At 30.2% G+C, this 57,671-nt stretch carries 47 protein-coding genes, 1 tRNA gene and 2 pseudogenes (1 of these 50 running past the window's edge); 3 read left to right on the top strand and 47 right to left on the bottom strand.

Annotated elements, in window-relative coordinates; genetic code table 11:
- The 7 genes and pseudogenes from ACREVU_RS12575 to ACREVU_RS12545 all read right to left on the bottom strand — a co-directional run.
- On the bottom strand, positions 1-1,041 hold the 5' portion of the coding sequence (locus ACREVU_RS12575; RefSeq protein WP_431551940.1) for a YVTN family beta-propeller repeat protein. 399 nt of this gene lie to the left of the window's left edge; 1,041 of the gene's 1,440 nt are visible here — the first part of the coding sequence; it begins with the start codon at positions 1,039-1,041; the stop codon falls past the left edge of the window.
- Positions 1,042-1,268: 227 nt separating this feature from the next.
- Positions 1,269-1,344: transfer RNA gene (locus ACREVU_RS12570), tRNA-Lys, on the bottom strand.
- A gap of 327 nt (positions 1,345-1,671) precedes the next feature.
- On the bottom strand, positions 1,672-3,189 hold the full coding sequence (locus tag ACREVU_RS12565) for a transposase family protein (RefSeq protein ID WP_431551939.1): 1,518 nt from the start codon (positions 3,187-3,189) through the stop codon (positions 1,672-1,674).
- Entirely contained in the window at positions 3,182-4,084 is a 903-nt protein-coding gene (locus tag ACREVU_RS12560; protein ID WP_431551938.1) for a Druantia anti-phage system protein DruA, read from the bottom strand. Before ACREVU_RS12560 ends, ACREVU_RS12565 begins: the two co-directional genes overlap by 8 nt.
- Before the next feature lie 139 nt (positions 4,085-4,223).
- Positions 4,224-4,967, bottom strand: a pseudogene (locus ACREVU_RS12555) (Hsp70 family protein); the annotation flags it as partial.
- Between the two features lie 766 nt (positions 4,968-5,733).
- On the bottom strand, positions 5,734-7,230 hold the full coding sequence (locus ACREVU_RS12550; RefSeq protein WP_431551937.1) for an AAA family ATPase: 1,497 nt from the start codon (positions 7,228-7,230) through the stop codon (positions 5,734-5,736).
- A gap of 41 nt (positions 7,231-7,271) precedes the next feature.
- Complete coding sequence (locus tag ACREVU_RS12545) at positions 7,272-7,748, bottom strand: hypothetical protein (RefSeq protein ID WP_431551936.1); 477 nt, start codon at positions 7,746-7,748, stop codon at positions 7,272-7,274.
- A 1-nt stretch (position 7,749) separates the two neighbouring features.
- Between ACREVU_RS12545 and ACREVU_RS12540 the strand changes: the two are divergent.
- Positions 7,750-8,077 (top strand): annotated as a pseudogene (locus ACREVU_RS12540) (transposase); the annotation flags it as partial.
- Positions 8,078-8,263: 186 nt separating this feature from the next.
- Here ACREVU_RS12540 and ACREVU_RS12535 read toward each other — a convergent pair.
- From ACREVU_RS12535 to ACREVU_RS12505, 7 genes are all read right to left on the bottom strand, one after another.
- On the bottom strand, positions 8,264-10,819 hold the full coding sequence (locus ACREVU_RS12535) for a DEAD/DEAH box helicase family protein (RefSeq protein ID WP_431551935.1): 2,556 nt from the start codon (positions 10,817-10,819) through the stop codon (positions 8,264-8,266).
- A gap of 80 nt (positions 10,820-10,899) precedes the next feature.
- Positions 10,900-11,643, bottom strand: coding sequence for a DUF6339 family protein (locus tag ACREVU_RS12530; protein WP_431551934.1), 744 nt, complete (start codon positions 11,641-11,643; stop codon positions 10,900-10,902).
- Positions 11,640-12,506 carry a hypothetical protein gene (locus tag ACREVU_RS12525; RefSeq protein ID WP_431551933.1) on the bottom strand — a complete coding sequence of 289 codons (867 nt, stop codon included), beginning with the start codon at positions 12,504-12,506 and terminating at the stop codon, positions 11,640-11,642. Before ACREVU_RS12525 ends, ACREVU_RS12530 begins: the two co-directional genes overlap by 4 nt.
- A complete protein-coding gene (locus ACREVU_RS12520) occupies positions 12,490-14,385 on the bottom strand; it encodes a hypothetical protein (protein ID WP_431551932.1) in 1,896 nt (631 codons plus the stop codon). The genes ACREVU_RS12525 and ACREVU_RS12520 overlap by 17 nt, the downstream gene beginning before the upstream one ends.
- Before the next feature lie 151 nt (positions 14,386-14,536).
- Entirely contained in the window at positions 14,537-14,770 is a 234-nt protein-coding gene (locus ACREVU_RS12515; RefSeq protein ID WP_431551931.1) for a helix-turn-helix transcriptional regulator, read from the bottom strand.
- A 184-nt stretch (positions 14,771-14,954) separates the two neighbouring features.
- Positions 14,955-16,025: an NERD domain-containing protein gene (locus tag ACREVU_RS12510; protein ID WP_431551930.1), complete on the bottom strand. Its 1,071-nt coding sequence runs from the start codon at positions 16,023-16,025 to the stop codon at positions 14,955-14,957.
- Positions 16,026-16,086: 61 nt separating this feature from the next.
- Positions 16,087-18,360 (bottom strand): DEAD/DEAH box helicase family protein, encoded by a 2,274-nt coding sequence (locus tag ACREVU_RS12505; RefSeq protein WP_431551929.1) that lies wholly within the window; start codon positions 18,358-18,360, stop codon positions 16,087-16,089.
- Positions 18,361-18,639: 279 nt separating this feature from the next.
- Between ACREVU_RS12505 and ACREVU_RS12500 the strand changes: the two genes are divergently transcribed.
- Positions 18,640-18,951, top strand: coding sequence for a phosphoribosyl-ATP pyrophosphohydrolase (locus ACREVU_RS12500; protein WP_431551928.1), 312 nt, complete (start codon positions 18,640-18,642; stop codon positions 18,949-18,951).
- Between the two features lie 759 nt (positions 18,952-19,710).
- On the opposite strand, the gene ACREVU_RS12495 is transcribed toward ACREVU_RS12500, so the two are convergent.
- The 21 genes from ACREVU_RS12495 to ACREVU_RS12395 all read right to left on the bottom strand — a co-directional run bounded on the left by ACREVU_RS12495 (position 19,711) and on the right by ACREVU_RS12395 (position 47,566).
- Positions 19,711-19,845, bottom strand: coding sequence for a LexA family protein (locus ACREVU_RS12495; protein WP_431551979.1), 135 nt, complete (start codon positions 19,843-19,845; stop codon positions 19,711-19,713).
- A gap of 975 nt (positions 19,846-20,820) precedes the next feature.
- Positions 20,821-21,408: a hypothetical protein gene (locus ACREVU_RS12490; RefSeq protein WP_431551927.1), complete on the bottom strand. Its 588-nt coding sequence runs from the start codon at positions 21,406-21,408 to the stop codon at positions 20,821-20,823.
- Positions 21,409-21,504: 96 nt separating this feature from the next.
- Positions 21,505-23,487, bottom strand: a complete 1,983-nt coding sequence (locus ACREVU_RS12485) for a dynamin family protein (RefSeq protein ID WP_431551926.1) — start codon at positions 23,485-23,487, stop codon at positions 21,505-21,507.
- A 70-nt stretch (positions 23,488-23,557) separates the two neighbouring features.
- Positions 23,558-25,255, bottom strand: coding sequence for a dynamin family protein (locus ACREVU_RS12480; RefSeq protein WP_431551925.1), 1,698 nt, complete (start codon positions 25,253-25,255; stop codon positions 23,558-23,560).
- Between the two features lie 25 nt (positions 25,256-25,280).
- Positions 25,281-27,017 carry a dynamin family protein gene (locus ACREVU_RS12475; RefSeq protein WP_431551924.1) on the bottom strand — a complete coding sequence of 579 codons (1,737 nt, stop codon included), beginning with the start codon at positions 27,015-27,017 and terminating at the stop codon, positions 25,281-25,283.
- Between the two features lie 352 nt (positions 27,018-27,369).
- A complete protein-coding gene (locus ACREVU_RS12470; protein WP_431551923.1) occupies positions 27,370-29,505 on the bottom strand; it encodes a dynamin family protein in 2,136 nt (711 codons plus the stop codon).
- Positions 29,506-29,533: 28 nt separating this feature from the next.
- Positions 29,534-30,445 carry a tellurite resistance TerB family protein gene (locus ACREVU_RS12465; RefSeq protein WP_431551922.1) on the bottom strand — a complete coding sequence of 304 codons (912 nt, stop codon included), beginning with the start codon at positions 30,443-30,445 and terminating at the stop codon, positions 29,534-29,536.
- A 14-nt stretch (positions 30,446-30,459) separates the two neighbouring features.
- Positions 30,460-31,725: a dynamin family protein gene (locus tag ACREVU_RS12460; protein ID WP_431551921.1), complete on the bottom strand. Its 1,266-nt coding sequence runs from the start codon at positions 31,723-31,725 to the stop codon at positions 30,460-30,462.
- 185 nt (positions 31,726-31,910) lie between these two features.
- A complete protein-coding gene (locus tag ACREVU_RS12455) occupies positions 31,911-33,164 on the bottom strand; it encodes a right-handed parallel beta-helix repeat-containing protein (protein WP_431551920.1) in 1,254 nt (417 codons plus the stop codon).
- A 30-nt stretch (positions 33,165-33,194) separates the two neighbouring features.
- Positions 33,195-34,580 carry a dynamin family protein gene (locus ACREVU_RS12450; RefSeq protein WP_431551919.1) on the bottom strand — a complete coding sequence of 462 codons (1,386 nt, stop codon included), beginning with the start codon at positions 34,578-34,580 and terminating at the stop codon, positions 33,195-33,197.
- Positions 34,570-36,207 carry a dynamin family protein gene (locus tag ACREVU_RS12445; protein WP_431551918.1) on the bottom strand — a complete coding sequence of 546 codons (1,638 nt, stop codon included), beginning with the start codon at positions 36,205-36,207 and terminating at the stop codon, positions 34,570-34,572. The genes ACREVU_RS12450 and ACREVU_RS12445 overlap by 11 nt, the downstream gene beginning before the upstream one ends.
- Before the next feature lie 410 nt (positions 36,208-36,617).
- Positions 36,618-36,782, bottom strand: coding sequence for a diguanylate cyclase domain-containing protein (locus ACREVU_RS12440; RefSeq protein ID WP_431551978.1), 165 nt, complete (start codon positions 36,780-36,782; stop codon positions 36,618-36,620).
- Between the two features lie 159 nt (positions 36,783-36,941).
- Positions 36,942-38,252: a tetratricopeptide repeat protein gene (locus ACREVU_RS12435; protein ID WP_431551917.1), complete on the bottom strand. Its 1,311-nt coding sequence runs from the start codon at positions 38,250-38,252 to the stop codon at positions 36,942-36,944.
- Between the two features lie 171 nt (positions 38,253-38,423).
- On the bottom strand, positions 38,424-38,909 hold the full coding sequence (locus tag ACREVU_RS12430) for a hypothetical protein (protein WP_431551916.1): 486 nt from the start codon (positions 38,907-38,909) through the stop codon (positions 38,424-38,426).
- Complete coding sequence (locus ACREVU_RS12425) at positions 38,896-39,513, bottom strand: hypothetical protein (RefSeq protein WP_431551915.1); 618 nt, start codon at positions 39,511-39,513, stop codon at positions 38,896-38,898. The genes ACREVU_RS12430 and ACREVU_RS12425 overlap by 14 nt, the downstream gene beginning before the upstream one ends.
- A 37-nt stretch (positions 39,514-39,550) precedes the next feature.
- On the bottom strand, positions 39,551-42,112 hold the full coding sequence (locus ACREVU_RS12420) for a DEAD/DEAH box helicase family protein (protein ID WP_431551914.1): 2,562 nt from the start codon (positions 42,110-42,112) through the stop codon (positions 39,551-39,553).
- A gap of 84 nt (positions 42,113-42,196) precedes the next feature.
- Complete coding sequence (locus ACREVU_RS12415) at positions 42,197-42,694, bottom strand: hypothetical protein (RefSeq protein WP_431551913.1); 498 nt, start codon at positions 42,692-42,694, stop codon at positions 42,197-42,199.
- Positions 42,695-43,118: 424 nt separating this feature from the next.
- Positions 43,119-44,408: an McrC family protein gene (locus tag ACREVU_RS12410; RefSeq protein ID WP_431551912.1), complete on the bottom strand. Its 1,290-nt coding sequence runs from the start codon at positions 44,406-44,408 to the stop codon at positions 43,119-43,121.
- Complete coding sequence (locus ACREVU_RS12405; protein ID WP_431551911.1) at positions 44,401-46,746, bottom strand: DUF8426 domain-containing protein; 2,346 nt, start codon at positions 46,744-46,746, stop codon at positions 44,401-44,403. The genes ACREVU_RS12410 and ACREVU_RS12405 overlap by 8 nt, the downstream gene beginning before the upstream one ends.
- 86 nt (positions 46,747-46,832) lie before the next feature.
- Positions 46,833-47,102, bottom strand: coding sequence for a hypothetical protein (locus ACREVU_RS12400; protein WP_431551910.1), 270 nt, complete (start codon positions 47,100-47,102; stop codon positions 46,833-46,835).
- Entirely contained in the window at positions 47,078-47,566 is a 489-nt protein-coding gene (locus tag ACREVU_RS12395; protein ID WP_431551909.1) for a hypothetical protein, read from the bottom strand. The genes ACREVU_RS12400 and ACREVU_RS12395 overlap by 25 nt, the downstream gene beginning before the upstream one ends.
- A 543-nt stretch (positions 47,567-48,109) precedes the next feature.
- Here ACREVU_RS12395 and ACREVU_RS12390 point away from each other — a divergent pair.
- Positions 48,110-49,549: a DDE-type integrase/transposase/recombinase gene (locus ACREVU_RS12390; protein WP_431551908.1), complete on the top strand. Its 1,440-nt coding sequence runs from the start codon at positions 48,110-48,112 to the stop codon at positions 49,547-49,549.
- A gap of 155 nt (positions 49,550-49,704) precedes the next feature.
- Here ACREVU_RS12390 and ACREVU_RS12385 read toward each other — a convergent pair whose 3' ends face one another.
- The 12 genes from ACREVU_RS12385 to ACREVU_RS12330 form a co-directional block, all read right to left on the bottom strand.
- Positions 49,705-49,962 carry a hypothetical protein gene (locus ACREVU_RS12385; protein ID WP_431551907.1) on the bottom strand — a complete coding sequence of 86 codons (258 nt, stop codon included), beginning with the start codon at positions 49,960-49,962 and terminating at the stop codon, positions 49,705-49,707.
- 458 nt (positions 49,963-50,420) lie between these two features.
- Positions 50,421-51,764, bottom strand: coding sequence for a hypothetical protein (locus ACREVU_RS12380; protein WP_431551906.1), 1,344 nt, complete (start codon positions 51,762-51,764; stop codon positions 50,421-50,423).
- A gap of 19 nt (positions 51,765-51,783) precedes the next feature.
- Positions 51,784-51,963, bottom strand: coding sequence for a hypothetical protein (locus tag ACREVU_RS12375; protein WP_431551905.1), 180 nt, complete (start codon positions 51,961-51,963; stop codon positions 51,784-51,786).
- Positions 51,964-51,986: 23 nt separating this feature from the next.
- Positions 51,987-53,174: a WG repeat-containing protein gene (locus tag ACREVU_RS12370; RefSeq protein ID WP_431551904.1), complete on the bottom strand. Its 1,188-nt coding sequence runs from the start codon at positions 53,172-53,174 to the stop codon at positions 51,987-51,989.
- A 21-nt stretch (positions 53,175-53,195) separates the two neighbouring features.
- Positions 53,196-53,939, bottom strand: coding sequence for a hypothetical protein (locus ACREVU_RS12365; RefSeq protein ID WP_431551903.1), 744 nt, complete (start codon positions 53,937-53,939; stop codon positions 53,196-53,198).
- Between the two features lie 375 nt (positions 53,940-54,314).
- Entirely contained in the window at positions 54,315-54,689 is a 375-nt protein-coding gene (locus ACREVU_RS12360) for a hypothetical protein (RefSeq protein WP_431551902.1), read from the bottom strand.
- A gap of 205 nt (positions 54,690-54,894) precedes the next feature.
- Positions 54,895-55,440: a PIN domain-containing protein gene (locus ACREVU_RS12355; protein ID WP_431551901.1), complete on the bottom strand. Its 546-nt coding sequence runs from the start codon at positions 55,438-55,440 to the stop codon at positions 54,895-54,897.
- Complete coding sequence (locus ACREVU_RS12350) at positions 55,433-56,191, bottom strand: ImmA/IrrE family metallo-endopeptidase (RefSeq protein WP_431551900.1); 759 nt, start codon at positions 56,189-56,191, stop codon at positions 55,433-55,435. The genes ACREVU_RS12355 and ACREVU_RS12350 overlap by 8 nt, the downstream gene beginning before the upstream one ends.
- A complete protein-coding gene (locus ACREVU_RS12345; protein WP_431551899.1) occupies positions 56,181-56,531 on the bottom strand; it encodes a helix-turn-helix domain-containing protein in 351 nt (116 codons plus the stop codon). The genes ACREVU_RS12350 and ACREVU_RS12345 overlap by 11 nt, the downstream gene beginning before the upstream one ends.
- A gap of 58 nt (positions 56,532-56,589) precedes the next feature.
- Complete coding sequence (locus tag ACREVU_RS12340) at positions 56,590-56,718, bottom strand: hypothetical protein (RefSeq protein ID WP_431551898.1); 129 nt, start codon at positions 56,716-56,718, stop codon at positions 56,590-56,592.
- A 103-nt stretch (positions 56,719-56,821) separates the two neighbouring features.
- Positions 56,822-57,076: a gamma-glutamylcyclotransferase family protein gene (locus ACREVU_RS12335; RefSeq protein WP_431551897.1), complete on the bottom strand. Its 255-nt coding sequence runs from the start codon at positions 57,074-57,076 to the stop codon at positions 56,822-56,824.
- A 49-nt stretch (positions 57,077-57,125) separates the two neighbouring features.
- A complete protein-coding gene (locus tag ACREVU_RS12330) occupies positions 57,126-57,446 on the bottom strand; it encodes an McrC family protein (protein ID WP_431551896.1) in 321 nt (106 codons plus the stop codon).
- Positions 57,447-57,671: the final 225 nt, after the last annotated feature.

The raw sequence follows: 57,671 nt of genomic DNA, 5'->3' as shown, positions 1-57,671 counted from the left end.
TGGTCTATTTCCTACCGCAATGGTGGCTATGACAGTATTCGAATCCCCATCAATGACCGAGACATTGCCACTAATATGATTTACCGCGTAAATTCGATTCGTTATCTGGTTTATGTCTACTCCAAGTGTATTTAACCCTACTGCAACAGTTGCTATGATGCTATTGGTACTCCCATCAATGACCGAAACATTGTTTTCACCTATATTTGTTACGTAGATTCGATTGGTTATCTGATTTACACCTACGGCAGCTGGATTTAATCCTACTGTAACAGTGGCTATGACGGTATTGGTGTTTCCGTCAATGACCGACACATTGTTATCATTCATATTTGCCACGTAAATTCGGTTAGTTGTTGGGTTTACACTTACACCTCTTGGGTAATCTCCTACCATAACTGTTGCTATAACAGTATTGGTACTCCCGTCAATGACCGACACATTGTTATCACTTGCATTTGTCACGTAAATTCGATTAACTGAAGTAAGAAACGAGGAACCTGGTGTGCCGGTAGCACCAGTTATTCCAGTTAACCCGGTTACTCCTGTTATACCTGTAGCGCCAGTGGTTCCAATTGACCCGGTTACCCCTGTTATACCTGTAGCGCCAGTGGTTCCAGTTGACCCGGTTACCCCTGTTATACCTGTAGCGCCAGCAGTTCCAGTTAACCCGGTTACTCCTGTTATACCTGTAGCGCCAGTGGTTCCAATTGACCCGGTTACCCCTGTTATACCTGTAGCGCCAGTGGTTCCAGTTGACCCGGTTACCCCTGTTGCTCCATTGTCTCCAGTTATCCCTGTAGTTCCTATTTGGCCTTGAATATCTTGTGAACCCGTTACACCCCTTAATCCTGTTGATCCCGTTGTTCCATTATCTCCAGTTGACCCGGTTACTCCAGTTGCTCCATTGTCCCCAGTTACCCCTGTTGATCCTGTTTGGCCTTGAATACCTTGTGAACCCGTTGCACCTGTTGCTCCAGTTATATTTATTTCTCCTATTGTTAAATAAGGAATATTATAATCATAATTAATTGCTTTCATTTTATTTCACCTCATTTAAATATACTCTGTAATAATATTATTCTATGAGCTTATATAATTTACTGCTACAATTTAATCATCTTATCTATCAATAGTTTTCATTCATAGTTACAACTCTATTTTCAAAGTATATGTTCGTAAGAATAAACACCAATTAGAAATTTTTCTCAATAAAGTGCAAAAAAAATAACAGATGCTTCAAGTTAATGAAACATCTGTATTTATTATGGTGCGACACCAGGGAATCGAACCCTGGACAACCTGATTAAGAGTCAGGTGCTCTACCAACTGAGCTAGTGACGCTCATTACGGAATAAACTTAGTATACTCTACTTTTCCGCATTTGTAAAGCCTATAACAATTACGACAGAGCTGAAGCATGAATTTTTTTGAAATCACTAATTTCACTTTAAATTATGGTTGGGTGTTACAATTTGTAATTTGTATAACCTATTAAACAATTTTCTTGATAAAATAAGCTTCAGCTTATTCTCATAGTTAGCTTTTAGTAAGAAACTGAACGCCAAAAAGACCCTCACAAGAGAGCACTGTAAATATTTACAAATATTAAATTCATACTAATCACCAAGGGCGTACGCCCTTAATCAATAATGAAAATTTCATTGCCAACTAATCTATTAGTCTCCACTGGTACCTATTGTCTTTTGCTATTGCCGATAGGCGTGTTTTATTAAGAATGTCTCCTGTACATGCTTTGAAAATAAAAGTTATTAATCCTCTTATGCCTAGCTGCGCAACCTTTTTTGCTAAAAATTCACTGTTTATAAGTAACACATTTATGAATCTACCTATTTTCATAAGATGATGAAATCCAACCATAGCATTCCAATTGTAGGAAAAGCAGTGTTCATATTGGTATCCTTGATGTTTCACTGCAAGAAAATTATTTTCAATTTTCCATCGATAGCGTCCAATCTTAATACATCGATTTTCTACATTACTTTTAGTAATTTCTTTCCCAGATATCCATACATATCTAGCTGATTTTGGTTCGATTTTACCAGTAGTTCTGCTTGTTTCTTCCCAAGTTTCTTCACAAGTTACTGCGTGTAGCATTGTTTTGCTCCTACCGTTACCACCATATGTATACTCAACATCATTAATCCACCTATAAACCTGATTTCTAGATTCATAATTATACTTAATTGTGTTCTCAGGAGTAAGCCTTATAAGTCCCATCGTTTCTTTCCAAGTATTTCTCATTGATCCTTCCTTGAATACAAGCATAAAATCCCATCCATAATCACGGCATATTTTTATTACAGGTCCACAAGCATAAAGACCATCCATTGTTATTGCAATTTTGAGTTTTGGAAACCTTGCCTTTACTTTTTTAGAAAACCGATAAAAAGCTTTGCGTTCACAGTCTTGTTTATCAGCGCTAACATCTTTATACTCATCATTGTTTAAAAATTCGCTCATTAATGGCAAAGTTATTCCATTATTAAAAATAACCACTGACTCTAGCACGTAGACATAATATTGTTCTTGTTTTTCTTTGCCAACATGTCGTTCCAAACATTCCTGTGACCATTTTTCAGTTCTCATGAATTTTTGGGTGCCATCTATAGCTATGACATATCTCTTATTAATTAAGTGATTTTTAAATTTCTTCTTTTTAACAAGTTCTTCAAATAACACTAGCATACTTTCTTCTATTTCTTCCACCTTTATTTTATCTAAAAGTCTGCTCAATGTATCTGAATGTGGCATAGTTTCAAACTCTGGAAACATAGATTTCATGTTACCAAAAAATATTGGTAAACTCATTTCTTTATTGGCATTTCTTAAAGAAGAAACATTGTATACAAACATGAATATTCCGTATATCATAAGCACTGTTAAAGTATGTTTTATTTTCTTAGTTTGCCTAGGATCTTTAATTTTGCTTAATCTTTTAAGAAGTATTGGTAATAACCTTCTATATACCTTTAGAGCTGCTTCTGAAGTTTCTTGCCTGTCTACCATTTCTTCCTCAGCTGTGTTGTAGCTGCATTTTTTATTAGCTATATTTTTTTTCTTTCTATACTCTTGCCTTGAAATAATAATTCCTTTAGCTTCTAACTCTTTGTTTTTAACTTGTTTTTCCTGTTCCCTTTTTTTCTGTCGTTCTTCTGCTCTACTCATCAGGATTCACCACCTTGCATGGTTTAAGTCCCTTAAGACAGTCTTTAAAATCTTTTTGGAGCGGATACATATAGATTGCTTTGGGAGGTAATAACATCTCTGTATTTTTATCCATTCTGCCACGACCTTTGGTATGACCTATATATGTCCAATTCGAAGCTTTATAACATGTACCCGCAAATTGAGAAGTATCTACAAAGGTCTCTAATAACACTGGTGAATAACAGTATTCTCTGAGCCAATCTTTTTGAATTTGTCTTATGGATAAAGCTAACGCTTTACTTGCTAAATTTTTAATGTTAACCCAAGGAAATATTAAAAATCTGCTGTTATTCAGTATAAAATGAAGCCTTACGTTTTTATCTTCAATACTCCATCCTATCCATTCATCACGTGATTTTAATGCCCACGCTGACGCGGAAAATTGAAGACAACCAAGTTTTTTATCTCCACTTTTAACAAAATAATATAATCTAGAGCCAAACACTTGCTTATCTCCCAGCATATGATAATCATTTACGTATTTTCGCCATAATTTTAATTGGCCTCCGGCTCTTGCAATCTCTAAATTTATTGGTTCAAAATCTTTTAGGTCTCCTATTATAGGAGTGATATCTATATCAAAGTCCGGTATTATTGATACTGATACTTTTTTTGACTTAATAATTACAGGTGGCAATTCAATAATTCCTGATTCTTCTAATTTCACTAGAAATGCTACGCATTGAGGTGTTTTGGCCCTTCCAGCTGGCGTAGTCCAGTTTAGAAACTCGCATACAGTGCCTGCTAATTCTCTTCTTGATAAATGAGAATATTTATTTCTTGTCCATTTGATAAGTTCTATATCTTCAGAAGTGAAATTTCGTCCGGAGGATGCCATGATAATTTTGTCCATATTATGCCCCACCTACCTTTCCAATATTATCATAACATTTGATCTATGCTGTTGTCCAGAGGCATTTAAGAAAAAGTTTTTCAAAAAAAACTTATAGCCCTTGATATACAAGGGCTATATTTTTATGCTTCATGTCTGCTGTGTGCATTGAAGATGACAATTCAATCTTAGCAATTTCAGATGCTTCTTTTAATCTTTTAAGCGCAATATTATCGTTTCTTAAATCAATTCCATTATCGATTTTGAAAGTATCAGCAATGAAATCAACTATTTTTTCATCGAAGTCATCCCCTCCAAGTTTTATATTACCGTTAACAGATTTAACTTCAAAAAGTCCATCACCTAATTCAAGTATTGATATGCCAAATGTACCGCCGCCAATATCATATACTAATATTTTTTGATTATAATCTTGTTTATCTACTCCGTAATAAATTGCAGTCGCTAAAGTAGTAGTCATGCATCTCTTTACTTCAAGTCCTGCAATTTTACCTGCATCTTTTATAGCTTGCATTTCACCAAACCCATAGCATGTTGGTACAGTAATAACAGCTTCCGTTATAGCTTTTCCGATATAACTCTCGGCATCTCTCTTAAGCTTTTGAAGAATTGTAGCTAATATTTCTTGCGAAGTATATTCTCTCCCCTGGAAAATGGCCTTATAATTGGTACCAATCTGCCTCGCTATAGATGATATAGTTCTATCAGGATTGGTTATTGATTGCATTTTAGCAGCCTGTCCTACTAACCATTTACCATCATTCTGCAATGAAACAACTGAGGGAGTTGTTCTTGACCCCTCCGCATTTGTAATAATAACTGGCTTTCCGCCTTCCATTACTGCAACACAAGAATTCGTTGTCCCCAAATCAATACCTATAATTGTACTACAATGTCTTTTAGAATTTTTTTCTACTTGACCATATTCCTCATTAAACCTTATATCTTTAAAAACTATATTCTTCGAACTAAAATCAACCAAAATTCTTGATTTGATAATAGCTATAGGTGAATTAATTCCAATGTAAGTAATATGTTTTCTGCTGATAGGTATATTAAATTTCCCTTCATAAAGATAAATAGGAGAAATGCCTGCATCCAGCAAGTCGGACAGTTCCTTTTCATTAAATGCCACACATTCTACATTTTCGATAATCTCTTCTTTATTAGTACACTGCTTTAGTTTTGAGATTTTATTATGTTTACTTCTAATTAAATCCAATTCAATCTCAAAATCAAATTTATTTGTTATACCAAAAATTTCACAAAACCTATTTGTAAAACCTGATATGTTGTTGTCCAATTCAGCAATCTGACCTGCTTCATATTCATAATATCGGTCATTTAGCCAAGTAAGCAATTTTCCATCTAAATAATAGCCAAAAGTTTTTTCCAAATTAAAGTGTTCTCGAAGTTCTTCTAATGTACGAACTTGTACCCCATTCTCCATACTCAATGGAAATTTAATCTTCTTTGCCATTTTTCTCCCACTCCTCTTATGTTAAAATTACAAAATTACTTTTCTACAAATCGACCCGCAAGCTAGTTCTCTTTTAAAACGCCTCTTTGGTCTATCTGATTGACTGCAGTTAAATAATCTCCTTCAATGCTTAGGTTTCCCCTTTAATTTCATACATACTTCTATCCCCTTATTTTGATGCATTCTTTAATTTGCGATTTTCATATTCCTTAGACATTTTCTCTAGTGGCTCTTTCATTATTTCAGAAAGAGAATGAGTACTTTTAATGGAGATAAGAATATCATTTGTTGTTAGTTTTAATTTCCCATCGGAAAAGACCGTTTCTATGCTTTCTTTAATAACCCCTTCAATATCAGCACCACTGTATCCTTTAGTTTTGGCTACCAATTCGCCTATATTAATTTTGCTCAAATCAACCTTTCTTCGTTTCCCTATATGAATTTCAAAAATCTTTTTACGCTCTTCATCATTAGGTAACCCTACATAGAAAATTTCATCAAACCGACCTTTACGGAATAATTCAGGTGGAAGTTTTGTAATATCATTTGCGGTTGCGACAACAAACGCCGGACTATCTTTTTCCTGCATCCAAGTTAGAAAATTCCCAAACAATCTAGTTGTAACCTCTGCACCACCACCATCGCCACCAACTCCTGCAAATGCCTTTTCAAGTTCATCAATCCATAAAACGCAAAGTGAAATTGCCTCTGCCAATGCAATTGCTTTTCTCATATTACCTTCAGATTCTCCCACATACTTACCCAATAATCTTCCCATATCCAAGCGTAGAAGTGGAACTTCAAATAGCTTTGCTGCAGCTTTTGCATTCAATGACTTACCGCATCCTGGCATTCCAGCTATTAAAACGCCTTTGGGCATATCTACACCAAATGCCTGTGCTTTACCGATATTTTTGAAAATCCGGGCCTTACGTGTTAACCAGACCTTTAAGTTTTCCAAACCGCCAACATCATCCATGCTTTCCTTAAGTGGAATCATTTCAAGAATTCCTGATTTCTTTATCATCTGCTGCTTTTGATCAAAAACAAGTATTAAATCTTTGCGTGTCAATTCACCATCATCTGCATACGCAAGTGCTAGGATATTATTAATCTCAAATTCTGATAATCCCTTAAATGCAACTGACATTTCTTCTAAAAAGTTCAGATTAATATTTTGTAAAGAGTTATCATTAATAAATGCTTGAATAATCTTTTCTACTTCATTAGTACTTAAATAATCCATATCTAACACAGTGATATACTTTTCAAGCTCCCTTGGAATAGATAACACTGAAGAAATCATTATAATATTTGTGTCAAGCCCAGCATTTATATTGCCAACAATTCCTTTTATCTGTGCAATAATATTAGCATCTTCCATAAAAGAATGCATATCTTTTAAAATCAATAGTTTTCTATCTAATTCACCCTCTGTTTTCAGCAATGTCAAGGTATCTTTTAGAGAATAATCCGCTATAAAAGTGGACTTAGTCTTGAAGTCAACAAACCCATTAAATCCATTCCACTCTAGAATTTTTCTACCACAAGCCGCAGATTGAATTATTTCATCTATTTTATTTTCTTCAAAACTATTAATATAAATGATTGGAAATCCAGCATCTATGTAACGTATTAGTTTTTCTTTTAAATTATGATGAATCATTTTACACTCCCCCAAATCTCTTGTCTAAAATAGCTCTTATATTATTTAACTTTATAGCCTATGGTATTGTTTAATACTTCGCCAAATTCAATTGGTATCTCATCTGTTTCAAATTTGAATTCCTCTTCTTCCTCACCAAAAATAACTTTGATGACCTTAGCGATATCTCTAATAGTTTTTTCATCAATTTCAATCATATGTGCGAAATCTGCAATTAAGGAAACCTTTTCTTCATAAGAATTCTTATCAACTGACAATGCAAATAATGACCAAAAAATAAATTTCAAAGTTTCTTCCCGTTTATCATTTTGTCTACATAATCTAATTAAATCTTTTGTTGCATCTATCTTTGTCCTTAAATCATTAAGATTTGATGTCTCATATTTTGTATACCACTCCGCTAAATAAAAATCTGCTTTTGACAATATTATCTTCAGATAATCATTAGCAATTAGATAATCAAAAATCAAATTTAAAGGTCCAACTTTTCCATCTATAGATTCCTGTATTTTACGCATTGGAGTTGATCCTGCTGTTAATGAATCAGGTAAGTTTAAAGGTGATAGAGTTAAAATGTCTAAACGTGGTACACGATTTGGTAGAAGAGCTCTCTATGCTGCTGCATTAGCTTCTATTAGAACTAAACGCAATGGAGAAGCTACAAATCAAGTTTTACTTAAGTACTACAAAGAAAACCTAAAAGGCAAAAGTCGCTTTAGTTGCAATTATGCATAAGCTTATTAAATACCTATTTGCTGTTTTAAAAAATCAACAAGAGTACCAAATTAGAGAGCCTAAATTACACCAGAAAATGTTTTTAGAGAATAAGACTATTATAGCTGCCTAATTTATTTTATTACCTCCTTTTTTTTACCATCGTTCGTCTTTCGAAACGGTCTTTTTGTTGTGCCAAAAATTAATGTAAATAACTTTAAACAAATTTAAAATAAATAGTTGACTTTAACTAGCTGGTCTTCTTCTATGATTTAAAAAAGCTATTGATCTAACCCTTCAATTTTAGTGCTAACACTTTTTATATAATGCTTGTAATATTAATTCTTTTAACCTGCGGGCAATTCAAATCCTCTTGAATATACTCCAATAATTCTTTTTCATAATTCATTAACCATTCAATATTATTACCTGAAAAAAGCTCAATACTCCATGATGAATAATATTTCCCCGTACTTCTTACGTGGAATTTAATATCTGAAACCGCCTTGCAATGATAGAAAAAATTAATAGTTCTTCTTAATGTAAATTGTGGAAGCTCTTTAGCCGTTCTCGGAATTAATGTTAATTCTTTTGAGTGTTGTAAATTTGATTTGTAAATATCTTTAAAATTAATCTCATTATTTCCTTTTCTTATATTACACTCTTTACATAAAGTTTGAGAGTTTTCAACATTTGTAACTCCTCTCATTGAAAATGAAAGTATATGATCTATTTCAAGCCTTACACCCCTCCCTTTTTCCTTACCGCAACAAACGCATCTATATCCATCACGCCTCATTATTTGATCTTTTTCAGCTTCACTTATTTCTCTATTGATAGGTGGATATTCATCTACACATACAGAAGCTTCCCCTATTGCTACACCATTTATCATAATATAAACAAGCCTATTCTCCACTGTATCATATGCTGCTTTAAATCTATTATAATCTCTATAAAACACCTTCCATAAACTGCCTTGTTTATTAAATTCATTTTGTAAAGCAATGTGCTTTGTAATTGCATCTTTACTCATTAATGATTTTGCCGTTTCATCAAGATTATAACTATTTCTTTCATCAAAAGAATGGTACAAAGGTGCTTCGCCATTCTGTGCCAAATGTCTTATGATTTTAGTTAAATAAGATTTTAATTTTCCTCCAATGTCATCCTCATTTAAGTCAAAATAATTTTCAATTATTCCATCTAACCAAGACATAATAATATCTTCTTCTACTTTTTCATCTGCAAATTTTTCGGGTATACTATTTATATTCTTCTCAATGAAAGCCTCGAACTTACTTTTATTTTTATCATATACCATTATAAATTCAGAGTATGTTTGCATTTCTTCTTCGCCCTCATCTGTAATACCTACTGTATATTCTGTTTGATACCACCCAGTTGGAATGTACGATAAATAGGGTGCATCTGCTATATTAATTCCATTATTAATTTGCTTAGATAGCTGTTCTATTAAGCTAATAGATATGTATTCTTTTGGATAGTATCCTCTAACCGTAGGCTTCGAATTTTCAACTCCATCCCCCATTGGATTAGCCCAATCTATAACTCTCTTCCAGTTATCAAGGAATAGGACAATATTAGCCTCTGACTTGTCTTTTCCTCCACCAGCTTTTTTACCACGCAAAGCCCGTCCTACCATCTGTGTCATTAAAATTGAACTGGTTGTCTGTCTTGTAAGAAAAACAGTTTTTACATCAGGTACGTCAACACCCTCCGTCATCATCTTCACATTTATTAACACATCATATTTTCCATCTTTAAAATCATTTAGAACCTTCTCATTCTCGGTGGTAGATCTTTTATTTCTTTCATCCACTGAATTTCCTTTTGAATCAATTCTTGAGTAAATTACTTCAGCTTTTATCCCAGCTACGGCATTTAACTTAGTCTTTAAATATTCACATTGAAACCAACGGTCTGCAAAAATAATAGTTTTACCGTATATATCTTTATTTTTAATATAGTCGTGCACTATATAATCATTCCTAGCAGAATCATTTGCTAATTTTTCAACTATATCAGCAGGCAAATCCTTATGCTCTTTTACTAATCGATTGTATAGTTTATCATCAACCTCTAAATCCCTACCTGTTGGTTTCTCTATATAAACTGGAAGTGCTAGAACGTTTTCTGCTATTAGTTTAGTTTTCTTTGCCTCATAGATTATTCCCCTATCAAATATTTTAAATAGCCAACCACTATTTCTTTTATCACTATATGTAGGTGTTGCAGTGAGTCCCAAGATATAGAGATTAGAAATAGTTTCTCTCATCTCAGTAAGTAGATTTCTACACCCATATGCCGGTGCATGGTGAGCTTCATCTAAGACAACAAATAGTTGTGTATCCTTAAAACTTTTTATGAACCTTTTAAAATATGTATCCACCTTTTCTCCATTTTTATTTTCAGGATCATTATTAAAGTTAGCTATGGCTGTCTGAGTAGTCATTATAAGCACATCATCGGTAATTTCAATTTCAGAAGAATTAGAATGTGATGGGTTACCAGATACTACCCTAACATTTAAAGTATCACGACTTGGTGGTATATTTATTGAATTTTCTAAAAAAGAATTACAGGCCTGGTCTAATAAATATGAGGATTGAGCTAGCCATAAAACTTTGATGTTTTTTGGTAATACATTATTACAAATCCAGCTAACAGCAGTAAAAGTTTTACCTGCACCTGTTGGCAAAACTAGGAGTCCCCCTTTGTAATCGTCCATAGGAAATGTAAATACTTTATTTAATGCCTCATAGGACTCAATTTGGTGAGAACGTGGTTCTTTGCTAAATTTACCTTCATTGTCTTTTCTTATTTTTACTAAATCTAAGGATTTATATTTCATTTTATTACACTACCCTTCATCTATTAGGTATATTTTGCTTGATCGATATATTTCCCGAATAAATTATATCTCAGCTCTTTTTAATCTAATATTAACTGCTGCACCTGTTTTGTTATCTTTTCAGCAAGTTCCTGCTGCGTAAAACAATCTAAAATATATGTACCCCCAAGAACATTCAAATACTTAGTAGCTTCTCTATAAACATACTTACTTATAAATACTCCATTATCTTCAAAACTCTTTATTGAAGACAAAAATGCTCTTACAATTAAAGGATTATTTGAATAATTACTTGAGAAAAGATCATTCATTCTTGTTGTAAAATCGATTTTTAATACATTAGTCAATTCAAATGGGTCTTTCCTACTTTTATCATAGGTTAGTTTACCAATCCACCACAATTTTGATAGAGTGTTTCTTATTATAGAATGACGAATAGTAGTACGGTAATAGAAAAATCTACTATTTATATTAAGTTCACTTGGCATTACTCTATTAAGTGACCATCTATACCTCATATAATTCCAAAAGACACCATGCTCTAAACCAGCCCACAAGCGCTCATCTGTTGCCTGTGTTTCTGTGAGCATCATTAAATTAGTATATAATCTTTTTGTATTTTCTAAATCAGTTTGATTAGGCTTTTCTTCTGACATATCTAGCACAAAATCATTAACCTCAATCTTATATTCAACAAATGGGGATTGACCATCAAAATAATCAGTAATCCAATCATTTGTGGGATTTGTGTAGTTTTTTAAGTTTGTCCCAATATTACCCTTTAAGGTATCAAGTGCTTCCTCCTTTAAAAAAGAAATTTTCATTCCTCCTCATCCTCCGTTCCAATTTGTAACAATGATGATAATGCACGATTTATCGGCAAATCAAGTAGTTTCTGAGCTATTTCATAGGATGGTATATTTTCTAGAGTTTCAGTATTAAAATCAATTTTTGACTTCTTTAATATCCTTTCAATTGCTTTAAACCACCTATACGAATCATACTCCTCAATTCCTGCATTTTTTACAGTTTCAAATGTGTATATAAGAGCAGGTAATATTAATGCTGAATGAAGTATTGCTTGCAACATCGGCATATTCGATGCACTTCTATAGTTATAAAATTCCTCATTGGATAACCACAACTTAATCTTATCTCCATCAATTTCTACCTGCATGCCAATATTATCATCTGTATCACGTCTTAGAACAGAAAAAATCGACGGTATTTTTGATAACTCTTCGGTCTCCTTAGTTATTTCAATGTTAGTCTGACCTCCAATAGCTAAAATACTTCCCCTATCAATATTAAAGGGTGTGTTCCCATAATCAGGATTAAATTTAGAATTAGTATAATTTTCTAACCTTACTTTTGCTACAATAAATGAGCATACTGCAACACGACCATTCAACTTACTCTCTGGTATTCGCTTAATGTTTTCTATTTCTTTTGTTCTTAAAACTGTACGATATGAGGTTTGTGAACACTCAATATGAAATATATATTCAGCCATATCTTCATCAATAAGTTTTTGTAGCTCTTCATTATCCATCAGTAAATTTAAGTGAAAAATAATATCCTTAATATCTCTTACTGCTTTAACTTCAGCAATATAGCCGTCTCCAACATAATCATCTGAAAACACACTAAGTACAGGATAAGGGTATAGTTTATTTCGAATATCCATAAAGACTTACCTCCATAGAACAGTTTTCGGTGTAATCTAAAATAAATGAAAGTGTCATCTTTTGTTTCTGTGATATGTTTTTTACAAAAATCTTACCATCACAGCATTTTAAGGATTTCATCTTATCGTCATTCAAATAAGCATTCTTTACTTTTGCCATAACACTACTTTGTTCTCCTGATAGTTTAACTTTAACATACCCTAAAAGAGAGGATCTTTCTGGCATTATTGTAAGCTTGTATTTGTTATGAAGATCATCAATCACAAAGGTCCTAACATAAGATGTTCTGAGTTCTACCTCTTTTTTTATATTGTTTTCACCATCTTCGTTTCCATTTGCTGATGTTTTATTGTGCTGACCACCATTTCTCTTATTCCCCGTGTCATTATCACTGTCACCGTTATCGTTATCACTGCCATCATCATTATCGCCAGTGATATCGTCATCTTCCTCTACATGCTTTCCTTTTGTTTCCGCAGATCCCTTAAATATAGTAACCCTATCTACAACCTTTAGTTCAATATCCTTTGTTTTGTCCGTTATAGACTCATCTTTATCTGTTTGACCCTCCCGTTGTTCAAAATTCAACTCGTCAGGTAAATATTCACCAACACCCTCTGCATCTATTTCATCAGAGACATTACTACGACCTAATGATAATATTGTTTCCTTAATATATTTAAAAAGCTGTGCTCGTGCCTTCTTTGCTTTTTTAGGTTCATAATGCCTGTCCGCTTCCCATGCATTATGTTGTGGGGTTTCCATTTCTCTAAAATAAGAATTTATTTTATCGTCTTTTAAAATTAATATGCTGGCGAATTGTATAGTACTAGAAATATTTTGTTTGTCAAAAATCTTCATCCCACTGCTTCTTGAAACTAAAACTTTTCTATGTAAATTGGGCTGCATTAGCACATAAAGTTCAATTCCCCCTAAGTCTTCAAAAGACGTTACAATTTTCTCACTATTTTCTGAGGTTAATACTTGGTAGTAATTATACGCAAGCTTTGCTTCATTTTTATATTTATCAATAAAAAAAGGTAACGTTTCTTTTGAAATTCCATTTTTCTCAATTTTCACAACTAATTTTTCTTGGAAGATTGAAATTAAAAAGCCATCTAATACAGACTTTATCATTTCTTTTTCCCATTCTTCATTCTCAATGAACCCCAATATATATACATCTGTACCTGTTTTTCCGTGTCTCTCAAATCTGTTATCCAACCCTAACTGGCTTGTTAGTGACTTATTCCTTTGCATTTCGCCATAGTAACCAATCCCTTGAGTTGTATCATTTGTTATATCTTTAAAAGAAACAAGGCGAGCCACTCCTTGCGCCGCATTAAGATAATCTTTATCAAGCGTACTGTAAAATATTGTCCTTACCTCAGAGCATGCAAATGGAGCAGATTTTCCAATACCAAAGCTGCCTCCAGCTGAACCACCTTTGTCAGATACTCCAGAAGATTTCACTAAATTTTGCCAAGGTGTATTATATTCTTTATCAGAACCCGTTAGTCCAGTAGTATTGAAATCACTTATTCTTAGTACCGCTATCTTATTACTAGAAGCCACATCTAAAGCTTTTTTGAAAAAATTAGCAGTCTTCTTATTACCTTGCCTTTCCCAAAAGTCATTACACCTGCTCAATGCATCTTTTAGTTCATCACTCCCTGGCACTTCCTCAGAATCTATATAGAATTTTGAGAATTCAACAATGACTGGTTTATTAACGTCAAGTCTTGCATCAAGTGAGTTTTGACATATTTCACGAGCTAAAGAACTGTACGGAGCGCCTTTGAATGTTTCGATACCTGCCTCACCAATTCCTGTGAGTTGACCATAATTATTACTTGGAAAATTCCAACCTGTTTGCATAGAATATTCGCCTCAATTTAAATTTATTTCGTGTTCACCTTTTTTTTATAATCATATTTACATGGTACCATTCACCAAAGATAAAAATTTACCTTGTAGGTAATGAACTTAAATATAGATAATAATAAATCTAGAATATAATATACACTTGTTATTCTTCATCAAGGAAAAATATGTCTTCAAATCCCAAATTTAATATTCTAGCTATTTTAAAACCAAGCTCCATAGACGTATCATATCTATTATTACATATATTTGACATAGTTGATTTGCTTATATTTATACCTGATATTTCTATATCGTTTATTATTTCAATTTGCATAATTCCTCTTTCGCTTAGAATCTGTTTTAAGTTATTTTTAACTTTTGTTTTTTTTACTGACATTCTAACATCCCCCTCTTCAGTTTTCCTCTTAGTATTTTTTGTAATTTCGATCATTTTCAAAACATATATCTTAAGAATTATAATTAATTTCGTGTTTAATTTCCGTGTTAATATATTTTCACTCTAATATCATCCCATGCCTAAACTTACATTAAAAATGACAGTCCTTTTAAATTTCAAATTATTATTTACCTCTATTTATAATCTCCAATATCCCATCCCCGTACTTCTCAACTTTTTTAGGTCCAAACCCTTTAACTTGTTGAAGCTCATCTTTTGTTTTTGGTTTACTCCGAATTAATAAATCTAATTCAGCATTATTAAATACAAGGTATGCCTTTATACCTTCTACCTTAGAAGCGTTAAGTCTATATTCTTTGAGTAATTTATAAATCTCTGTATCATCATTCTTAGGAATCTCATCATTACTGATTTTTTCAACTTTATTTATAATTTCTTCAGTATGTTTCTCTTGTTTTTCTTTTATTAGATCTTCTTCTGTTAATGAGTACTTAGCCATATTATTCATTATTATAGGCTTATTATTTTCAACAAGAAAATCTGATATCTCATACATATATTTTTCAAGTATATTTTTGCTATTCTTATCATCATTTATTTCTTGTTTTAATAGATTTGTTATTTGATCATATTTATATATATTATTTTGAATTCTCTTTGGGGCCTTGTTTTTATTCACAATTGTTTTTGGATTAGCAAGTATAACAGCAGATTTTATTGGCAAAGTTTTAATAATACCTTCTTTTAATAAAATTTCTCTAAGTATATTAACATGCCGCTCATTTTGAGATATGGGACTATACATTCCTTCTTTCTTATATACCTTTCCCGAATTACTTTTTAGGCTTCTTATAAAATCACCACCAGCTGTAATTTCAATATCTCCATTGAGCTTTTTAGCTTCTAACACCATTATGAATTTATAATGAATGATAATAAAATCAAATTGAGCTACATAATCATTATATTCGATTCTAATATCATGAAGGCATAGCATTGGTATAAACGAATTTTTCAGCTCATAATAAACATTTTGTTCTCCATCCAAACCTTGTTTTAAAAAAGCAATATCCCGGTCTATAAGTTTCTTTTTATCTGAACTAACTTTACTTGAAATCTCTATCAGATCTTTAAGTTGTTGATTTTCCTTTTCAAATTCTTTTACGAAGATAGGACTTTTAACTGTTCTCTTTGCATTTATCAAACCCAATACCGCTTTTTCTAATAATGACATTTGTGTTCCCCCTCAAGATGTTTATATAAATCAATTTTAGTACCTTTATAATGTAGCTGTATTATTCCCCATAATACTCCTTAATCTTCTCCTCACACCATTCCCGAATCCACACCTTATCCTCCCCACTAATCTTCTTCCACACATTACTATTAAACTCCACAAACTCAATATCTCGACATTTCCTCATAAACCTCATATCCTCAAATCTCTTAAAAGGATTAGATAATATATTTCTTTTCACATCTTTTCTATCAATTACAACATTATTATAAATACATTTTTTCTTCTCAGCCACAAGCCCTCGCTTTTTCCTGTCCTCATAAAAATCTATGAAACAATCTACAATATCTTCTATTAATACCTTTCCCTTTTCATCCGCTTCCTCAAGCATTGCTTTTAGAAGTACTGGTTTATAAGAATAGGACATATCCATTGTTTTAACCATTTCCATGAATTTATCTTTCATGTTAGCTGCATTTATAATTTCCCAACCAAATTCTTTTGCATATTTTTTTATATTTTCTTCTTTAAAATATTTAAAGCTACGAGTCCCCATTGGTACTTCCAGATCTGGTATTATCTTACCTTCTTTTATGTATTTTCCTAAGGTTTCAGACTGTACATCTACCATTCTTACAAATTCTATTTGAGATATTAAGTCTTTAACTTCATTTTGCCAATTGAATAAATCTACTAATTCATAGTCTGTAGCCTCCACTGGAAAATCTAATAAGGCTACTGGTTTTTCTCCTTTTCTAAATAGGTCTTCATCTATTTTTCTATCATTACCTGAAGCTACTACATAACTTCCTGGTACATATTTTGATAGATCAAACATTCTGTGAGCTGATAAGGGCATATTAAATAAGCTTGCATTATCAATAAAGTCAAATACCATTAAATAGTCTTTGCCTTCTGCTTTTCTTGTTCCACGTCCTAGCTGCTGCATATAGATTGTCTTTGACATAGTAGGCCTTGCCATTAATAAAACCTGCGTCTTAGGACTATCCCAACCTTCATTTAACAAATCACAAGCACATAATACCTGTATATCTCCATTCTCGTAGTTTTTCAATATTTTATCTCTAGCTTTTGACTTTGTAGTTCCAGATACTGCCTCTGCCCTCACTCCTGCTTTCTTAAACAGCTTGGCTACTTCTTCTGCATGAAACACTGAAGCACAGAAAACTACAGTCTGTTTATCTTTTACATATTGTATATAAGTATCTACCAAAAGATTATTTCTCTCTGGTACAAATAGTTTACTTTCTAAGTCTTGAGAATTATATTTTATTCCACCAATTCTAACAGAAGATAAATCCACATTTGTTTTAACTCTTATACATCTAATAGGTACTAACTCTCCTATTTCCACTGCAGTTTTTAGGTCCAGCTTATGGGCTACATTCTTGAAAAGTTCTAAAATATTCTCGCCATCGCTTCTCTCTGGAGTAGCAGAAAGCCCTAATGTGAATTGAGGCCTAAAATATCCTAATATTTTTCTATATGTATCCGCAGTTCCATGATGAGCTTCATCTATTATAATGTATCCAAAATCCTCTGGTTTAAATTCCTCTAAATTAGCACTTAAACTTTGAATGCTAGCACAAACTATAAATGTATCTTTAGCCTTTTCTTCTCCCATGTATATACCACAAGAAGCTTCTGACCAGGCCGCTTCAAATGCATCTTTAGCTTGATTCACTAATTCCTTTGTGTGTGCTATAAATAATGTTCTCTTTCCTAACTTCTTAGCATCTGTTACTGCTGTTATTGTTTTACCTGTACCTGTTGCATGATATAAAAGCGCTATAGTTTCATTGTTCTTCCTCATATTTTCAAGACTCGCTATAGCCTCCACTTGATGATCCTTAAGTACAAAAACTTTACCCTTTTGTTTTGGAAGATATTCTTCTAACTCTTTAAACATAGGTAATTCGCCAAGGAAAGTTTGAAGTTCATCCTTTACCATCTCTGGCTTTGTATGCAACTGGTTATATACCCATCTATAAATTTTCCAATTTCCATATATAAGACTATTTTGTTTGAGCAAATCATCATAATATTTATCTTGGGATACCTTGGACGGATTATGCCAAGTCTCTCCATCAATTTCTATGGCAATTTTCTGTCCCTCACTTTCAAGAGCAAAATCTATATATCTACTATTTCCATATATATCAACAAAGGGATGCTGTATTGATAAATACTTTGTGTTTTCTGGTCCAAAAACCTCCACAAATATATCTATAAACAAATCCTCTGCTATGCTTCCTAATTTAAAGCTATCTTTTGGTGCTACCTTTGTTACAAATGGCAAGTTCACATTCACAACCATATCCACCTCACTTTAAAATTCTACATTTTATTTTTGAAAATACAATTTACTACACTCTACCACATTATCATTGCTAAAAAAGGGGAATATTGTCATATTTCAAATTAAAAATGCTCTATAACATCGTTAGGCGACAAAAGTATATAATGGATAAACAATAAATGTCTATCCATTATACTAAGTTAACCTATTCTTAATTAATCTGCTTATTTCATTCCAATATTGTCCTATGCTATAATTAACCCAAACTATTAAGCAAGGAGGTCCCCTACAATGAAAATCTACAACAAATTAGTCCGCGACAAAATCCCTGAAATAATTAAAGCCACTGGCAAGAGCTTTGATGTACATTATGCTAAGAAGAAAGAATTACTACCGCTTCTTGAAACAAAATTAACTGAGGAAGTATCTGAATATCTAGAAGATAAAAACTTAGGAGAACTTGCTGATATTATGGAAGTTTTATTTAGTCTCGCTGGTGCTCTTGGATATTCAGAGGAAAATTTAATTACCAAGAGAAATTCTAAAAAAGAAGAAAGAGGTGGCTTTGAAAAAGGCATAGTTCTTGAAAAAGTTTATGAATAGACAAACTCCCCCATAACATTTCTTAGTACATCGTCATGGAGTACCTTCGCAAATATAAGTGCCCCCCCCCAGTACTCCCAGGTGTATGAGAGATTTTGTCCCCTGGTTTTATATTAAATTCTTTTCTTGCTTTCTCCACTCACATTTCATTTCATATTTACTCAATTAATGATATTTATTCTCATCGGCAATGTATTAATTAATTTCCACTTTATATTTACACTTAAAAATAGCGAAAATCCATGAATTCAAGGGTTTTCAATTGTATCATAATTAAGTTTTGTTTTGATAGACATGAAACACATAACTATATCACTGTCCATTAAGAGAAATAAATTATAAATATGTAGAAATAAAAACGGTAGTAAACAAGTGCTAATAGATATACATTGCAAGAAAATTTGATAATAGTAAGATATAGCTGCTAATTTCACTACATGAACAGATATGAATGAATATATACAAACATAAAGGTGTATTTTATTTACTTTTTTAGTATACTAATATTAATAGAACCCACCACGCCTCTTTACAATGCGCACCAGGTGGGACATTTTATTTGTGGGTGATATAATGAACAATGATATTATAATTTATGACAAAACCCCTACAACTTTTAAGAGCAGCTATACAACTCTCCCTCTTTACCACCCCAACTACAACCCCTAAAATCTTTGCCTCTTCACATTTAATTTGTATTGGCTCATAGTTTTCATTTTCTGGTATAAGCAATATGGTCTCCCATTTTCATGTATCTTTTTAAAGTTCCGATTCCGCATCATTAGACACAGCAACTATCTCCCTATTTTCAGCAGTTTGTCTAACCTCGAGTACTACTAAGTCTCCATTATCAATATTTGCACCAATCTTGCTGTCCCCTTTAACCTTTAAAATAAAGTGTTAACCACTATTTCCTACCCAATCAGTAGGTACATAAAAGTTACCTTAGGTTTGAGAATTAATGTATATAAGTAGTCCCGCTGCAATTTGGCAATAAATTTTAAGCGGTATTAAATACATTTCATCGTAAGAGTCTTCACTTTCACATATTGTAAGCCGATCAGGTTCATTCTCGTATGGGGAGCTTTAACCTCTATGAATACATAAGGTATAGGATTATTGTTACTGTAAATTTTAATGGTAACATCTACTCATTTTTTATATAAAAGTAACCTAACGGCTAAAATAAATTATATTAATAAAATGCTTTTTTTCTTATTGATAAAGAGATTTTATAGGGATAATCCGATATAAGGTACTTACTAATAATAGAAATAAAATGACTTTTCAATTAGTTACAATTTGACGTTTAACACTAATCTAGCATATTATTCATCTATTTGAGTAAAAATTCTCAGTTGTTAAAGAATTTCATTTCCTTATACTTTCATTGCTTCAATAGCATCAGTGGAATTACGCGGATTCCCTCTCTTTTTCATCCATATTCATACCACTTATAAAATACTCATAATTTTATTCGTACAATTTTTGTTCTTACTGGAGCTACAAGTAAATTTTCTTTAATTCCATAAATCCAAAACACTATAAGTAATTTAGACCCGGTTTGTCCCATTCTTAAATATGCTCAATATCTTACACTTCAAGCAAAGTCTATTACTTAGTCTTTGCAAATCTTTGACAGTTATATTATCACCACATTCTACATAAAATACCTTTCCACACTTTTGACAAGTTAGTTCTCTCTTTGATTTTATTGGCATTACTATCTTCACCCCTTTTATTATACATTTATATAGAGATTATTATTAATATTTATTATTAGAATTTACTGTTATATTTTTAAAAGTACCAAATAATATAAAATTCAAAAATTAACTTTTAGATAGAATCATCATACCTATATTTAAATTAAGCTATATATTTTCCAAGTATTTTTTTAATTAGCTCATTATTTTTCTGCTTAGTTTTATTTAATTCATTGATTTTATCTGTTTTTTGTTCAATTATATCTAAAGCTTCATTTTTCCCGATAACCTCATAATACTTTTCTAAAAATGACTTATAATCACTATCCGCCATGCTATATGAATTAACATCATATTTCTTAAATATATCACCAATTACATTTTTCATATAATCCTCTGCTGATTTTTTTCCATCCGCAAATAACCCTATCTCCATATATGTTTTATGTAAATTTTCATCATTTGAGTAATCTATTTTGAAATCTTGTATATCAAACAGAATACTATAGTGATTGTACAGATAATAATCTCTATAGCTTTCTTTGATTTTTTTTAAATAATTTTGAATATCCTCTTTTGCTTTCTTATTTTCAGGAGTATTTGAGGTTGATTTAACGTCTTGAGTATTACCTTGTGCTTTATTACTAAGTGCTGATTTTTTTATTCTATAAGCAGAATATGCTATAGCTCCAACAGCTATCACTCCGAGAACAATCAATAGTTTGGGTTTATCCCCATTATTTTTAGTCATTAAAAACGCTCCCTCTTGAAGATTTATAAAATTATATATATACAAATAATCACTTCTCCCATTTACTATTTAAACCTATAAAGATATTATAGGTTTTTACTTTATCATTAACTTAATATCATCGAATTCTTTATGTAGTTTTTCCTTTAACTTATCATTATGATGAATCCTATCATTAACATTTTTCACTTTGTTATCATAATCCATTACTTCATTATTAATATTACCTAATTCTCCATCTAATTTCTTTATAAAGGTATTCATATTCCCATGAATTTTATTAATAATATTTTTAGATATACTTTCTAAATAATCTTTTACCAAATTATATAGAACATCATTCAATCCATCCATTGTATCATCAACTCTGTTTTTAATATTCTGTTTGGTCTTATTATTTTTAGTAAATACGAAAAATGCTTTTTCCTTTAATTGCTTGAGACTATCTTCACATAATTCTTTTTTAATATTTTCTTTAATATCAGAAGTTATTTTATTAATATCAAATGGTGGATAGAAAATATAATCTAATTTAGACGCAATAACATTTTTTGTGATTCTCTTAAATTCTCCAACAAAAGATGTTATTATATCATCAATTTGAACTTCGAATTCTTTATTCAATATATCTCCTAAAAAATCTGCAATATTTTCATCCAATAACTCCTTAACTTTATATAATACTCCACTAATAACCTCGGCAGCCTTAAAGTCACAACTCCATGAATCATACTCCTTCATAATTTTAGATTTTAACTTACTTTTACTCTTAGCAATTTCATTAAGCTTCTCTCCTGTAAGCTTATCCAGTTCCCCATTATATTTACATTTTATATTTTCACTTTCATTTAATATAACATCTAATTGCTCTTTTTTATTTTTTCTATCTTCTGAACTGCTATATAAAAACTCTTTACTTTGAATTAAAACCTCATATTCAACCTCAACATTCTTAATTTTTGCGTCGCACACAGCTTTAATTTTACTTTTAGCTCCTTTTATTATTGCATTACCTTTGTTTTTCATGATATGTTCTTGTAAAGCTTCGTAAAGTGCTGGAAGATTTCCCTCTGATTCGATTAATTCTTCATCCATCCTATTTTCAAAAAACTCTTCTCTATCAGTTAATTTAATGTCTTTTTTGTTTTTACAGTTTATTATTGCTGCCATTGTTGAAATACAATATACATCTTTATTCTCTAACAATTTTCTTTGCTTAAGCTTTTCATTGCTTTTTAGATTTTGTTTTACAAATTGTTTTGCACCCTCTATCCCACCCTCTATCACATCAACTTTCGAAAGAGCAAAGATTATTTTATCTGAAGACACTGTTGATAAATGACTATCAATAAAGTCTAAATCTACTTTTGTAAGAGCTTGCCCTGCATACATTAACATTAAAATCGCATTTGATTGTGATATCCAATCTTCTGTAGTCTTTGATCTTAACGCATTGCTATCATTTATACCTGGTGTATCAACAATAGTAGCATTCTTAATAAATTCATTATCTGTATAGATATCTAGTTGTGATACAAACGGTGTATATAAACCCTCCTTTGAGATATACTTCTTTATATCATCTAAGCTATCTAATTTAACACATATTCTTTCCTCTTTTATAAATTCTTTATCGTATATACCTTCCATTGCTGATTTATTTACAAACTCTTTTAAATATTTTTCATAATAGTTTATTTCTTCTTCATTTTCTGAAACTTTTTCACTCTTTAATTTTTCCCATTCCTTTTCCGTGTAAAAATAAACCTCTGCTTTTTCCTTTTGAGAATAACATATTTTAGATAACTTCGCAGTACACGGTGTTGGGTCTGTAGGAAGAACTTCTTCTCCATTAAATAGTAAGTAGTTTAGAAGAGTTGATTTCCCAGCTTTAACTTGTCCACATACGCTTATTATAAAATGTTCTTTAATTAAATTTTGTTTAAATACTTCTATATCATCCTTTGTTATTTCTTTATTATCTATTTTACACGGAAGAAATTCAGTCTCTTTAAGTTTATTATAAACTTCAACTAGTATAGTTTTTTGTTTATCATAATCATGTAATAAATTATTCATTTCTACCCCCTATATCAGTTATATCTGAAAAATCTTTTCTTAAATACATATTTTTTTTACTCTGTATATATTATCTTTTGGTGGCTGCAACTTCATCTAATACTATTTCTTCCTCATATTTTTCAATATCATAAATAAATTTTATAACCTCTTGAATTTTTTCATTAATATTAACTTCAGTTTTATCCTTTAGTTTTAAAAAAACATTTTTATAAAACTCAAATAAAATATTTTTAAATATTTCATCTGGAATTAATATTTCTAACGTTTTATAATTTAATCTATCTATTGATTGACTAATACCTTTTATGTTATCACATGAAATTATAATTAATTGTTCTAGATAAAACTTTATTTCTATTAATTCATCTTCAAAATCGTATTTAAATTCATTCATTGCAATAAATTTATATACAATGTCATGAATTTCAACATAAAATTCTTTTAATAATATATCATCTAAAATACCATTGATTTTATCAACTTTCTGCTTTGCAATAAAAGCATTAGATATTTTTCTATATAGATTACCCTTAATTACTTTGAATAAACTTTTAAAATTACTTGTAAAATCAATCTCAAATCTACCAATCACCTCAATACTTTCACTTCCTTCTTCAGTTAATTGTCTTTTATATGAAATTAAAATATCATGTAAATCATTAACAATGTTATTTTGTTTATGCCAGGATTTTTCAATTTTTTTTTCTAATTCTTCTTCGTTTATTCCTTTTAATACTTTTTTTTCTTTGTGTAACTTAAGTAAATATTCTTTTAATTTACAATTATAATTTAAGTATTCATAATTTTGTATTTTTTCAAATTTTCTTTCATCTACTAATTCATCATTCACAATGAAACTTATTTTATTCTTTTTTACTTTTAATTCTCTTTCTTCCTTACTTTGTAAATTCCCCAAAAGTTTCAAAACTAAGTCATCCATAATTTCCTTATTTACCTTTTGATTTACAATATTTTTCAATATTGCTTTAGCTGAATAAGGCACTGAAAAATGAAATTTAAAATCTTCATTAAAACCATTATATAATTTATATATATCTGTAGGAGGTATTGTATCCGCTTTGTTTAGTATAGCTATAATCCATTTGCTTCCTATTTTTTTACTTATATCATTTAGTATATCAATTTCATCTTTGTGTATTGCTCCTTTATTTATATCAAAAGTCCATAATAAAACATCTACCTTTTCTATCCATTTTTTTGTAATTTTGTCATCCTCTTCAGATATAGATGAGAACCCTGGTGTATCAATCAATGTAATATTTCTTAAGATATCTGAAGGATAACATATTTCTATATGGTCTACTTGATTTCTTGATTTATTACAATCTTCATTTCCAGCGTCTTCAGAATGATTTGCGATAATTTTAAACTTTTCTTCAGTAATTTCTTCAGTACTTTTATTATTATTAAATAGCCTTATTTTTTTTTTGTTACCGTATTTTAAAATAGTTACTAAAGCAGTTGAAGGGCTTACATCCTCTACTAAAACAGTATCGCCTATGATACTGTTTATTATGGAACTTTTTCCAGCATTAAAAGACCCAAAAATTCCGATATTAAGATGTATTTCATTTTCTTTAATCTTTTTCATAGATTGTTTTATTTTATAAAGCTCATCATTAAAATATTGAATATGCTTATATAGGCCAATATTTTCTTTTAGTAAACTCCCAGTTTCAGAATTTAAAAATTCAGAATATATTTTATATATACTTTCTAATTTATTTAAATAAGTAATTGACATATTTTCAACTCCTGTAAGCACTACTTTAGATCGCTTTTATTATGTTATTAATATCCTCTTCAATTTCCATCTTTATATTATCATTATCAACAATTTTCTTCTTCTTAGTATCTATATTGTTTCTCACTATATCTTCCTTTTGCTTTATTATATTCAAATGATTATTCTCTATTTCTTCATTTATAGCATCTTGAAGTTCATCAAACATGCATTCTAAACTATTTATAATTCTTACTCTCAATACCGACCTTAATTTAGGATTAATAATATATGGAAGAGAATAACGCTTAATTTTCTCTAGTGGATTACATTCTCTCATTATATATCCTATAAACTTTAATCCTTCTAAAACTTTACTTGTTTTAGCAACTTCTTTTACAGCTTTAGCCACCTTTTGTGATCCAACCATAGCAGCTCCTGCTGAAAGTTCTCCAACCTCCATTGCCACACTTTGCCCAGGGAATACAAATACTGAAGCAATAAAAGTAGCTATATCTGTAATCATATCTACTACATCTTTTATTTTAGATACTTCTTTATTCACAGAGTTAGAAATAATATTACCAATATCTCTATTTATTGAATCTATTTTAATATTCTTTATTCTGCTCAAACCACTATTAACTATGCCTTCTACACCCTCAACTATGATCTGAATTTCTGAATCTATATTTAATTCCACATTATCTTTATCCGCTTTTGTAATCTTAACCGAGATTGATTCAACTGATCCATTTATAAACTCAATAGTACTATTTAGAACTTGATTTTTAATTCCATCAAATTCTCTTTCAATCTTTTCAATATCCCTCTTGATTTTATTAATATCCTGATGACATTGTTTAATTAACTTATCCTCTTCGTCACTATTCCAATCTAAGTTATTTATCTTAAATCTCAATATATCTTTAATATTGACAAGAACTTCTTTGAATTTATTTGCTAATTTTTTTTCTTCAATTTCTCTTTTATATTCCAATATATCGTCCTTAATAATTTTTTCTATTTGTAATACTCCACTTTTGTTGTATACTTCTTCATTATTCTCAGTTTTCCCTACCAATGCTTGTTTAGCTGAAATTAAAACAACCTTTGGAGAATCTGTTATACTTGAAAGCCCATCTTCAAATGATTTTTTTAAACTTTCTATCTCTGATGCTGGCATTGTATCAATGAAGTTTAATACAAAATATATTTTAGTTAATTGATCTTTTGGAAGTTGATTTAAAAAATGTAATAATGACTTTGTAATTGCTCCAAATTGAACATTCATTAAGATAAATGCAACATCGACTAAGGGCAGATAACCATAAGTAACGTCTTCATGTATATCATCTATTGATGAAACCCCTGGAGTGTCAACAAGCATAAACCCCTCATTTAAAAATTCAACATCTTTTAGCTCTAATATAAGTTTTTTGTTAAGATCAGATTTCGTTACCTCCTCTGCTATTTCTCCAAAATAAATTTCTTTTTTTACATCTTCACCATACTCATTATTAGATAATACATAGCATTTATTTTCTTCACTTCTGACAATCTCTGTTATAACTGCAGTTGTTGGTTCATTAAAAGTAGGTAATATTTTTTTTCCTATTAATGCATTTATTAAAGTAGTTTTACCTGAGGAAAATTCACCTAATAAAGCTATTTTTACATCGGACTTTTCTTGCTTAATATTGTCTAATTGGTTCTTTATTTGTTGTAGTTCATATTTTTCAACAAGTTCAGTTGTCATTGATTGTAATTTACTAATATTCATTTTCTTCTTCCTCTCTTTGTTAATATTTTATTCACATTAATAACCGAATTTTCTATTCTCTGAACCATAGACATTTCATTATCTATAATTATTAAATTTTATAAATAATACTATAAAGCATATGAATAATTTGTCTAACCATGTAAATTAAACATATTTCTAGTAATTTTCTAACTATCACAGTATACTCTTCAATATTTACTCATAAATTGTGCTATCACTCTTGCTTTTTTAACTTCTTATTAACATATATTCCCTCATCTACTTATTTATCTACAACCCCCATTCTATTATTCGAGTTGTATTCAGTTAACTAAAGCTTAATCTTTTCTTCAATTAGACTTCCCTCAAGCTAATCTAACTCTTTTATCAATGTATTAATTTCGGTAATAAATTCTTTTCCCATCTGAATTTCATACTCTTTGTTTTCAAATTGCTGTAATACAATGTTAAACTCTGAATTTATGTTAACAAGTAACTTTTCAGCAAACCCATTTTTTATTGGCTCAAGCTCCGATTTAAAGCTTGTTAGCTCATCAACAAACTTTCCAATAATTTCATCAAATAAATGACTTATAGCGCTGGCAAGCATGGATTTTAAATTTGATTTTTCTGATGAATTTTTTATTTCTCCGGAGAACTTACCCGCAACACTATTCAAAAATTCTGAGATATCAATTTTAATAACAGGTAAGCTAATGTCACTAAGAGTCTTTTCTGCAAGAAGTTTGAAATAAGCCGGATCATAATTTTCATCTGAAGCATCGAAGTTTTCAATAATTACATTAAGTAATTTTCTCTTTAAACTTGCTATATCTACAGATTTATAAAACATATGTTCTATTGAGTTAGTTGCATCATTTGCATAGTTTCTAATGTTTTCTAGAGCATCTGAAACATCCAAATAGTAATAACGCTCATCGTAGCTACTTTGTTCGGTCCTACTTGTCCCCCAGCTAAATGGGTTATACCATTTTGCGGTTGACACATTGTGAGATTCATAGTGAGTTTCTGTACCCATTCTCTCTGATAAGTTCGAATACTCTTTACTTCCCTCTCTTAAATTTCTCAATGCCTCTACCTTACTTTGCTCAAGCTTAATGTTCAACTCACCAAATACATTTTCAATATTTGCACTTATACTATTAATTTGAGTTGCTATATATTTTTTTTCATTTATAAGCTGTTCTCTGTCATTGTTTAATAAAAGGTTAACACGCTTTTCTACTGTTTGCTTCAGGGTTCCAAGTTCATTTTTTATTTCTTGAAGGGTGTTTGGAATAAAAGAAGAGGACTTTTTCTCTAAAGTTTCTTCCTTTTGAAGGATAACCTCATTAAAAATCTTTCTTACTTCTTCCATATTTCCGATTCTTTCAAGTGCATTATTATCCACTTCATCATAAACATTAAGATTCTCATATGCCTGCATTTCTTGAGAATTATAATCTTCTTTTGATTTACGAGACATATTATGGGTCATTGAGGAAACAAATATTGGTGATTTACATTCTTTTATTATACTTAAAAATTCGCGAGATACATTACGCTTTGTATATCCATCTATTATCTTATCAAAAGTTTTAATAGCGTGCTTTTTAAGCCTATGCTTAGTATCCACATCAGCCTCACTGAGACCCCCTTTATCATAAATAGTGTCCGCTAATCCATCATCATACCTGCTACAAATAAGGACCAGTCGCTTTACTCCTTTTTGAGGTAACTGAGCTGTTAGCAAATCTACATCACTCTTATCAATAAACCCACTTGCCTTACTCAAGAAAAATACCACATCACACATTTCAATAAATTGCTTTGTCTTGTCAGTTCTAGAAGCTATAGGATCATTTAGCCCTGGAGTATCTACAACAGATATCTCTTTTAAATACTCATTATTAATATTTAATTTTACAGACTTAACAAGTGGAGTTATTTTTCCATCTTCACCCACATAAGTATTAAGTTCATTCATAAGATCTACATATGAAGCGAACTTTATAGACTCAGTACCTTTTGTTAAGTAATTGTGAGGAGTAATTCCATTTTTCTTTACCATATTAATTATTTCTTTAGCCACGGCGTATTCATTTAATTCTGAATCAACAAGGACTTTCTCCTCAAGACTCTTCCACTCCTCCATTGTATAATACTCAATTACGATAGAATTTTCTGAGGAATATTCTATTTTGGTTAAAGTTGCAGTCTTTGGAGTAGATGCTTTAGGCAGTATCTCCATACCATCAAAAATAAGTGTGTTTAAAAACGAGGACTTACCAGCCTTTACTTGTCCGATTACTCCTATATTAAGCTTTCTATCTTCCCTAAAGAAGTCATCTGTTTTAGTAATAAAATTTTGCTTTATTTTTCTAATTGATGACATATCTATATCATTACTGTTGTATTTTTCAAGCTTACTATTAATATCGTCGATTTTATTTATAAGTTCGTTAAATTTTACTTGGTTTTCCTGTGATTTATTAAAAATACCCATGTTAACTATCTCTCCTTTTACTTTTGGATCAAATGTTATATTTTAGTTCAATTAAATATTTAATTATTTTATCATTAGATATCATTATCTCATTCATTCTTTTTACTATATCTAAGTTCATCTTTTTACCTAGCAGCTCTATTTGGCCTATATCAACAAAAAGTAAATCACATAGATGGTTGAGTTCAAGCAAATCATCAACTAATTCCCAATAAACATCGTCTTCTGAAATAAAGAGATTTTGCCCTGTATGTTCCTTTAATTCCTTACATAAATCCTCTAAATCCTCAGCTGAATCTTCTATAAGAGGTTGGAAATCAGCATATAGGAAATTCACTACATCTGGAAGACTATTATTTTTAGCTATAAATTTTTGAGCAATTTTCTTTGCCTTACTCAAATTATCAAGTGTTTTTAAAGTTCTTTCTATATATGAATTATTCATTAGTACATTTTTATTATAAAAATTAAAATAACATCTAAATAATCCGAAATCTATAGATTTCGGTCTTGATAAGATTGCTATAAGATATGCTGTTTCTGAATTTTCTCTTGAAAGTTCTGCAATCTGATAAAAATATTCAAATAACCGCATATCAAGTTTAGCTATTTCAGCTATTTTTGAAATAAAGTTAACCTCTGTATCATTTATATCTTCATCAGAATATGCAGTTAAAAATGCATCACATACGAAAGAATAGATTATATTGTTATTTGTGAAATCCAAGCTAAAAGCTTCTGTAAGTTTATCAAAATCACGATACATTTTTTCAAGACAGGTTTCAACATTACAATCTACACTATCAGATATTTTCTCTATATAACTCTTTTCTGAGGGATTTATCTCCCCGTCACAGCTTGCACAAGCAAAGAGCATTGAAATGTAAAGTTCTTTAATATATACATCCTGGTTTTTTAAAGGATGAACCGAAGTATTCATGTTAAATCCACCTTTCATTCTCTTCTATTTTTTACTATATTTGCGTAACAATTTTCTGAGCTACTAAAGGTCCCAACCATTTTCGAAAAAACATTTTGGTTCTCCATAGTGAATTTTAATTCTGATTTCTTTTCTACTTTAAGCACAGAAGAAAATTCACTCCATATTCTTTTTAAATCATTAACTTTATCTGAATATTTCTTAATACTCAGCTTATAATCACGATGTAAACTATTAAGGCAATCTATCACTTGTTCGTCCTCAGATTTTGTCATCGCAATATTCAATCTGTTAAACTGCCTACGGCAATCTTGTAATAAATCATCATAGTATTTCTCTACTGATTTAAAGATAGCAATAAATTCCTCAGCAAAGTTCTTCTCTGCCTTAGGTATATTCAATCTTTCAATCAGTTGATTTATTTTTACAATATCGAATCTCTCAGGCTTAGCTCGTGAAAAACAAAATATGTTTTCTATATTTAACCCTAAGCTTTTTATTTTACTTGATATTTCAATAAATACTTGCTTTAGATTTTCTGTATTCAATTTATCACATTTGCTTATTATCAAGGATTTAGGAATTTCAGGATTTAAGGTTTTCAAAAATTCTATATCACTGCCGGTTATAGTTCCATCATCTACTTTGACAAACCAAAATATATAATCAGCAGAATTTAGTTGAGCTCTAGCTATTTTTTCATCTGTCCTATCACTATAGTTAGCATCATCATATTTACTATACCCGGGAGTATCTAAAAATCCAATATTTTGGAAACCCAGTTCTTTGGTCTGCACAAATATACTCCTTAACAAGTGACCAAAATTTACATCATTTTCATCGCTATCATGAGTCAACATTTTTAATTCCTTTTCAGTTAACTTTATTTGTGAATTAAATATGTTAATAGCTTGTACATTATTATCACCGGATATTATATATGTGGGTACCGATGTTGTAGCTGTTATCTCTGCAGGTAATAATGACTTTTTTAACAATGTATTAACGAAGGTAGATTTCCCTGAGCTAAAGGAACCGCCTAAGGCTATTATCTTCTTACCATTAATATCCATAAACCTTGTGTGCTCTACTAGTCTTTCGTATTGGTACTTAAAATCAAAGTATAACTGGGCGCTATTTATTGGAGAATCCTGTTTTAAAAAATTCACTATATCATTGTCTATTAGATCTTTTAATTTTATTAGCTCAGCAGATAAACCTGTATTATTGCTATCAGTTGTTATTTTGGAGAATAGTTCTATATAATTTATATTATCCATAACTATACCACCTTTTGTTTAAGTTAAATCTAATGTATATAATATCTTTGTAATGATCTAAAAATCTCTTGTTTTCAAACCAGAATTCGCATAATCTTTCTAAATAACTGCTTGTTTGCATTTACTCTTCTTTACATAGAACATATTTGATATACAAAAGACCCCACCTAGCATAGGTACGTTATTTATTCTAATACTATGCTATCTGAATCTACTAACTGGCACTGGGAATATGATGTACCCTCTTTAGGAAATAGTCCCCTCTCTAAACGATACAATTCATCATAGGTTTTTTCCTTTTCCATTGGTTTCATAAAGCTAGGCCAATTAGACTCCAACATACTATTAAAGCTATTTTTCATATCATCTCTTGCATAAGACCAACAATTGTTAAACATTGAGTTAGAAACTGTTATTTCTCCATTTGAAATGTAAGCTATAGCATAGTATGGTTTGTATTCATATACAAATTCACTAATTTCTTTCTCAAACTTATAGTAGTTTTTAATAAAGCAATCTATGAACTTTGAAGACTCAACCGTTAACTTGCCTGTACGCCCAACTATGACCCCACCAACTTGATCAGATAGAGTATCATATGTAAAACCACAATTATTAAAAACACATTCCGATATAATAGTAAAAGAGCAATCTTCAACAATAATAACCCTTTCTTTAAAATCCATAAAACTACATTTTTTTATCACAATATTCTTTACATTTTTAAATACTATATTATTACTTGACATAAAAAAATCACAGTTCTCTATAAACACATTTTCACAGTTGGAAATTAGTATTTTTAACCTTTCCATATCAACTGTTAGATTTTTAAGTTCAAAATCCTTGTCTGTTATTTCTATACTTTCAACCCCGACACCTAATTTTAATGGTTTCTTTTCCTTTGAATAATAACTGAGTTGTTTATCATTTTGTCTAACTAAAGGATGCTTTGCAAAGGGAGCCAGATAAAACTCGAATATCCACGGTTCTATTGTTTGGGGCAGGTTCCATAAAATTATTTCAGATGACTCAGAATCCTGCTTTGCTATTGAATTAGTTAATTCAATTAATACATTTGCTTCTTTCTCTGTGATCCCTAATACCTCACAAAAACCAGTGACTAATTCAATTTGCTTATCGCATTTGTTTTCATCAGTACTTATTATTATTAATGCATCAATAATAAAACAATACTTTAAAACATTGTTCATAAGTAAATAATTAAGTTCTTCTATAAAAGCATCATCCCCAGTAAGTGCACTTTGCTGATATTTGCTTAGTGGCTCTACAATTTTAAAATCATTCTTTAGTTTCTCCAAAAGACTAACTTGTATATTTGATAGAACATCATTACAATTAACTAAGCTACAGAGGGCCTTTAAATAGTACTCCTTTACGTATAATTCTTTATTTTCCATTGGGTGTGAAATCTTCAAAAAAACGCCTCCTTCAATATTATTTGAATTTTAACTACGTCCTAAACTACCTATTAAACTTGTTATCTTTCTAACAGTCTTTATATCATACTTTTTACCGTATCGTTCCTTATTTTCATTTATAAGTTCAAGAGGATCCTTGATTTTATCTTTTAATAAATCAATTTCGGAGGGCTCAGGCATTTTAATTCCAACAACATCACTTATAATCTTAATTTCTGTAAAGAATTCATCTTGCAAAGCTTTTAGTTTTGCACTTATATCCTTTAGTTCATGAATATTACGTTTAATTTCATTAATCAAGGATGAAAGGCATTCAGTTACTGTAGTGTTATCTGATAAAGTAAGTGCAGTATTTAGCCTGTTTAATCGCTTGCTTTCATTATCAATAATATTCTCGTAATATTCCTTACATTTTACAAACAGAACCTTAAAATTATAGGCAAAGGTCGACTCGAAAACAGCATTATCACACATCTGAAGATAATATTTTATTTTTGCACTATCAAACTCATTAGGTTTATTTCTTGAGTAAGCAAACACGTCTACGTATTGAATGCCCTTTATATCTAATACTCCTCTAACTTTTTCTATAATCTGCTTTATATCTTCTTTACCGGGCTTGTCCGCTTTACTAATAATGATAAGTTTAGGTATTTCCTTCTTCAAGGAATTGATAAATTTTATATCTTCCTCTGTAATTGTTCCTGCATCCGATTGAATAAACCATAATATATAATTACTAGAGTTAAGCTGGGCTCTTGCAATCTTCTCATCGGTCTTCGCGGAATAAGAAGATGTATCTGCTTTAGAGTATCCTGGGGTATCCAAAAGTGCTATATGTTTATACTCTTGTAAGGGTGTAGACAAAAACATGCTTTTAAGAATATGACCTAAGGTTACCTCATCAGAATATACTTTACTGTGTTCATCCTCTATTTCTCCAAAGCCATGGGCGATGGTTTTAATATCTTTTATATTCATATCAATCTTTGTGTCAAACACATTAACTCCATAGACTGTAGTGTCCTTACCATTAACAATATACGCTGGCACAGAAGTAGATGGGTCAATTTCAGCAGGGAGTATTGATTTACCCATCAAGGAATTTATGAAACTTGATTTACCACTACTAAATCCACCACCTAGTGCCACAATATTTTTGCCAATAAGATGTTCGTATAAAATAAACTCACGAAATTTACCATATTCATATTTAAAATCAAAATACAGTTCCGGAAAGTTTGGGGGTGCATTCTGTTCTAATGCTGTGGGCACACGTTCATTTATAATCTTTTCAATTTTACTTAAATCAATTTTTAATGATATATCGCTGTTAGGTTTAACAATGTTTTTAAAGAGTTCAAACTCCTCTTTTATCTTTGAATATTGTAGTTCTAATTCTTCATATTCCATTTACTAAACCCCTCACCTTTTCCAAATCATTATTCAACTCCATAAATTGTTGCTTCTGAAGTTTTTCTTCCTCTAGTTTCTGTTTTTTGATATCTTCAAGAGATTTTTGCAAAACTTCCCTTTTGTTTTCTATGTCAGCTTGTATCTCTTCATTAATTTCAGCGACATAGGAAATTATCTCAGTCTCAACGGAACTTCCAGCTTGTGCCACAATTGAGGGTATAATTTCATTTTGAACCTTTTGTTTTGCAATTTCATGTTTATTATTATCTTGTTTTGATTTAAATAAAGTTTCAACAAAAACAGCTATTGCTCCACCAATTATAGCTCCTATGGGTCCTCCCAGCACTATTCCAACAGCTGCAAAAATAGCAGGTATTGACTTTACTACAATATCCTTCACCATAGTATCCGTTGCAATTTTCATGCCATCAATATTTACTTCTGCATCAATAGAAACATCAACATTAACAATATCTCCAACATTCTTTAAATATTTTTGAAGCCTTGGCTCAAACTCACTTTTAATACCTACCATAACTGCATTTCTTACAATTAAGTTCACCTTTTCTTTAATATCAGTTCCATTTAATATCATTGTCTCTAGAGAACTTGATGCTGCAGACAAATCAGAACTTATTTTAATTTTAATTTCCTCAATACACTTTTGTGTCTGTATTTCAAAAACTCCTTTTTCTTTATCAAGCTTACTCATAATTTCAGCTATACCCTTTACCAATTCCTTTTCCTTCTGCTCAAGTTCTGAGCTAGAAAGTTCTTTATTTTCTAATCTAGATAATATATATTTTTCAATTAATGAAACAGAATTTTTTAATTTAATAGAAAAGCTTCTCTTAAATATCTGCTGTGATTTTTCCTGTATTTCAAGAAGGATCTCTTTTACTTGGCTTACATCTTTATTTTTCTTTGATCTTACACAAGCAATTCTTACATCACTAATTCCGAGGAGTTTAGGTATATTAGTTTCCATAAATTCTTTACACTTTTCTAATTCCTCGGGGTTTACCTTATCACATTTTGTGATTACAATATATACAGGAACTTCATGCAGCTTAAGTTCGCTTAAGAAGTTAGTAATACTCGCCTTAATAACCGGTTCATCAGCACTGAAAGTTATAATATAAGCTAAACTACTAGGAAGATAAGCATCTATTGCTTTGTTATGTAATTCAAGTCCTGAATCAAATCCAGGCATGTCAACTATTTTTACATCTCTAATCTCTCTTAGAAAATCATGCTTGTACTCAAGCTTTACTAATTTTGTAGTACTTGCATCCAGCACTCTATTTTTAAATTGATCAATTCCAATTTTCTCTTCTTCTCCATGGTTAAGCAGAAATACGTTATTATCTCCATAATATATCTCTGTGGGAACAGAAGTCTCTGGAGTTATCTGCGTAGCTAAGATATTATCATCTAAAATAGCATTAAGCATTGAGCTTTTTCCAGTGCTGAAACTCCCAATTACAGGTGTTGTTACCTTGAAATTTTCTATTTCTTCCATAATCAAATTAATTGAGTCAGTAGGCAATTCATATCTTTTATAAACCTCAAGGCAGTTCATAAACAATTCCTTATACTTAGTTGTAAATTCTAAAGTTTTCAAAATAAACATCTCCTCATTGTATTTTTTTTGATTTAGTAATCTGTTCTGATTGTTAAATCCACATTATATAACTCTCTTTATTATAATTTTCTAGATAGGTAACTTTTATTGAATCCATACATTTTATAACTTTAATTGAGAAATTTTAAAATATATTATAATTATATATATAACTACATCATTTTACCATATTATTTAAAAAAATCTAACAATGATAGATAATTAATGCTTTAATTCTTACCTTCTTACATTTTCATTTTCTTACTAACATACATCCTCATCTGCCCCTTTTATTAATTCACTAGCCGCTATTTTATTATTAGAGTTGCATTCTTAAATGCCATAACTTAAACCTATTTCATACTTACTCTTATCCTCATCCTTTAACTCCTCGATCTTCATTCAGATTCTTAACAAATACTCTTTGCCACCTCTAATGTTGAATTTAGAAAAATAATTACGAATTCATCACCACTTATTCTAAATACTGTATCAGTCTTTCTGGTATTTGCTCTAAGAATACTACCAACTTCTTCTAGAATCTTATCCCCCTCACTATGACCATAAACTTCTATTTATAATTTAATTGTACAATCAGCCATCCATGAAAATTTACCCTTCCAATAACTTTTTTAAGAAGTCTTATTGAAATGCAGTAGACAAAAATAAACTCCCCATCAAAAGATGCGGAGCTACCATAGTCTAATTCGAAGCAGTATCATTAACAACATTACTTATTTATTATGAATAATCTTATCTTTTAAATCTAAAAACCATGTATTTTCGCCATCAATTTCTAATGCATCATTTATTATATTAAGTGCATAATTAGTTTTTCCTTCTTCTTTAAATATATATGCTTCCTGGTACATTGCATCTAGATCTTCTTTATCTATTGCAATTATCTTATCATAGTATTCAATTGCTTTATTTACATCTTTATTTATATTGTATTCTATTGCAGCAATTTCAAAGTATGGTTCTAGAAATTTATTATCTTTATCAATACATATTTTATAGTTTTTTAATGCTTCTACATAATCATTCTTGTACTTTAATGCATTAGCTAAATGATAATACGTTTCTTCTAATTCAGTATTTATTTCAATTGATTTGTTATAATTTTCTATAGATTTATCAATATTTTCAATTTTGTAATAAAGATTTCCTAATGAAAAATAAGCATCATATTCATAGGGTAATTTACCAACAATTTTTTCATATACCTCTATAGCTTTATTATATTTTCTTAAATTGGCCAGACAGAAAGCTTTATTATAAAATGCAATACTATCATCCTTGTTAAATTCAATTGCAGAATTAAAACATCTTAATGCCATTAAGTAGTCATAGTCTTTTATTCTTTTTTTCTTTTCTGCATTAATATGTTCATTTCCCCGTTCAAAGTACTTATCTCCAGAATTAAATTTTTCAAAGCTTAATTCTTCAATTTCGCTGTCCTTAAACACTTTATTTATTCTAATTCCCTTATATCCTTCAATATATTTAATAACATTATTCACCACAGGTTGAGATTGTTCTTCTAATGCGTACCATACATTTGCTTGTCCAAATCCTTCACCTTTAGGAACACCATTACGCCCTGCAACTGGAACATCAAAAGATCTCATGCTTAATGGCAATAATACACAATCTTCAGCTTTTGACTTAACATTAAAAAAGCAATTACGTGTATATTTATCTTGGTAATCCCTATATACTGTAGCATTCTTATACCACCCAACGATTTTAGGATTTCCCCACTTATCTTTTGAAACCCAAACCACTAAAACATCTTCAGCTTTATTAGCTTTTTTGTCTATACCTTCAAGCTTTTCTATATGCAATTTATTTCGTCCACTTTTACTAGATTTAGTAGAAAAATAACCGTAACAGTAACCATCTATATCTAAAAAGTTACTTTCCTCTCCACCTTCACGATACTCATCTACATACTCACCCCCAGTATAAGGCATTCTGCTTCTTTCATTATTTCTTCCATTATAAAATTCCATCCATATTATTCTAAAAAATAAGATATTCAATAAACATCCTCCTACATTTCGAATTTACTTATCCCAAAATCTAAAAATCTTTCATGTTCAGTATGATTAAGATACTTGTGCTCCTCTTTTGGTAAATGTGTAGCATACTATCCCTAATTTTTTATTTTAATATGAATCACCAATATTAGTTTTATTATCTAGCAACCCTTCTCAATCCCACATAATCACATAACTAAAGTCTTCGATCAAACTCTTCTTTCCGCACTTAGGGCAATGAAATTCAGATAAATCGATACCCTTCCTATGCCCTTCTGCATCTTTTTTTACATCTGCAGCTTCACAAAGAACTGCCTTACATTTATTGCATTTATACTCTGGTACAAAAACTCCACCATCATATTTTACTTTATAAGCAAAACGTTCATAGAATTCTCCACATTTAGGACATACAAAAATCTCATGGCCACAGTCTCCTAAAATTCTTCCATTTTTTTCATTGAGCAATGCTCTTACTAAATTTAATGTTTTCTTAGATTTAATAAGACTCGGAAATATTGAAAACTCTGAATCTATATCTTGAAGATTATCCGGGCTATACATCATACCAATGCCAATCTTAAATTGTTTTTCATAATCGCATTTGGTACACCTAATACCATAACTGCTACCCATTTTATTCTTCCTATTTTGTATCATCAAATTCTAATTTAAATCCTTCATTAATGAAAGCACACTTAATAAATTTTTTTAAGAAATCGCTATAAATTTCATAATGTTTAATTATGTCATCAAATGAGGACTTTTTAAATTTGCTAATTAAAAGAAATTTTTCATTTTTATAAAACAATATTTCTGAACCATACTCATCTACTTCTAAGCTTAATGCATTATTAAAAAATTTTGTAATATTCCTAACTAAATATATGTTTTCGTTATCTTCTAATGCATCTGCTAATTCTATTTGATAAAAATTCTCACCAAATCCTGAATTAAAATCATCACAATCACAACTCAAAGATATATTTATACTATATTTATTATCATCTAGGTTTCTCTCCCATATTTCTAAACCCAAACCATATTTTTTACCTTTATGCTCTACAACATCAAGTGATTCATTATTTAAAAATGAGCACGAATATTGAGATTCACAAATACTTTCTGCAAATGATACGCCGTCAATATTAATGCCAATATCTAATTTTGGTATTTCTAATTTAATTCCTTTACGAGTAAAATTTGAGTTGAATAGTAAATCCTCAAACTTATCAATATTAATACGACTAATATTTTTATACAATATCATTCATCCCCCTCAACTTTTTAATATTTAATATTTACATTTCAAATTTACTTATCCCGAAATCTAAAAATCTTTCATGTTCAGTATAATCAGGATACTTATGCTCCTCTTTTCTAAAAGTCTTATCATGATTCCAATATTTGTGGTGCAAAAGTTCATGATATATTACATATTTAACTGTTTCTCTTGGAACATCCGGTGAGTTAAGCAAACAATTAATTCGAATACTATCATCTAGTCTGTATACTCCATAATATTGTTTATAAACCTTATCCGTCCAATCAATAGATTTAATGCCTGTAAATTCCCCCTCAAACATTTCATTGATAACTTCTTTTGTAAGAACCTTAATATCATAAATTGGTTCTTGTCTAAATGGTATTAGCTCAATTGGCATCTCCTCTACCTTTATTCCAATTGGTGGTATTCCATCTTTATAATTTATAAAATCAAAAATACGTTGCCTATAGGCCTCTATGCTTCCAAAGATATTTTCAATAATTTCATTTTCCTCATAAAGTTCATCTGGATAAGCAAATAAATCTAATCTCTCATCCTTTATTTTTAGACTTACAATAGCAGGGTCAATGATTTTACGGTCTTCAAAGCTAAACATATGAGGCATTTCATTATCTTCTCTAAGATTATCTAAAAATAGTTCTAAATCCTCATTTCTTGGAGGCATCTCAAATCCCCCAAAATATTTTTGCAAATCTTCCGTTGTAATAGATTTATCTTCAATAATATGTTTTCTGTCCTCTAAGAGTTTTTTAAATCCATGTATCTGATCTGCAAAAACAAGCATGTGATAATCATTCCCATCACTATCAAGAAGTGAATACCAGCCAGCAGGTAACGCAATAGTTTTTTTAGCCTTGCTGCCCCAAATATAACTTATACCGTTTATAATATCATGAAAGAGTTCCAAAGGAATAAAATTTGGTCTTCTGGATCCATAGCCTTTTTTAGAATCAGGATCTATTTTTCTAGTATCAATAAGCCACTGTGGATTAAGCCATTTTGTGAACACATCCCACTTATCACAAAAATCAACAATATTTACTTTCTCTGTTCCACCTGCAGATTTTCCTCTCATACCTCGCCCAATCATTTGCATAATCAAAACGTCACTTTGTGTTGGTCTTGTAATAAACACGGTTTGTATATCTGGAACATCACTACCCTCAGTTAAAATATTTATATTTACAAGAACATCAAGTTCTCCAGCTTTAAATCGTCTAATTTTAGCCTCGTTACCATCATGTAATGAATATATATAGTCACAACGAATTCCTTTTTTCTGTAATTCCTCACATAGTGAAATACAATGATAAGCGTTTAAAGCAAATATAAGAGTTTTACCATACTTCTCTTTATTTTCAACATATGTATTCACTATGATGTCGTTCCTTTCACAGGAGTGAGCAATTTTTTCAACTAAGGAAGGTGATAACTCTCCCCACTTTTTAATGAATTTTTCTTCATCTATGCTGGTGATAGCCTCCACATCTGTGCCTGTTTCAATTCTCTCAAACTCTGGCTCTGCAAGAATTTGTTTTGTTATAAGCTCGCTCATTGGTATGCTATAAATAATATTATTATCAAATAGCTGCAAAAGATATTTGCTTTCTTTGTCATTCATTCTAACAGGTGTTGCCGTAAGTCCTAAAAGTTTTGCATTCTTACGTACTTTTCTTATATAATCAATGGTTTTACGGTATGACTTTGCAACTGTATGGTGTGCCTCATCTACTACCACAATAACATTCTCTGCTAAAACTTTTTTTAAATAATCAAGGTTTCTGCAAACTGACTGAACACTAAGAATCATTATATTGTCATCTTTTTCAGTTGCTTTGATTGTAGCGTGTTCTCCAGATATACAGGCCATCTTAATTTTTTTGATGTTTTTATTTTCCAGTTTTACAAGTGGTGCAAAATTATAGAAAGCATCCGCAGTTTGATCAATTAACATATGACGATGAGTAAGCCAAATAACCTGATATCCTTTGCTTACAAGGTTTTTAAGAAGAAAACATACTGCAGTTCTTGTCTTTCCACTTCCAGTTGGCATAACAAGGAGTCCTGCTGCTTTATTTTGCTTTATAAAATTGTCAGTAAGTTTTTCTACTGCCTCTTTCTGAAATTCATATAATGGAACATCACTTGCAATACTTTTTGTCATATCTATTGTAATTGGTATAGAAAATCTTGAAGCATCTTCGTATACAAAACTTGAACCTCCAATCTCTGCAAGAGCTGATATATAAGCACCTATAAGTGTTGCTGTAAGTTTCATACTGGTTAAATCGTTAAGCATCCATGAGTTATTATTATTGCCTGATTTAGGCTCTATACTTTTATAAATTTTCGCGACCAATTCCGGCCATTTTTTAAGTAATCTAAACTCAATTTCTGTCCGATATCTAATAACAAATTTTTCATCTGGAAATTGACAGATATCCTCCATAAAAGGTATTAGTGTATCATTGTCCTCCGTAATAAATGTTGGCACTAACTCAATTTTTGTTTTTTTAGAATAAACGATACTATTAATAAATTCGTTATCAAATTTTGTCCAAGTGAATTTATTCATATTTTACATCTCCCTTTTCTTAATTTATGACTTAAGTATACAGCGACTTTAGAATAAAATAGTGGATAAGTTATCCCCCAGTCTTTATTCCTTTGATCCTCTCTCTTTAAGTAAATTTATATCACAATATTTTTTCACATCTTCATAAAACACAGAGAAATCATCCTTATCTCGCAAAGCACAAATTACTATATAATCAAACTTATTTTTAGGGTTAAGTCCCCCACTAAATAATTCAAAAAGTTTATCTGCAATTTCTATATCTATTTTTAACCCTACCGTAAATTTGGATAAAAAGTTTCTTGTGATTGCACACCTACCATTTAGAATTTTTCTCATAGTATCTTCTGGAATACCACATTTAAAAGTAGTACAATCATATGTTCGCTCTGATTGTTTTGAATACTCAAAAAATAAATTACTGAGCATTTTTCTTAGTTCTAACCCATTCCCATCCCATGCACCCATATCACCAGGCAGTACTCTATATGATTTTATTTTCTTTATTGGTTCTATAATACCGTAGGACACAAATTCAGCTGTTTCAATTTTATCTTTGCTAACATCTAACCACTTTTCCATAATACTTCTCCTTTCACCATGTTCTGCCTATAGCAAGACCTTTACCGCTTCACTATTATTCCATTCTCCCAAATTTACTATTACAACACTCTCTCTCAACAATATTGTTAATAATTTTATTTACTATAACTCTCAAGGGTATTTATAATTTTAAAAGCAATCATTTTTATTTAATCACTTTATTTTTTTGAATATTTTTTGTTAAGCTTGCGCTGAAATTATATATTTAAAAATATATGTCACAACATAATTTTACATTTTATTATTTAATTGTTTATTAATTTCATTCTATCACAGCCACTTTGCTAAATTAGGGGAATAAAGTCACATTAAAAATTAAAAAAGGTTGAGTGGATTTTACCTAAAGTTCTTTAACATTAGAAAGTAGAAAAAATAAAACAGATAAGCATTAACCGCCTATCCGTTATGGTAATTCCCTTGTGCTTAAATTTGATATTGAGTTTAGTAATTCCAACCGTGTTTCTTCAATATTCTCATTTAGAATATCTACTTCAATTATTCTTATATTAACTTCTTCATTAAAAACCTTAACCTTAATAGTTATTGGTTTTTCAAGTTTATCTTTATATTTATAAGCAGGATAAACTAAGAATATATCTTTGCATTTATAATGTGATGCATAACCAATCATTTGATATATATCCGACTGTGAAACAAATGAATCTGACCTCGCTGCTATCTTTTTATATTTTGCATCTAATATTACTTTAACATTGTTACCTTCCGTTACAGTAATATCAGGTTTCATAAGAAATATATCCTCCCCTTGATATTCTCCAAGATAACGTTGTGGCTTTTGGTAATTAACTTTACATTCTTTACCTTCTATGTTTATGTAAGCTCCTTTCAAAAGCTTAAATAGATAATATTCAAAGAGTTTATTTAAAGGTACTAGGAAAGTGAATACATTTTCATCTCCATTCTTAAACCCCGGTTGTTGATTGTAGTAAAATAGTTTTGCAAAATTATATAGAGGTTTATACTTTTCATTTAATCTATTGAACTTTATACTATTAAATATTATTGGAGATAATGCTATTATATTAACATCCTCTAAGTATGTAAGGGCTAACTTAATTTTTACCTTACTTGAATTTATCTTTGTTACATATATTAATTTTAAAAATATAGTTTTAAATATTCTATTAAGTACCGTGTCTATAGTAAATTCCTCATATTCAACATAATGAAGATGGTTTGTATAAATATTTTTTAATAAAGACTTTTGAAACAGTATCTTTCCTTTAATAAACTGAAGGTTTTCTTCTGTGGTTTCATATTGCCTATGAGGATCAGTACAAAAAAGCTTTAGAAATTTATCTATAAACATGGTTATGAATATTTCTAATAAATCATTTTTACACCCTTCTATAGTCTGTGGCTTAGGAATTTCTTTTATTGACAAATAACCAGAGTAAGATAGTAATCTCAAAAGAAGTTCACAGGCCTCCCTTGCTTCCTTGTCTTTATCATAACTATCCTTGCTATATATCTTTGGCAATATTTGAATTCGTGTTTCTCCACTGACTACAAACCCTACATAATGTTTCATAATAACAGTTCCATCAGCTTGTATTGAAAGATTCTGTGTTCCCCACAGATCTTTCAAACCCAGCATGTCTTTTTTCTGTTTTTCAGTTAGTTGCATTTTTATTTGATTATCCTCAAATATTGTAATTACTTCACTATTCATTTGCATTTCCTGCTTGGCATATTTTTAATAATGCAGCTTCAAATTCTGAGATTCCCCCTGATTTTTCTTTATAGCTTATGAAGATAATGCTTCCCATATCATCAAAAAATTCTTTTCCTGTTATTGCCTTAAGACTTTCAATATCACCATAAAAATATTCCATGAGGAGAGGCAGTATTTTATAGTACCATACCTTGTATAAATCTCCCATACTGATAATATCTATAAAATATGCATGACCTATTCTATGCTCTCGATCAAGCTTTTTAACTATTTTAATATTCAATGCATTCAATAATTTTCCAAGATCTATTGTATTATTAACTTTGGGACTAATTACAACGTTAGGATTATCGAATAGCTTTATATCCGGCTCAATCTCCACAAATACAAATCTTCTTCTCAATGCAGTATCTAAAAGTGCAATAGATCGATCCGCAGTATTCATTGTTCCGATTATATATAAGTTTTCAGGCAAGGTAAATGGCTTTTTTGAATATGGTAAAACACAATTAATTTTACCACGCTTATCTTTTTCTATTAGTGTTATAAGCTCGCCAAATATTTTTGATATATTACCCCTATTTATTTCATCAATTATAAGATAATATGGTGCTATTTTTGCTTCACTTCTTACCACTACCTGGTTGCTTTCATCTTCTTTCAATATCCTATTTAAGTCTGTAAAATTAATTCTATGAAGCTGATAAACAGTTTTTAATGTGAGTATTGTCTGTCCATTAAATGCATATATGTCGTAACCAGGATTATAGTGCTTTATCCATTTAATGCTACGTCTATGTGAGTAACTCAATTCTGGCTTATAATCATATTCTCCCTCTACTACTCCTATATCTCGTATAGTTCTAGGTCCGTCGTAAATAAATACCACATCACCAATTTGAATTTCGCTAATGAATGTATATACCGAATCTGCATCTTGAAAAGGTTTTTTTCCATTTACTCCTCTTTCAATTTTAAGCAAATCAAATACCTCTTCATAGTTTTTTTCTTTAAGATTTATATCATTCAACCAGCCTATGGCAATATCATTTCTAGCTATACATTCATTATAAATTTTTTCATCTTTATTGCGACTTCCTAAGGAAATTTTCCAGATTCTACTTTTTTCACTGATTATTTCAGTTCCTTTTATTCTTTTATCAGCCTTTAACACCTGCATTGAAGCCAAATTTGCTAATTGTTTTAAGATACCATCCTCAACCTTGTACTTAATTCCAGTTCCTTGCTCTGAATCCTCATCATCATTTATCTGTGGACGTATTCCCTCAATAAATTCTTCATAAGAATAAGATTGATGAAAAGTTATAAATTTAACTCTTCCATCTTTTTCTATGGTTTCAAAAGAAGTATGTTTATTACTATAGTTAATATCCATATATTCTATAATCTTTGCTGTGGAATAAGTTTTTCCTGTTCCAGGTGGTCCATAAAGTATCATATTCGGATTAAACTTAAGTAAGTCTACATATTTTTGAAACTCAGCAGCTTCTTCTGGATTTGTTTCTTCTTCTTCTACAAATTCTACATCTTCTATAGTAGAATCTATCTTAACCTTAGTCTTAGAAGGTGCACTTTTTTTTCTCCCTACCAAAACATTATCATATAATGCTATGGGATTGGAAACAATGAACTTGCCGTTTTCTTTTAAATCAGATATAACAGATTCAAGATAATTTTTTTTCTTACTTGCATTATCTATTTCAGCATATTCCAAAAGCTGTGGTAACGAATATTTTTCTTCGTTTTTTATATCATAAAGTTTACTTAACGATTCATAAATCTTCAACTGTCCATCCTCGTAAATATAAATTCCTTTAATACTACCTTCTTCGATATTGTTAATAATAATACCAAAATCTCTTTCATCCAAAATAAGCTTTTCACCATCAAGCGCAATAAAAACATTTCTAAAGTTATTCCTGAATTCTATACTATCAGGCTCAGGACATCCTTTTGACACTGTTATTTTAATAAAGCCACAATTTTTAACACTCTTAGCACTCTTATTTAACAAATTAAGATCTGGTTCAAAGTACCTGTATCTAATAAATTCATCCGATAATCTTATAGGCTCTTTAAATGTTTTAACTAACTCAAATACAACTACTCCATCTTTATTAATCTTATTTTCTTTTTTAGTATATTCTTTTACACACCAAAGTTCATTTATTTTTCCACTAAAAACAGGAAACACATAATCACCAGGTTTAATACCTCCATACCAGTCAGCGCCCTCAGCACCAGCCGCATAAAATCTTTCCTCTACTTGTTCTGGATAATTAGAACTAAATTTTCCAATATATAAATCAGTCATAACCATACACTCTCCTCTAAAGTTTGTATAAACCAAATCAATTAAAAATCACGAATATTTTAATATCTTAAAAAGCTCTATTAACCCTATTCCCAAACCCTCTCCAGCACAACTCCCTCATTAAATCCACCACGTTCCTCCTTCTTCTGCTTCCTCTTCGCAAACAATTCCACTTCTGTATATCCAAGATGACTAGCTAGTCCCACCAATACCTCCAGCACATCTGCTAATTTCTCTAAATTTAGCACATCCACATATTCTTCAAGACTGTGTACTATTTTCTTATCACAAATATAGGAAAATGCTTTATATTGAGTACTGCAAAAATCATCTATATAATTATCATATAAGAGCAATTTATCGTTTTTCTTACTATTAACGTTTTTAAAGGTTGGTACAAGATTCCACATTTGATCATTTCTTTATCTTCACTTTTATATAAAAAATCCAGTAGTTCTTTTTCATTGCAATTGGTTGGAAACTCATTCTTCAAAGCTACATAACCAATAGACTTTTTTAGGTTATCAGAGAACCCAAAATTCAATTTGAATTGTCGCTGAGGGTACCACGCATATACTATCATCCTAGCAATAAGCTTTTTAAACTCAATCTCCATATTTTCAATGCTAACTTCCTCTAATATTCCAAGCAACCAATACATTTTATAGCTGGCTACCATCTTGTCATCATCCAAAAGTCTAGAGAAAATCCTTGAATCTATTAAGTTATTAATTGGCAAGTAGCCTACTATATCCTTAATGTTTATTAGATCTATAGATGCGTTTTTCTCGCCTTTTATATGAGTCTTTAAGTCTATCATCTTTTTTAATATCCTATTTTAAATCTAAAATTTGGTGCCATCTACGTGGCAAGTGGCAAGCTCTTATTCTTAAACATATCTTTAGCTTAAAAATTTTATTTTTAAACAAGTGCAATTATTTAAAGGTATTTGCAAATATATAAGACCTAATCTTACTATTATTTCTTTTTACTATGCATTAAATCAAGTATTTGTTTTAATTTGTTCACATCTAACTGTTTTTTACTATTTACACCTAAAAACTGTTTAACATTAGAAAACTGCTTAAAATTGCAGTCTATTTTACGTAGTTCATTTGCTTCAATAGGTTCAAAAACTTGTATAGTATCCTTATAAAATGTGATTTCTCCGCTATACTTTCCATCTTTTATTCCATCATACTTTTCTAGGTAGTGTAAATTTTTTTACACTACTTTTTCGATTTTTCTTATATATATCAAGGGTTACAGAGTTTTTTAGATACAAAAAACAATGACCCCCTAATTACATGTTATAATTGAGTATCTAACCTCACAAAAATACACATGAAAGGGTGTCATTGTTATGAGTTCAATTATAACTTATTTAGTTTTGTATAATCAATACCTTTTGAAACAAATTAGTATATTACTTCTATTTATTGCTAAGCATATTCCTCTAAAACAGTGGGCTTTTGACGATTCCCATAGTCCCGAATATCAAAAGTTCAAGGTGGACAAGCTTCCTCAGATGATCATTCCAAATCCTGTAGATTATCAACTACTTTTAGGCTATTATAAACATAAATATGGTAAGAGTGTTAAACCAATAAATCGCAGGTCTAAGGAAACCATTTCTGAAACTACCGTATGTCCTCGTTGCGGCGCTCCGCACCATTATATTTATAAAAATAATGGTGCTAAAGGTCAGTATCAATGTAAAATCTGTGGTGAACTTTTTAGTGAAACCAACATTTATACTTATCCTTTAGCTTTACGTTGTCCTTACTGCCAAAATATTCTTGTTCCCAAGAAAGACCGTAAAAATTTTCGCATACATAAATGTGTTAATGCTAAGTGCTCTTACTATCGTAAGAATCTTGCTAAACTTCCCAAAGGGTTAAATGTTGCAGATAAACATAAGTATAAGCTCCACTACATTTATCGTGAATTTAACATTAATTTCTTTAAGATGGACTTGCATGAACTTCCTTCAAATGCGATTAACTTCAAATACAAAAAGTTCAATGCCTACATAATGGGTTTATGCCTTACTTATCATGTTAACCTTAAACTATCAACAAGGATGACTTCGCATGCCTTAGAAGAAATACATGGCATCAAAATTTCCCATACAATGATTGCTAACTATGCTATGACAGCTGCCGCTGTTATTAAGCCATTTACGGATACCTTTGACTATAAGCCTGCCAACATCCTTTCTGCTGACGAAACGTATATCAAGGTAAAAGGTATCCACCATTATGTCTGGTTTATCATGGATGCCTGTAAAAAATCCATCCTAGGCTACCAGGTATCAGATACTCGTGCAGTAGGACCTTGTATCCTAGCCATGCGCATGGCTTTTGAAAAATTTAAAACCTTCCCAGGTAAAGCTTTGAAATTTATTGCAGATGGTTATAGTGCATATCCTCTCGCAAGCCAACAATGTATGCTTGAAAAAGGTTGGGATTTTGATATTACTCAGGTCATCGGACTAACTAATGATGATGCCGTATCGACTGAATTCCGCTGGGTAAAGGAGGTTGTGGAACGCCTTAATCGAACCTTCAAATCATCTTACCGTGTAACTTGCGGCTATGGAAGTGAAAATGGTGCTCTATATGGTGTATCCCTCTGGGTCGCTTATTACAATTTTCTGCGTCCTCATCCTCATAACTATTGGAGACCATTAAATGAGTTAGATGAGTTAACTAATGCAGGTAATATGCCTGCTAAATGGCAATTACTCATCTTACTTGGTCAACAAACTATTTTAAAAATGCAAACAAATCAATGCTCATGATCAAGTAATATATTTTTAATATTAATTGTATTTTTGCCTTAACTTTAAGGCCTTTTTGGCATGTCTAATTTCATTCTGATATTAATAAATCAAGCTATTTTCAAAATATTTTTTGTATATTTAAGCCAAACTAGTTCATCTCATTTTTTCATAGATTACTTTACACTACCCTTTTCTACATTCTTCAGTTGTGCCGATGCAATTATTTTATTATCATATTGAAATAATATTAAGCTTCCATTATGATTTTTTATACCTATCTTTTTAAAATGATAACTACAATCTTGCCTATTAAATAACTCCTTTAAGAAATACTCTTTCTGTACTTCAGCGATTGTTTTATTATCAAATTCTCCATTTTTACTCATAGGCATTATTCTTATTTCTTGAACTGATTCAATTAATATAAACATATATATTCTCCTTATTTTTCATAATTTATATACAATTGGTTATTTTTTATTACTTATTAATTTAATAATTGCTCTACTAGTTTGATTTATATTTGTATTACCTATACTTATAACATTATAGAGTTGAATAGGTTATTTAACTTTTAATCATACAACAAGTAATTATTCGAGTTCTTTTTTAATATTATGTAATTGAATCAAATCTTTTTATACTTAAAATAACATTCATGTTTTCACGCCCCAGTCGATAATTTCCCTTATTAAAACTATTATAAGAGAATAACTTTTTCTTACCTAGCAATTAATTGTAACTTTCGTAATCTTCTTTACTTTTAATAACACCCTATAGTTGTGACCAAAAGACTATATTACCTTATCAAACACCTTGTAATCCACAAACATTCTCGAAATCACATCAATACACATAATTTCTTCTCCTTTTAATTTTCAATTGTGCATTATAATTTTAATATTTTATAAGCGTTTCTACAACTCACTCTTGACATATCAAATATTGTTTGGAAATTTGTTACACCTAATTCATTAAATCTATTCTCTATTAATGCTGCTCCAGCATATGGCCAATCTTTAATTTCCCCACTATTTATATGAGATAATATAATCTCACTTATTATATTATCATCACGAAAATAGTTAAGTTCTGACCACTCCGCTAATGCTTCAGTAACAACACTATATATATAATTGTTTTTATTTTCATGAGAGGTAAATAATGATTGTGAATGATTATAGTTAGCCCCCTCAAAATTGGCTGCATGGGTATGCTCATGTACAAGAAGTGCTGTTATTAAATTTTCAATTAATAAATCTTTTTTAATATTAGGATTAGCCTCATATACCTGGTCTACCCTTTTCATTATTCTATCAATACAAATTAATACCTTTCCTGTATTAAACTGCTCAATACATTCTGGAAAACCATTGTCGACAAGTATCTTGGCAAATTGAGGATCACTGCCTTCACTTTTATGAAAATAAACACCATAATTATGCATTTCCTTTATTATAGTACAAAACTTATTAGTAGTGATTTTAAATTTATACAACATTTTCTTCAACATTTCTAATGTTATTACGACAACCTGGATAAGATCAGTTAACTTATTAGTCCATTTACCATCTTCAACAATATTTTTCTTTATGATTTCAAAATTTTTGTTACTTAAATATTTTTCCCATACTCTAATTAGTGGATATACTTTTCCTTCTTCATAATCAAGCCTTATATCTTTTAATCCACGTTTATTAGTGATTTTCCAAAAAGTATTTAGTATTTCTTTAAAGTTATCAAAGAAATTTTCAATAAAATCCATATCTTTTGATATCTCTTCAATAAACAATTCATCTAAATTTATATTATCTTTACCTTCACAATATTTTTCAAAATAAAAGCACATGCCTTCTGACTTCCATCTTAATTTATCTAATTGCACCTCTTTTAAATTACAAAAATTCATATAATCAATATCTTCACCAATAGAATTAAACCTTTTAGCATGATACCCTATGGCTATCCACGATAAAAATTTTAATACTTCCTTGATGTCCTCAAAAATAAGTTCATCTGTCTCATACCCTAACAATCCAGAATATTTTACTTTTATTGTATAATCATCTACTATATATGTTGTAACAGGATAATATCTAACCTTAGTTAATTCCTCTATATACGGAATTACCTTTTGCATTGATTTTTGAATAATATCTATATATCTTTTTTCTGTAGCTACTATGGGGATAACAGAAATGCTGCATTGAAATTTTTGTTTGAATTCGCACATGAAAATCCCTCCATTTTAATCAAAATTTAAATTCTTTTTGTATTTCTTCTAAAAGAGTCTTATTAAAATCCGAAAAAAACTCTATCATCTTGCCAAAACTATTCTTTTCATTTATAAAAAGCGCTCCAAATTCGCTCTCTTTTGTACCTCTATTACTAATTTCACCTGTGTCTAATACTTCTTTACTCCTTGCTTTCATATTCTCTAAGAAACTTTGAAAACCTATTGTTGCATTCCTACACACATTAAACCATCTGAAAAACTAAAAGCACTATCAAATCGTTGCTCTATTATAAAATTTCCTTTTGAATTAATGCAGCCACATTTCCCATTCAAATAAACTACTGCTAATCCCTCCTCAAAAGGAAATACTAAATCAAATTTTGGTTCTACTACTATTTCACCTGATTTATTAATAAAGCCTTCTTTACCACTTATAGTGACATTAGAAAATCCATTTCTAAAAGAAGTAGACCTTACATACTTAGGTTCTATCACATAATTTCCTGAATCATTTATAAATCCATACATGCCATTTATTTTTATACATGCCAATCCTTCTTCAAAATCATAGGCCTCTTCAAATTCAGTTTCTATTACAGTTTGGCCATTTTTATTAATATAATTCCATGTACCACTTCTAAGTACCGCTGCTAAACCATTAGAAAAGTTACCTGCATCTTCAAATCCTTCAAATACAATTACTCCACATTTATCTGTAAATCCCCACCATGGATCATCTATGCCTAATGAAACCGGTGCTAGTCCCTCTGAAAATTTTAATCCACCACCATTAAAACATGGTCTTATAACCATGTTCCCTTTAGTATCAATAAATCCTACTTTCTCATATATAGTTACAGACATAAGATCCTCATTATAAGATTCCATAGAATCAAAATCATACCGAGGTTCCATTATAAATTTACTGTTGTTATCTAATAATCCCCATACCCCATTAAGTTTTACCCAGGTCGCATTTTCCGTTGAACTTCCAACAGCATCATACAAAGGCTCAATTAAATATTGTCCTTTTTTGTTTATAACTCCATATTTATTATTTGTACTTACCCATGCTCTTCCATTATAAAAATCTAATGCATTATCAAACTTAGGCTCAATAGTAAAAGCACCAGTTTTATCAATATAACCATATAGTGTTTTCTTATTAGGCACTAGCCGATGTTTAATTTCTCCACTTATGAACATTTCATATAATAAATTTACTCTCCTATTAAATTCTGTATCAAAATCTCCATTATAATCTTCGCATCCCATATGAAAGGAAATAACAGGATACCATTCAATATGACCTTTTAAGTATTCAGTTATAGCCGAACTATGAAATAGTTCATTACATAAGTCATCATGATCTTCTAGCCATGTAATAAATTCCAATGGATAAGCCATTCTGTATCCTCCTTGAATAATTTATTTAGCTTTACACTTTCCCTTTAATGCAATAGGAAATATCTGAATCATATTGCTTAACAGCTTATAATTATTATGTTTTATTCCCATTGCACCATAAATTCTATGATAATGCCCTAACCATTTTTCTATACCAGTGGTCTTATAATCCCCCTCTGTAAAGTTAATTAGAACAAACCAAGTTGGTATATTCAAAACTTCATTCATAAAATATAAAAATGCTAATCTGTTTCCAAGTTGATAATAATGCTTAGTCCAATCAGTAGTTTCAATTCCATAACACTCCTGGGTAACTGTTATTGCCTTTTTTATCTTATCAATACTTTCTGTAGACACAGCTTTTATGTCTGATTTAGTTTCATCAATATGTGCCTTAGCCTCAACAAGTAACAATCCCTTTTGTCCCTTAATATCATTAACAATTGCTAAACCATCCCATTGCGGACCATTTTTAGGCCAAAATTCTCTTAGTTTTTCTTTCGCTTTGCTAAGATTAACTTCATCATCTAAATAAAAAACTTCTAGAAAATCATCTCTATACTCATAGAATTCCTCTTTTCCTAGTTTTTCTGGTTTTTTTAAAGGTGACTTCCACTCTATTTCAGATTTACTGCCAATAAATGATAGTAGTGATGGTGATGCCGCAATTATTAGCTCTGATAATTTCTCTTTTGCATTGACTATGTACTCCTGTAAATATAATCTGCTTCCCTGAATTGCTGAACCTGAATTTAAATTAGCCATCTAAACCACTCCTTCTATTTATATCATCTCATGTATTAATATCTATTTTATGTTATTTCAACATAAAACTATTTTTTCCTTCAATATATGTAAAAATAGGCAAAATAATAAAACTCTAAGATTACCTCAGAGTTTTATTAGCAAATTTTTAACTTTATAAATAATATTTCACTGGAGTTCTTTCGAACAAATACTATTGTACCTATTCTTGAATAAAGTTGATGGGATACAATTTTCCCATTCTTTTAACAAATTTACCCCATTCTAGATTTATACTTTTCTCTAAAATTAAAAAAACTATCAAAAATTTTAATTCATTTCGATAGCTTTCATAAGTCAGGAGTCCTGGTAGAATATGTTACTTATTAGCAGATACTAATTACAAGTGTGCTCTGGCAACTCTATAATCCATTTTCTAAGGTTACCCAAATTCTTTCTAGCCAATTTTTCAAGTTCAACAGTTGATGCTTTCACTTTACTCTTTTTAACATTTAAAGAAGTTATTATGGTTCTATTATCCTTATATTTCAGGCTAAATCCCTCTGGAGCTATTTCTCCATTTATACTTTCACTTACAACAAGATATGCTGAGTAGACCTTTTGTTCAGGATGTCCACTGCAGCAGTACTCAGTTCGATATCCTTTTTTATTTAAATTAAATATTATATCCAATATAGGAGTGTCAATATCTTCAAGTTTACTTAAGCACTTTCGACAGAAAGTTTTCTCATCCTTATAAGTGGTAAGCAAGCTCGACTTCGTCTCACAACTACCCCTGAGGTGTAAAATTTTCCAATAAGATGTAATAAGATATTATCCCGAACCAAAATAGACCCATCAATGTAGATGGGTCTTTTAATACATTTTTTATTTTGCTTTTTTAGGACTTTAGATAATTATACCTTTCATCACTCTGTTATTAATAAATTAAAGTATTAAAAAAAACACAACTAATTCATTTTAAACTGTTCTTTTTCTTCTCTAAAAAATCAGTAAAAGTATTGGTAGGCAATTTTCTATTTTTTAATAACATCTTCGCCCAAATTTTATTTCCTTCATCCTCTGAAATATATTGTTTGTTTAGTGCTTCGATTAAAATATCACCAGTTGTAATATGATCTAATCCATATTCTTCTACATACTGCTGAATATCTCTCATATTATTACTTGCTAATACTCCACCTCTAATTTTAACTAACGCAATTGCTGCAGCTTCACCTTTACCAATAACTTTGAAACCTTTGTCTGGATTTCTTGTTAATTTACAATATATTTTATACTCTTCTGTATCCATCTCAATATTTTCAATCAATATATCTCCATTATTCTTTAAAGTATCGGTCAGTGTCTTTAGATGTGGTGTTCTTGGATGTGATAATTCTGAGTAGACCTGACCAGGTAATATAATTTTACCTCCGTAAAGTTTTATTAAAAGATTTTCATTTTTCACCCAAAGAAACGCACATAAACAATCAGTGTCAAAAAAATATTTATCAATCATATAATTCTACACCTTCACTTCCTAGATTATAAACTATATCTGCTCTGAAGGCATCTAACAACAACTCTTCGTACTTTCCATTTGAAATTAAATCTCTTTCTTTTAATTCTTCTACCTTTTGCACATATTCACCAATTGAAAAATACTTTCTTTCTTCTTCTGATGCTTTATATAATTTATCATCATATCCGAGTCTCATAGCCTTTTGTATAACTGCCATTTTTAGACTATTGGATGTATTAAAATCCAAATATCCATCATATACTAACCTGTATACCATAGCCTTATGACTCAATTGATAAAACTGTTCCATATTTATAACATCTTCTATATTCAATGCATGATTATCTAGCATATTATATTCTTCTAAATAAGCTCTTAGTGAATCATATGGAGCCAAAAGATATGAAGCAAATTTATCTGCCTCTTTTTCACTATCTGATTTTGATTCACTAATATCCTTCTCACAAATTACACTTCTTAATTCTTTTTCAAAAAACAAGTGATATAATTCATGTGCTGCTGTAAACCTCTGTCTGCCATAAGACATGTTTGAATTTATCCCAATTACTTTACTGTTTCCCTCTCTAATACACATTCCACTTAATCTATCAGACATTGGGTAAAATACCAAAGTAATTACCTTTAAATTATTAATTAATGAAAAAACATCGATTGGTGATGAAGAGTCTTCCTTTAATAATTTTCTCATTTTTAATGCATTTGAATTTAGTTCAATACTACTTTTCAATATTAACCGCCTCCAGCATTAAGTTAATAAATCTAATATTAAGTGCTACTTTATTTATTGCTGATATTGTTTCTAAATCCTCATTTTGCAATTTATTTGAACGAAATGCAATTGACATCGGTGTGTATTTCTCATCTTCACTTTCAAAATATCTTAAAGTACATCCAAATAAATTACACATTTTTTCAAGTATATCTACACTTAATTTTCGCTCTGCTTTTTCAAATTTTGATACATAACTCTGATCAATATTTAAAAAATTTGCTATCTGTGCTTGGGTTAGATTACTACTTTCACGTAACTCTTTAAATCTTTTACTTGCTAAGTTAACATTTTCCATAATAATTCCTCCTCTTATTAGTTTCATTATATTATATCTTTGTCATAATTTCAATGTATTATTCAGTATATATTATGACAAAACTATTAAAATGATGCTTAGATCTATTTTTACTTTCAACATCTCCAAATTTTTCTAATAATACCAAATCTGTTTCACATAGCAATTCATCATTATTCTGTAGCATTACTTATAACTTCTATTCTCTAATGAATTCAGTACCACACTTTTTACAAATAATTTGTTTTTGAAAATATTCATTAGGAATTTCTCTAATATATAGCTCACTGCTACCACATTCTTGGTATCTCGTAGATATCAATCTCAGAAAGCTTATCTTTTTGAACCGCATATAATTCTCCTTTTACTCTTTCTTCAATGTCTTCCACTATCCCAGGGTAGTATCCAAGATCATACAAGGCAAAGCCCTTCAAAGTACATTCACCTTTAAATACCGCACCATCCAAATAAGTATGACCTTTTCGATGACTGCTCATAAGAGTTCCATAGCCGAATAAATATACTTCTTCTTTGTCCTTCATCATATTTAATACCTTCCTTTATTAAAACACCAAATTCATTAAATCTCTATACTTATACTAATTCCCCGATACCCCTTAAAGCCCTTGAAATATCCGCAAAATCCTTATTTAAATCAACAGTCTTTATAAATACATTATTACCACTTAATTTATAAACTTGATTCAAATCATAATCCACCGTTGGATAAAGTAACATCCCGCTTACTTTACCACTAAAATCACTATTTTTAACATATGCAAAAATTTGATACAGATTACCTGAGATAAAGGTTTTATGCTCACTTCTATAGTTTTTTTGCATAGCTTGAGGATAAAATTTTGTATCAATAATAAGCCTATGATTATTTTTAGTTAAAGAAATATCTGTACTCATACTATGTAATAACTCTATATAGTCATCATCCGTCTTCCAACTAATCTTTTAGCAAGTAAAATCTTTCTGCATGCTCTTCCATATTTTACAATGTGGTCCATGGCCATCAACCTAACAGGCCCATTTAATGTAAATAGTAGAATATTTCAACTAAATACCTTTATATAAATACGAACTAAAAAACAGAATATTTATTTTCAATAAAGAGTGTATTTTATCCTTATT

Source organism: Clostridium sp. (genome assembly GCF_050717535.1).
Taxonomy (GTDB): Bacteria; Bacillota; Clostridia; order Clostridiales; family Clostridiaceae; genus Clostridium_AD.
The sequence above is the reverse complement of the archived record's forward strand: the minus strand, read 5'-3'. Positions and strand labels throughout refer to the sequence as shown.

Excerpts from the sequence above, each read along its gene's own strand:
- ACREVU_RS12565 (WP_431551939.1), bottom strand. The coding sequence starts at position 3,189 with ATGAGTAGAGCAGAAGAACGACAGAAAAAAAGGGAACAGGAAAAACAA.
- ACREVU_RS12560 (WP_431551938.1), bottom strand. The coding sequence starts at position 4,084 with ATGGACAAAATTATCATGGCATCCTCCGGACGAAATTTCACTTCTGAA.
- ACREVU_RS12550 (WP_431551937.1), bottom strand. The coding sequence starts at position 7,230 with ATGATTCATCATAATTTAAAAGAAAAACTAATACGTTACATAGATGCT.
- ACREVU_RS12545 (WP_431551936.1), bottom strand. The coding sequence starts at position 7,748 with ATGCGTAAAATACAGGAATCTATAGATGGAAAAGTTGGACCTTTAAAT.
- ACREVU_RS12535 (WP_431551935.1), bottom strand. The coding sequence starts at position 10,819 with ATGAAATATAAATCCTTAGATTTAGTAAAAATAAGAAAAGACAATGAA.
- ACREVU_RS12530 (WP_431551934.1), bottom strand. The coding sequence starts at position 11,643 with ATGAAAATTTCTTTTTTAAAGGAGGAAGCACTTGATACCTTAAAGGGT.
- ACREVU_RS12525 (WP_431551933.1), bottom strand. The coding sequence starts at position 12,506 with ATGGATATTCGAAATAAACTATACCCTTATCCTGTACTTAGTGTGTTT.
- ACREVU_RS12520 (WP_431551932.1), bottom strand. The coding sequence starts at position 14,385 with ATGCAAACAGGTTGGAATTTTCCAAGTAATAATTATGGTCAACTCACA.
- ACREVU_RS12515 (WP_431551931.1), bottom strand. The coding sequence starts at position 14,770 with ATGTCAGTAAAAAAAACAAAAGTTAAAAATAACTTAAAACAGATTCTA.
- ACREVU_RS12510 (WP_431551930.1), bottom strand. The coding sequence starts at position 16,025 with ATGTCATTATTAGAAAAAGCGGTATTGGGTTTGATAAATGCAAAGAGA.
- ACREVU_RS12500 (WP_431551928.1), top strand. The coding sequence starts at position 18,640 with ATGAAAATCTACAACAAATTAGTCCGCGACAAAATCCCTGAAATAATT.
- ACREVU_RS12490 (WP_431551927.1), bottom strand. The coding sequence starts at position 21,408 with ATGACTAAAAATAATGGGGATAAACCCAAACTATTGATTGTTCTCGGA.
- ACREVU_RS12485 (WP_431551926.1), bottom strand. The coding sequence starts at position 23,487 with ATGAATAATTTATTACATGATTATGATAAACAAAAAACTATACTAGTT.
- ACREVU_RS12480 (WP_431551925.1), bottom strand. The coding sequence starts at position 25,255 with ATGTCAATTACTTATTTAAATAAATTAGAAAGTATATATAAAATATAT.
- ACREVU_RS12475 (WP_431551924.1), bottom strand. The coding sequence starts at position 27,017 with ATGAATATTAGTAAATTACAATCAATGACAACTGAACTTGTTGAAAAA.
- ACREVU_RS12470 (WP_431551923.1), bottom strand. The coding sequence starts at position 29,505 with ATGGGTATTTTTAATAAATCACAGGAAAACCAAGTAAAATTTAACGAA.
- ACREVU_RS12465 (WP_431551922.1), bottom strand. The coding sequence starts at position 30,445 with ATGAATACTTCGGTTCATCCTTTAAAAAACCAGGATGTATATATTAAA.
- ACREVU_RS12460 (WP_431551921.1), bottom strand. The coding sequence starts at position 31,725 with ATGGATAATATAAATTATATAGAACTATTCTCCAAAATAACAACTGAT.
- ACREVU_RS12450 (WP_431551919.1), bottom strand. The coding sequence starts at position 34,580 with ATGGAATATGAAGAATTAGAACTACAATATTCAAAGATAAAAGAGGAG.
- ACREVU_RS12430 (WP_431551916.1), bottom strand. The coding sequence starts at position 38,909 with ATGATACAAAATAGGAAGAATAAAATGGGTAGCAGTTATGGTATTAGG.
- ACREVU_RS12420 (WP_431551914.1), bottom strand. The coding sequence starts at position 42,112 with ATGAATAAATTCACTTGGACAAAATTTGATAACGAATTTATTAATAGT.
- ACREVU_RS12415 (WP_431551913.1), bottom strand. The coding sequence starts at position 42,694 with ATGGAAAAGTGGTTAGATGTTAGCAAAGATAAAATTGAAACAGCTGAA.
- ACREVU_RS12410 (WP_431551912.1), bottom strand. The coding sequence starts at position 44,408 with ATGAATAGTGAAGTAATTACAATATTTGAGGATAATCAAATAAAAATG.
- ACREVU_RS12405 (WP_431551911.1), bottom strand. The coding sequence starts at position 46,746 with ATGACTGATTTATATATTGGAAAATTTAGTTCTAATTATCCAGAACAA.
- ACREVU_RS12395 (WP_431551909.1), bottom strand. The coding sequence starts at position 47,566 with ATGATAGACTTAAAGACTCATATAAAAGGCGAGAAAAACGCATCTATA.
- ACREVU_RS12390 (WP_431551908.1), top strand. The coding sequence starts at position 48,110 with ATGAGTTCAATTATAACTTATTTAGTTTTGTATAATCAATACCTTTTG.
- ACREVU_RS12385 (WP_431551907.1), bottom strand. The coding sequence starts at position 49,962 with ATGTTTATATTAATTGAATCAGTTCAAGAAATAAGAATAATGCCTATG.
- ACREVU_RS12380 (WP_431551906.1), bottom strand. The coding sequence starts at position 51,764 with ATGTGCGAATTCAAACAAAAATTTCAATGCAGCATTTCTGTTATCCCC.
- ACREVU_RS12375 (WP_431551905.1), bottom strand. The coding sequence starts at position 51,963 with ATGAAAGCAAGGAGTAAAGAAGTATTAGACACAGGTGAAATTAGTAAT.
- ACREVU_RS12370 (WP_431551904.1), bottom strand. The coding sequence starts at position 53,174 with ATGGCTTATCCATTGGAATTTATTACATGGCTAGAAGATCATGATGAC.
- ACREVU_RS12365 (WP_431551903.1), bottom strand. The coding sequence starts at position 53,939 with ATGGCTAATTTAAATTCAGGTTCAGCAATTCAGGGAAGCAGATTATAT.
- ACREVU_RS12355 (WP_431551901.1), bottom strand. The coding sequence starts at position 55,440 with ATGATTGATAAATATTTTTTTGACACTGATTGTTTATGTGCGTTTCTT.
- ACREVU_RS12345 (WP_431551899.1), bottom strand. The coding sequence starts at position 56,531 with ATGGAAAATGTTAACTTAGCAAGTAAAAGATTTAAAGAGTTACGTGAA.
- ACREVU_RS12340 (WP_431551898.1), bottom strand. The coding sequence starts at position 56,718 with ATGCTACAGAATAATGATGAATTGCTATGTGAAACAGATTTGGTATTA.
- ACREVU_RS12335 (WP_431551897.1), bottom strand. The coding sequence starts at position 57,076 with ATGATGAAGGACAAAGAAGAAGTATATTTATTCGGCTATGGAACTCTT.
- ACREVU_RS12330 (WP_431551896.1), bottom strand. The coding sequence starts at position 57,446 with ATGAGTACAGATATTTCTTTAACTAAAAATAATCATAGGCTTATTATT.